Raw genomic sequence first — 55,542 nt, 5'->3', positions numbered from 1 at the left:
AGCGGCTGGTCGGCAGCACGGCATTCGGCCCCAGCGAGAAATTGGCGATGCTGACCGGCGTGTGGGTCCCCATCAGGATCTCGGAGGCCTCGGTGATGTGGCCGAGATGGATGAAAGGCTCCTCGGACAGGATTTCCAGGTGCTCGGGCGCATAGGCGTTGACGAATTGGTAGCTCTCCTCGATCGACGAGGTCAGCACCACGCCGCCGGTGCTGCCCGTCAGCACGGCCTTGGAGAAGGCGACGCGCTGCTCGGTCATGCGGGCCCAGTGCTCGGGCAAGGCCGCAAGCGCTTCTTCGGCGACCCGGCGGCTATGGGTGACGAGATAGGCCGAGGAATCCGGGCCGTGCTCGGCCTCGATCAGCAGATCGAGCGCGGCGAGGCCGCCATGCACGCTGTCGTCGGCCAGGATCATCACCTCGGAAGGGCCGGCCGGCAGGCCGGTGTCGATGACACCGGAGAGCAGGCGCTTGGCGGCGACCACCCAGGGGCTGCCGGGGCCGACGATCTTGAGGGCCGGCTTGACGGTCTCGGTGCCATAGGCGACGGCTGCGACCGCCTGCGCGCCGCCGACCTTGTAGACGGTCTCCACGCCCGCGAGCCTGGCGGCGACCAGCGTGGCCGCATCCACCGAGCCGTCGGGCGCCGGCGGGGTGACGATGGCAAGGTTGGGCACGCCGGCGACTACGGCCGGAACCGAGGTCATCATGGTCACGGACGGGAAGGAGCCCTTGCCGCGCGGCACATAGAGAGCGACCGACTGGATCGGCGTGAAGCGGTCGCCGGCATAGGCGCCGGGCCGGATCTCCTTCAGCCACATCGCCTCCGGCTTCTGCTCCTCGTGGAAGCGGCGGATATTGTCGATGCCGAAAGTGATCGCCGCGACGACGTCGCTATCGACCTGGCCGAAGGCGGCGTCGAACTCGGCCGGCGTGACCTTGAGATTGGCCTCGGTCACTTCGGCCCTGTCCAGCTCCCGGCCGAAACGGGCCAGCGCGGCATCGCCCTCGGTCCTCACCGCCTCCAGGATCGGCGCGACCTTCTCGATGAATTTGGAAATGTCCGTTTCCGAACGGCGCAGCAGGGCGGCCTTCTCCTCCACGCTGAGGCTGGCATAATCGTAGAAGCGGGCTGAGGTCATCGTTCTATCCTGAATGCGCGGCCGCGCAGGCCGGGAAGGTTCATTTGGATTTGAGGAAGATGTCGAGGCCGACGAGCCGGTCGAGGAGGGCGATGGCGAGGCCGGCGCAGGCGATGAAGACGACGGAAATGGCGGCGAGGTCCGGCGTGATGATGGAGCGGATGGAATTGTAGATCTGCACCGGCAGCGTGACGGAGCGCGCATCCACCAGGAGCAGGCTGACCAGGAACTCGTTGAGGGCGAGAATGAACATCAGGAGCGAGCCGGTGATCACCCCCGGCAGCACCGCGGGCAGGATGATGTAGAGGAAGCGCTGCAAGGGCGGTGCACCGCAATTGGCCGCGGCGAGCTCCAGGTCCGGGCTGAGATTGCTGGCGCTGGCCGTGACGGCCCAGATCATGAAGGGCAGGTTGATCACGCAGCAGGCGATGCCGACGGGCCAGAGCCGGCCGAGCACGCCGAGATTGCCGAAGACCAGCATCATGCCGATGCCCGAGCCGATCAGCGGGATGGTGAAGGGCAGTAGCAGGTAGACCTGGATCGAGCGCTCGAAGCGGACCTTGTATTTGGCGAGCGCGATGCCGGCCAGCGTGCCCACGGGCACGGCGATCAGCGTGCAGATCGTCGCCACGATCAAGGAGCGCAGGAAGGCCTGGCGCAGATCGCTCGCCTGGGCGATGGCGCCGTACCAGCGCAGGGAAAGGCCTTCGGGCGGGAAGGTGATGATGTTGCCCGCGGTGAAGGAGGCGCCGAGGACCACGATGGTCGGCGCCGACAGCATGACCAGGGCCGCGATCACGAAGCCCCAGATCACGATGGACTTGCTGGTGCTGCCGGTCATTTGCGCTCTCCGCTCAGTTCTTCTTGCCGTTCATGGCCAGGGTCCCGGCTCCGAACAGCATGAACACCACGCCGACGAGGATGGAGCCGACCGCCACCAGCATCAGCGAGAGCGTAGCGCCCAGGCCCTGGTCGGAGGTGCGGAAGAACTGGTCGTAGATGGCGTTGGCGATGAAATCCTGGGTGCCGCCGCCCAGGATGGCGGGCACCGCGAAATCGGTGAGCGAGAGGGTGACGACCACGAGGCCGGCGCCCACCAGGCCCGGCCGGGCGAGGGGCAGGACGATGTGCCGGAAGGTCCGTACCCAGCCCGCGCCGAGCGAGGCGGCGGCGGCTTCCAGTTCCGCCGGTATAGCCGTCAGGGCCGGCGCCAGCATCAGGACAGCGAAGGGCAGCATGTACTGGACGAGGCCGAAAAGCACGGCGGGATAGTTGTAGAGCAGGCGCATGGGCGCCACGCCGACCAGGCCGAGCGCTTCGTTGACCATGCCCTGATTGCCCAGGATGATCAGCCAGCCATAGGCGCGCACCACCTGGCCGATGAAGAAGGGCAGGAACAGCGCGACCAGCAGGAACTTGCGCAGGCCCGAGGAGCGCGTGCGCACCATCAGATAGGCATAGGGAAAGGCCAGGATCAGCGTGGCGAGCGTTACGATGACCGCGCCCATCAGGCTGCGCCCGGCCACGGCGGTGAAGAAGCTTTCGCTCACCACGCGCTGGTAATTGGCAAGCGTATAGGTCTCCGACATCAGGAAGGTGTTGGTGTCGAGGACGCGCAGGCTGGCATCGCCCATCTGAATGAGGCCAAGCACGAGCAGGCCGACCAGCACCAGCGCGGGCAGCAGCATCAGATAGGGCAGGCCCGCCCGGAAGCTGGAGGGCCACGCAAGGGCGGCCAGGTGCTCGAGCGCATCCATGATACGCCAGGTCAAGGGATAGGCGGCACGCGAAGAGCTCATCCTGTCGGTCCTTAGTGGAATTTGCCTTCTCCCCTTGCGGGAGAAGGTCCCGGCAGGGGGATGAGGGGTGTTGGCCGTTGCCTTGCAAGGCTGCGTTTCACCCCTCATCCGCCCCTTCGGGGCACCTTCTCCCGCAAGGGGAGAAGGCTAGGCATGCCTCAGCCCTGCATGATTTCCTTGAACTTGGCGAACCACTTGCTCTCGTTCTCCACCTGCGTGCGCGACGAGATGCGGATGAGATGCTTGAAGTCCTCCTCCTTGGTCGGATAGGCGGGATTGTTGACGAGATCGGCCGGCGGGGTGAGGCCGGGCACCACGCCGGGCAGGCCAAGGCCGTCGAGCCAGATCTGCTGGGCTTCCTTGGTCAAGGCATGGTCGATATATTGCTTGGCCCAGTAGAGCTCGTTCTCCGGCAGGCCCTTAGGGATCCACAGCCCGTCCGTGTCGAACTTGGCGCCTTCCTCCGGCACCACCCAGGCGAGATCGATGCCGTTCTTCCTGGCCTCACGCGCATTGGTGGAAATGGTGCAGGCCGCGTCGATCTCGCCCTTCTGGAACCAAGTGGTGAAATCGGGATCCTCGCCCAGGAGGGGCTGTTGCTCCTTGACCTTGGCGATGAAGTCCCAGGCCGGCTGCATGTTAGCCGGGATGTCCTCCAGCTTGCCGCCGCCGGCGACCTGGGCGGGGAAGTGGAAGCCGATGCCGTCATTGTAGAGCGCGATGCGGCGCTTCAGCTTGGGATCGAGCAGGTCCTTCCAGGATTTGGGCGCCCCGTTCGGGAAGGCCGACGGGCGATAGGCCAGCACATAGACATAGCCATAGGTGTTGACGATCGGATAGCCGTCGAGGCCGACCGGCTTGGCGAGCTCGGTGGTGTTCTTGAGGTTGGGCAGGTCGGACAGATCCTCGGTCACGCCGCGCAGCGCCGACTTGGTGGCGTTGGTGGTGGTGTCCCAGTTCACATGGATCGGCGGCGTGCGCTTCTGGGCCACGGCCGCCCAGAGCTTGGGCTGGATCTCGTTGTCCTCGGTGAGGTCATGGCGCACGGCGATGCCGGTCTTCTTGGTGAAGCTGTCGGAGACGCCCGCCTTCAGGGCGTCGACCCAGCTGCCGCCCCAGGCGCGCACGATGATCTCGGAGGGCTTTTCGGGTTCGGCGGCCATGGCGCGGCCGGTGCCCAAGGCAGCCGTGGCGCTCGCCGCCAGCAGGGAGGCGAGCAGGGTACGCCGGCGGATCTCGACTGACAGGAACTGATCGTGTGACATCACTGGTTCTCCTCTGGATGCGCCCCTTCGCGGGGTCACTTTTTGAACTTGGGTCACTTCTTGAAGACGTGCATATCCTTGGCATTCCACCCCAGGCTGACGGCCTCGCCAGGGGTGAATTGCTGATGCGCGACGGGATCGTGATCGAAGACCCGCAGCAGCGCGTCGTCGAGGGCCGGGACCCGTATTTCGTAGACGATGCGCTCTCCCTCGAAGATGGAATCGACCACCACGCCGTCGACGACGGTATCGAGGCCCTGCAGCCTGTCCGCGCTCGGGGCGATCCGGATCTGCTCGGCCCGGACGGCGCCCTGGCAGGCCTCACCGGGCGCAGGCGGTTCGGCGGGGTTGGCCGATACGCCGACCAGGGCGAGGCCCGCGCTGGTAAAGGCCAGGGCGGCGGCGGTCGCGGCACCGGCCACGCCCTCGATGAAATTGGTCACGCCGATGAAATTGGCGACGAAGGCGTTGGCCGGCGTCCTGTAGGCGTCGAGCGGGCGGGCCTTCTGCTGGATCTGCCCGCCGTCCATCACGATGATCTCGTCCGAGACCACGAGGGCCTCGCGCTGGTCGTGGGTGACGTTGATGGTTGTAACCCCGAGCTCCTTCTGGATGCGGCGGAACTCCAGCTGCATTTCCTCGCGCAGCTTGCGGTCGAGCGCGGCCAGCGGCTCGTCGAGCAGCAGGAGGTCGGGCTCGAACACCAGGGCGCGGGCGATCGCCACGCGCTGCTGCTGGCCGCCCGACAATTCGTTGATGCGGCGCGAGCCATAGCCGCCCAGGCGCACGAGTTCGAGATAGCGCTCCACCTTGGCGGCGATGCCGCGGGCGTCGTGCCGGCGCATCTTGAGGGGGAAGGCGACGTTCTCCGCCGCCGTCATGTGCGGGAACAGCGCCAGTTTCTGGAACACCATGCCGATGGCCCGCTTGTGCGGCGGCACGGCGCTGACGGGCTGGCCGTTGATGAAGATCTCGCCCCGGCTCGGCGCATCGAAGCCGGCCACCATGCGCAGCAGCGTGGTCTTGCCCGAGCCGGACGGGCCGAGAATGGTGAGAAACTTGCCCTTGGGCAGGTCGAAGGATGCGCTTTTGACCGCATGGACGTCGCCGAAGATCATGGCGACATCCCTGACGGACACGGCAAAGGGACTCGCTCCGCCGGACGGGCGGCTGCCGAGGGGCGCAGATTCCATTTCGTTCCCCAGTCTTCCCAGGCCGCCATGCCGGTCGTTCATGCGCTGTCTTTCCAGGCTGAAAGCACGGCGGCACGCACCTGTCTATACAGCTACATACAACTATGGTCAACGACGCATGCGCAATTCTTGCTCGTATCGGTACGGTGATTAATTGTTGTGCAGCGCACACTGTGGGGGGCTGGTTCAAACCAACGAACATTGAAGGGAAATTGTCATTGCGAGCGTAGCGAAGCAATCCAGCGGCCGAATGGTGCAGCGTCCGAGATTCTGGATTGCTTCGCTACGCTCGCAATGACGGTCGGTCCGTCGAGGCTCACCGCCGCCCCGATCAGATGGAGGCGAGATAGCCGCCGTCGACCGGAATGCAATGGCCGGTAACATAGGCCGAAGCATCCGAGCACAGGAACACCGCGACGCCCGCGATATCCGCCAGTTCGCCGAAACGCCGCTGCGGGATCTTGGCCAGCATCTGCCCCTGCCACGCCTCGTCCTTATAGAAAACCTCGGTCATGGCCGTGCGGAAATAGCCGGGTGCGATGGCATTCACGCGAATGCCGTGACCCGCCCATTCGGCCGCGAGGGCTCGGGTGACGCCGAGCAGACCGGATTTGGAGGCGCCATAGGGCACCGCGGTGGGGATGCCGACGAAGGAGGTGAGGGAGCACAGATTGACGATAGCTCCGCCTCGGGCCTCGTCTTGGGCCCCCGTCATGATCCGGCCGGCCGCCTGCGAGCAGAAAAAGGCGCCCTTGAGGTTGGTTGAGACGATCGCATCCCACAGGGCCTCGTCGACGTCGAGGGATGGCCTGACATTCTCGACGCCGGCATTGTTGACCAGGATGTCGAGGCCGCCGAGGGCCTCGGCGGCCTGGCTGATCACGGCATGGCAATCCTCGACGTCGGCGACATCCTGCGCCAGGACGATGCAGCGACGCCCGGCCTTTTCGACGAGCCGGCGGGTGTCTTCGAGATTCTCCAGGCTGCGCGCGGTCACCGCGACATCGGCACCCGCCTCGGCCAGGGCCAGGGTGATGGTCTGACCGATGCCGCGGCTGGCGCCGGTGACGATGGCGCGGCGGCCGGTGAGATCGAAAATCGGGCGCGACATGATGCTCCTCTCGCCAACGGCGACATGCGAACGCCGGCTGTTCTGCAAACGGCCGGGTGAAGATCGTTCTATTTTCATCAGACAAAACCATGCGGATCGCAAGGTCCTCGGCGATTCGGAACCCTGCCAATCGCTGGTCACGAGTTTGCCCTGCAGCGTCCAGGATCTATAGTCCGGGCCGACGCCGCATCATGACGATCGGGGAGGAACAGATGGATTCGACACAGCTGCGCGCCATGCAGGCGCCAATCAAGGAGCGCTATCGCGCCGACCCGAAGACGGCCCTGATCACCCTGAAAGCCAAGGGCTCGATCGATGGCGAGGGCATCGCCTGCAAGGTGGAAACCGGGCGGGCGCTGGCCATCGCCGGCCTGCATCCGGCGACCGGCGGTTCCGGGCTGGAGCTGTGCTCAGGCGACATGCTGCTGGAAGCCCTGGTCGCCTGTGCCGGCGTGACGCTGAAATCGGTGGCGACGGCGATCGACCTGCCCTTGAAGGCCGGCCAGGTCAGCGCCGAGGGGGACCTCGATTTTCGCGGCACGCTCGGTGTCGACAGGGAGGCGCCGGTCGGTTTTGCCGAAATCCGGCTTCGCTTCGACGTCGACAGCGAGGCGCCGCAGGAGCGGCTCGACCAGTTGCTGAAGCTGACCGAGCGCTATTGCGTGGTGTTCCAGACCATCAGGCACGGTCCGAAGACGAGCGTATCGCTGCACCGGATGGGGTGAGGCGCCACGCCTCGCCATGCCAACGGCAGAGGAGCTTGGAGTGCTCGGCCTGCACCCGAGAATCGCCTTCCTCGTGGTTAACCCGAGTTCGGCGCCCCGGAAAACGCCCCCGGCGCCGCCGCGAGGGCGAGCACGTGGTCGCGCGTCAGGGCGGCGAGCGGCAGCGGCCCCGGCGCCCTGGGGTCGATCCAGGCGATCTCTTCGATCTCGGCAGTGGCGGCGACCGGCTCGGCGATGTCGAGGCGGAAGATCTCGGCCTCGACCGTCCGGCCATCCTCATGCGCCGCCGGGGCCCGGAACCGGCCGAGATAGACGGGCCTGCCCGGCTCGACCGCAAGGCCGATTTCCTCGACAAGCTCGCGGCACAGGGCCTGCCGGGGCTGTTCGCCGGGCTCGATCTTGCCGCCGGGCTGCATGAAGGCCGATGTCCCTCGTTTTCTGACCAGGAGTGTCATACCGTCGGGACGGACGATGACGGCGGCTGCAATACGAATCGCATCGGGGGAGGACATGGCGCCATCCTAGCACTTCCGTTGTGATTTTCCTTCGTGGTGGTTTCGACCGTCATTGTGGGCTCTGCCAATCCGCAAGATTGGCATGGCGAAGCAATCCAGGAGCCGCAAATATCTGTCTCCCAGCTCCTGGATTGCTTCGCTACGCTCGCAATGACGGTTGAATGATCGGTTGATGATAGGGGAGCCTGGATGCGCGATGGTGTCATGACGGGACGCGGCGATGCGTAACCTGCCGCTCGGCGTGCTGCGCACCTTCGAGGCGGCGGCGCGCCATGAGAGCCTGACCAAGGCCGCCGGCGAGCTCGCCCTGACGGACAGCGCGGTCAGCCACCAGCTGCGGCGGCTCGAGGAGGTGCTGGGTTATCCGCTCTTCCACAAGGCCGGCCGCGGCGTGGTGCTCACCGATGCCGGAAGGGTGTTCGCCAAGACGGTCTCGGCCGCGCTGCAGGACATCACCAACACGGCGCTACGCCTGTCCGAGGCGGACCAGGATGGCGGGCGCATCGGCATCGCCTGCCCGCCGATGTTCGCCAGCGGCTGGCTCGCCAAGAACCTCGCCGATTTCTGCCAGGACCACCTCGCCGTCGAATGCCATATCAAGCTCACCGAGAATCACCGCATCCATGAGCTGGTGGATGCCGATATCGGCATCGTCTTCGGCGCCGGCGGCTGGGACGACAAATGGTCGGCGCAGCTCGCCCATGTCAGCATCATGCCCGTCTGCAGCCCGACCCTGTTCCAGCGTATCGGCCGGCGCATCACCAGCCCGGTGGAACTGCGCAGCGCCATCCTGCTGCATTGGGACGACGGCTCCGAATGGCGGCGCTGGCTCTCCGAGGCCGGCGAGCGCGACTTTAGCCCCTATAGCCGCCATCTCTATTGCAGCGATCTCGGCATGGCGATCGACCTTGCCATCAACGGCACCGGCGTCGCCCTGGCCAGCGATACGCTCTCGGGGGCCGATGTCAGGAACGGCACGCTGCTGCGGCCCTTTTCCACCGCCATCGACGCCTTCGGCGGCTGGTATGTCGTCTCCACCCATGCCGGCCTGCAGCGCTCGGGCGTGCGGCTCTTCCTGCGCTGGCTCCTCGCGCGCTTCGGCAAGGATGCCGCGGCCTGGGAGATCGGTTGACCTCATGGTGTACAGTTGAGATCCGTTCAGGAATTGGCCGGATAGGTCGCTCGGCCATGCCTCCTTCTCAGGCAATTTGCCCTGGTAATGCGCGATACATGAAATGACGTCATCTATTTGATGATCAAATATCAATTGCCCCGGGCCGGCCTTCTGATTTTATGAGCACCGTGGCGATTGGACGGACAGGTCCGGCGCAGGAGAGGGGTCCTGGTGGCGGACGAACGCGGCCGGATTGGAAAGAAGCATGCACAAGCTGGCCGTGGACGGTATCCGCAAATCCTATGGCAAGGTCGAGGTCCTCAAGGGCGTGTCGCTCCAGGCCGTGGCCGGTGATGTCATCAGCATCATCGGGGCCAGCGGCTCGGGCAAGAGCACCTTCCTGCGCTGCATCAATTTCCTCGAGCGCCCCACCGCCGGCAGCATCGTCATCGACGGCGAGGCGCTGAAGACGGTCAAGGACGGCGACGGCTTCCTCAGGGCCACCGACAAGAAGCAGCTCCAGCGCATGCGCAGCCGCCTCGCCATGGTGTTCCAGAATTTCTGCCTGTGGTCGCATATGAGCGTCATCGACAATGTCATCGAGGCGCCGATCAGCGTGCTCGGCGTCTCCAAGGCGGAGGCGACGGAGCGGGCCAGGACCAATCTCGCCAAGGTCGGCCTCGGCCAGGAGGTGCTGCAGCGCTATCCCGCCCATCTCTCAGGCGGCCAGCAGCAGCGCGTGGCGATCGCCCGGGCGCTCAGCATGAACCCCGACGTGATGCTGTTCGACGAGCCGACCTCGGCGCTCGATCCGGAACTGGTGAGCGAGGTGCTCAAGGTCATGCAGTCCCTCGCCGAGGAGGGGCGCACCATGATCGTGGTGACGCATGAGATGGGCTTTGCCCGCCATGCCTCCAGCCGCGTCGTCTTCCTGCACAACGGCGCCATCGAGGAAGAGGGCCCGCCCGAAGCCGTTTTCACCGAGGCCCGCAGCGACAGGCTGCGGCAATTCCTTGCCGGGCGTCTGCAGCATTAATTCGATGATGTGAGGAAAGAAGCCCATTTCTTCACCCTCCCCTGGAGGGGGAGGGTCGGCCTGAAAGGCCGGGGTGGGGTGGTTTTCAGCAAGAACAAAATGGTTTCCATCATGACGTCCTGCACATTTTCACCCCACCCCGAGGCTTCGCCTCGACCCCAGGCACTTCCAAAAGGAAGTGCCGATACCTCCAGGGGAGGGTAACCCGCTCCAACCAAGGCCGGTGGAAACCGGCTCCCGCAACGACAGATCCCATCCCGAGAGACCCATCATGAGCATTCGCATCAGAAACGCCGTCGCCGCCCTCCTGCTCGGCCTTGCCGCCTCCGGCGCCCAGGCCCTCTCAGCCCAGGCCGCCGACAAGATCAAGATCGCCACCGACGCCACCTTCCCGCCCTTCGAATCGATCGATGCCAACGGCAAGCTGGTCGGCTACGACGTCGAGCTGATGCAGGCGATCTGCGAGGCCGCCAAGCTCGACTGCGACATCTTCAACGCCGCCTGGGACGGCATGATCCCCGGCCTGATCGACGGCAGATATGATGCGCTGATCTCCCAGCTCACCGTCACCGAGAAGCGCCGCAAGGTGATTGCCTTCTCCGACATCTACAACCACCCGATCTTCCGCTTCGTGGCCAAGAAGGGCTCGACCTTCGAGTTCACGCCGGAGGGCATGGCCGGCAAGACCATCGCGGTGCAGACCGGCACGCCGATGGACGCCTATGTCACCAGCCATTTCCCCAAGGCCGTGATCAAGCGCTACGACACCGGCAGCGCTCCCTATCTGGAGCTGACCGCCGGCCGCGCCGAGCTCCACATCAGCTACCAGGCCCAGGTCACCGCCAGCTTCCTGAAGTCGGATGCCGGCAAGGATTACGAGCTGGTCGGCCCGCAGCTCACCGGCAAGGACGCCAAGGAGTTCGGCGAGGGCGTCGCCATCGCCATCGGCAAGAAGAACACCGCCTTGGTGGCCGAGATCAACAAGGGCCTCGCCATCCTCAGGGAGAACGGCAAGCTCAAGGCGCTGGACACCAAATATTTCGGCGAATGACCGGAGATGGTCCTCGATTTCGTCCGCACGATCCTGGCGGCAGGGGCGATCACCCTGCTGCTGGCCTTCGCCTCGCTGGTGGTGGCCGTCCTGCTCGGCCTCGGCGCGGCCCTGTGCAAGGTCTCGCGCCATAGGACGCTGGCGGCCAGCGCGGGGATCTATACCTTCGTGGTGCGCGGCATCCCCGATCTCGTGATGATGCTGCTGGTCTTCTACAGCCTGCCCTCCTTCATCGGGCAGGTCGCCGAATGGCTCGGCTTCGACATCCAGGTCGAGTTCTCCCCGCTGGGCGCCGGCATCGCCACGCTCGGGCTGATCTTCGGCGCCTATATGACCGAGACCTTCAAGAGCGCGCTGCTCAACATCCCGCGCGGCCAGATCGAGGCGGCGCAGGCCTATGGGCTCGGGCGCACCCGCATCTTCACCCGCATCGTGCTGCCGCAGATGATCCGCCTGGCGCTGCCCGGCTTCACCAACAACTGGCTGGTGCTGGTCAAGGCGACGGCTTTGGTCTCCCTCATCGGCCTGCAGGACGTGATGTTCCGCGCCAAGGGGGCCGCCGAGGCCACCGGCAAGCCCTTCACCTTCTACCTGGTCGCCGGCGGCTTCTATCTCGCCATCACCATCCTCTCCATGCTGGTGCTGGCCTGGCTGGCGCGGCGCTACGAGCTCGGCACAAGGAAGCTGGCGCCATGAACTGGGACGTCATTGCCGAAAATCTCGGCCTCTATGCCGAGGGGGCGCAGTTGACGCTGGTCCTCACCGTCGCGTCCCTGGCGATCTCCTTCTGCCTCGCCATCCCGCTTTCCTTCGCGCGCAACAGCGCCAACAGGCTGATCCGCAGCCTGATCTTCGCCTACACGCTGGTGTTCCGCGGCACGCCGCTGCTGGTGCAGCTCTTCCTGATCTATTTCGGCCTCGCCCAGTTCGAGCTGGTGCGCGCCAGCCTGCTCTGGCCCTGGCTCTCCAGCCCGCTCGTCTGCGTGCTGATCGCCTTCGTGCTCAACACCACCGCCTACACCACCGAGATCTTCGCCGGGGCGCTGCGCCACATCCCGCCCGGCGAGGTGGAGGCCGCCACCGCCTATGGCATGTCCGATTGGACGCGGGCGCGGCGCATCCTGGTGCCGGCGATGCTGACGCGGGCGCTGCCGCTCTATGGCAACGAGACCATCATGATGCTGCACGCCACCTCGCTCGCCAGCACCGTCACTCTGCTGGAGACCACCGGCGTCGCCCGCATGATCACGCTGAACTACTACATCCAGTTCGAGCCCTATGTCGCGGCCGCGATGGTCTACCTCGTCCTGACCTTCGTCCTGGTCGGCGCCTTCCGCCTCGTCGAGCGCCGCTGGGCCGGCTACCTCGATTTGCGCCCGTCCTGAGGCCCGCCGCCGCCGATTTCCCCTGTTTTTCCAACCCGATGCCGCCTCAGGGCGGCCCGCATGAAGGACCCTTGTCATGAACCAGAAAGCCGATCTCGGCGCGCTGTTCGGCGCGGCGGCCGATACGCTCACCTTCCTCGGCCTGGAGGAATGCCGCGACCTCACTGAACTCGCCGCCCCGATCGCCCTGATCGGCGCGCCCTGCGCCACGCCCTACCGCTCCGTCGGCGCCTATTGCCGCAACGCGCCCGACGCCCTGCGCCGCGCCACCGCCGCCTTCACCGCCAATGTCGACCGCCACGATTTCGACAATGGCGGCAAGGTCTTCCCGGAGCCGCGCCTGCGCGCCGTCGATTGCGGCAACCTGCCCTATGACGAGAAGGACGGCGCCGCCAACCGCGCCGCCATCGCCGCCGCCGTCAAGATGATCCGCGCCCGCGGCGCGGTGCCGATCGTGCTGGGGGGCGATGATTCCATCCCCATCCCCATGCTCGAAGCCCTGGGGGCGGAGGAGGGCGCCCGCTACACCATCCTGCAGATCGATGCCCATATCGACTGGCGCGAGGTGCATATGGACGAGCGCCTCGGCCTCTCCTCCACCATGCGCCGGGCGTCGGAAATGCCCCATATCGAGCGCATCATCCAGGTGGGCGCCCGCGGCATCGGCTCGGCCGCGACCAGCGACTATGAGGATGCGCTGGCCTGGGGCGTCAAATTCGTGCCGGCCCATGACCTGCATCGCCAGGGCGTCGAGGCCGCGCTCGACCTCATCCCCGAAGGCAGTCGCATCGTCATCTGCATCGACGCCGACGCCCTCGACCCGGCTTTGGTGCCCGGCGTCATCGGCCGCGCCCCGGGGGGCCTCACCTACTACCAGCTCGTCGACCTCATCAAGGGCGCCGCCCGCCGCGGCCGCATCGAGGCGATGGACTTCGTGGAATTCATGCCCGAGCGCGACGTCGACGGCATCGGCGCGCTGACCTTCGCCCGGGCGATCACCACCGCGCTGGGCGTGATCGCGCGGCAGCGGGCATAAGGGGCGAGAGGGCGGCGGCCGTTCTCGATTGCCGACCGACTCACTCTGCTGCGTAACATGGCTCGTTTCTACCCTCCCCTGAAGGGGGAGGGTCGACGCGTAGCGTCGGGGTGGGGTGGCTCTTCATAAGAATCGAAATTTCCCTCGTCGCGACCTGCGGTGTTTTCACCCCACCCCGGCCTTTCAGGCCGACCCTCCCCCTCCAGGGGAGGGTAAAGATGCCGCGCTTTCCTCGTGACGCAGTAGAACCAATACCAGGTCTCATTTGCTTGACCTGTCATCCCCTGGATCCCCTTCCCCTCGCTGTCGCTCACAAGCGGAGCTTGTGAGGATACGGCCGGGGATGACGGGTCGCGCCCTTGGCGCGCGGGTCTACGACCCGGCGTTCCTCATGAACGCACCCGCGGCGCAAAGCGCACGCCGGCCGTCTTCCAGGCCGGCGTTCCAGACGGGCCAGGCGTGAATCATATGCGGCCATATCTCCAGCCGCACCGGCACATCAGCGATCCCGGCGGCCTCGGCAAGCCGCGTGGCGTCGGACAGCAGCGCCTCGGCCGAACCGACCTGAATCAGCAGCGGCGGAAAACCGTGCAGATCGGCGAACAAAGGCGAGATGAGCGGGTCCCCGCGGTCTTGTCCCGCAGGGACATAGGCGCCGGCAAGCTCCTCCAGATAGGCCTTGTGGATGATCGGATCGATCGCGTCCTTGCTGGCGAGCGTCGCGCCCGACATGGTGAGATCGGTCCAGGGCGAAATCAGCCAGGCGCAGCGGGGCAGGGGCTCGCCGGCGGCGTGCAGGCGGCCGATCAGGGCCAGAGTGAGATTGCCGCCCGCACTGTCGCCGCCGACCGCGATGTCTTCGGCGGCGATGCCCTGCCGCCGCAGGAAGCGCCATGCCGCGAGCGCGTCCTCGTGCTGGGCCGGAAAAGGGTGTTCGGGCGCGCGGCGATAGTCGATCGCCAGGGTCCGCATGCGCGCCGCGCGGCCGGCTTCCGTCACCAGCCGGCGATGGCTCCTGATTGAGCCCGAGCAATAGCCGCCGCCATGGAAGTAGAGCAGCACCTTGTCCGCGTCGCTGCCCGGCGCCGTCGACCATTCGCCGGGGATGCCGTCGCACTGGATATCCGTGCATTGGATGTCCTCGGCCACGGGCCAGTGTGTGCCGACCTCGTCGAGCCGTGCGCGCCGCTCGCCCCATCCGACCGGCCGGGGCTTGGAGCTCAGCAAGTCGCGGATGGCGGTGATTTCCGTCAGGGTGCGCTCGCGGTCGGCCACGGCATGCTCCTTGATAAAGACTGGCGCATCGTGACACTATGCTTGGTAATCGATGGCCGCAATCAGTCGTAATTTATGCTACGGCAGTGAGGCTGAAGTGAAACGCGTCTTATTTTGCGGCGGCGGACGCTCTAATCTTTCGAGACGGCGTAATAGCAGCGGCCGCGACGTTTGACCCACGCGTCCTTGCGAGCTCTGCCAATCCGCAGGATTGGCATGGCGAAGCAATCCGGGAGCCACGCCACCACGTCTTCCGGCCCTGGATTGCTTCGCTACGCTCGCAAAGACGGTGCTTGATCGGTCAAGCATCAATGCCGTTGGTGTAATGCCGGAGCGTCGTTGTATTGCCGGGAAACCATCCCGGTTGAATAAATCGGATGGCTACCCGTCAGGCCGGGCGGATTGAACAGCGCCGGTGGGCTCCGGGCCGGAGAGCGGCACCCGGCGGCGCGGCGTTGCAATCGCTCCAGGCCCATGCGCGCTGGAAGGAGAGGGGATGCAGATGCTGCCGATAGCCCACCCCGACGAAGCGAAGGCCGCCCCCGGCCTGTCCCTTGCTGGCGCCTACGCGACCGCCGTCCTGGGCTGGCTGCTTTCGGCCGGCGTCTACATCGCGGCCAAATGGGCGGCGCCGGAAATGGGCCCCTGGGCCCTCTGCTTCTGGCGGCTGCTGCTGGCCTGCGCGATCCTGCTGCCGATCGTGCACCGCCACTACGGCGTGATCATCGCTCTGATCCGGTCGCGGGCGCTGGAGGTCCTGCTCGTCGGCGCTGTTGGACTGACCCTGTGCCAGGGCATGATCTATACGGGCCTCCATTCCACCAATGCGACCACGGCCGGCATCATCATGGCGCTGTCACCGGTGATGACCATGGTGATTGCCCGCATCGTGCTGGGCGAAGCGCTGGGCGTGTGGAAGGCGATCGGCGCGCTGCTTGCCCTGGCCGGCATGCTGGTCATCGTCGCCCATGGCGATCTCGGCGCGCTCAGGGGGCTGCAGTTCAGTGCCGGCGAATTGTGGATCGTCGGCAGCGCCTTCTGCTGGGGTCTCTACACCGTGCTGCTGCGCCGTTCGAAATTCGGCATCCCCCTGCTGCCCACGGTGGTGGTTCTGCTCGGGGCCGGCGCCCTTGCCGCTTTGCCTTTCTATCTGTGGGAGCTGACCGGCGGCAGCGGCTCGGCCCTGAACGCGAATGGCCTGCTGGCGCTCGCCTATCTGGCCGGGCCGGGCGGCGCGCTGATGTACTATCTCTACAATCGCAGCGTCGAGGCGCTCGGCGCCGGCCGGGCCAGCATGCTGCTTTACCTGCAGACCGTCTTCGTGGCCCTGCTCGCCTATCTCCTGCTCGGGGAGAGTTTGCACGACTACGACATCTGGGGCGCGGCTTTTATCATTGCTGGCCTGGTGTTGCCGGCAGTGATCAAGCAAAGGCCCACGGCATCGGCTCGGCCGTGATGAGCGGCTAGGAGGATGCGCTGGCCTGGGACGTGACATTCGTGCCGGCCTGCGACCTGCACCGCCAGGGCGTCGAGGCTGTACTCGACCTCTTCCCTGAAGGCAGCCGTCTCGCCATCTGCATCGACGCCCTCGATCCGGCTCTGGTGCCCCGCGTCATCGGCCGCGCTCCGGGGGGCCTCACTTACGACCAACTCGTCGACCTCATCAAAAGCGCTGCCCGCCGCCGCCGCATCGGGGAGATGGACCTCGTGGAACTCATGCCCGAGCGGGTGTGGATGGGATCGGAGCGCCGACCTTCGCCACGGCGATCACCACGGCACTTGGGGTGATTTCGAGGCAGAGGGGGGAAGGAGGAGACATTTCTCAGGACGGGCCGCTGGAGACGATGGTTTTCTTGCAGGCCGCCCCAATATAACTCGAGTTTCTGTCTTCGCCATCAACTTGTAAGAATGTAGATATTCTGCGAGTGATCATCTCGATCGCAACAACGTCTAGCATTATCCTCATAATAAACATGAAATTGCTGGGTAAAACTGGGCGTATTGCGCATCAGAGGCGGTTGCCGCGATAGTGAAGCTCCGTCAATTGACAACAAGCGAACTACATGGCATTCAAGCTATGGGATGATGGTGTAATGGAAACACGCCCTTGCGGGAGTCTATCCGGGTTCGATTCCCGGTCATCAAAGAACATATGCTGATGTTCTTTGATGACCGGGATAGCGTTGAATGCCTGCCAGTTCTGATGCCCTCTATAGAGCTCATGTAAAAAATCTGCGTGCTGTGAATACTGCTCTGGAGCGGATATTTAGAGAGCTTAATGGCAGTTTGGCACGCGAAGATGGCATCACAGCCGATGCATTTCTGAAAACAGCTATGTTGCTCATCGGCGGTTGGGCGGAAAATCGGTTGCGAAAACTGGCTTACGAGCCAAATGGGTTTTCATTAACGGAACGAGCTAAAATAAGCGCCTCCAATTCTCAACTTGAGGCCTGGAAGGCTGCATTGGAGCTAGGATTTAGGAAACGTTATGTACTGCCCCATGCCGATCTGCAGACAGCGTTGTCGATTACGGCCAGATTATACTACAATACGTTGTTAGAAATTATTGAAAACGAGCTTAAACCTATAATTGAAATTAGGAATAAGTTGGCACATGGTCAGTGGTCTCGAACGTTGAATTCGGAAAACGACGATTTTTCGCCGACCCTTATGGCTTCAATAAATAACGAAAATGCTTTTACCGTTAAATGTAAAATGCGTATTATGGAATCTTTGGCTCGTTTGATTCACGATCTCGTAGCTGGAAATCACGCTTTTGAGCGAGATTTTGATCGACACTTTCGAAATCTCGAAAGCGCCAAAAGAGACATATCGACAAGATCCTATAATAACTGGATAAACAATATGCGAGCAAAGCTTCAAAGAGGTAAGCAGGTCCGGAACAGCTCATAACTTGATAATACATGGCAATCCACTGACTGCGTGAGCTTCAAAAGCGAACTTGCAGAACTTTGGCGTTCCATCACTGCCTCTGCTACCTCGATAATTTAACCATTGCAGAACGTCGCCAGTCTGGTAAGCAGCGTTGTCAATTCGAGATCGAGCTCCTCCTTGCGGAGCGTATCGATGACCATATTGGTGGTCAGCGTAGTTTGATAATCAGCCTGGAGTTTAGCGGATAAGTCCGAAAGAAATTGTTTACCAGGAATAATATTAAATCGCTGATCTAAGCTTTTCCATGCGGCCTCAATCAAAATGCTAGCTTCACGAACTGAGTCTGAGAAATCCTTTCCGCTCTTGATTCTTTGTTCATACTTAAATGACTCCGATGCAATATTGCCGATTACATCGTGTTTATATTGCTCGGATACCTCAAGCATTATAGATATGGCTTTTTCCGCAGAAACAATGTATCCGCGCTGCTCGCATCGTTCGATAATGCATCGTCCTAGGGATTCAGAATTGAGTGCATAGTTTTCCAATTCCTTGCGGCGCCAAATCGCACACTGAACCCCGTGAGCTTCGATATCAACAACTGTCTTGTCAATCTCACGTTGATCTCGATAATCCCTATCGAACAGAGCAAATATTTTTACATCAAACTTAAGAACATTCTTGAACGTCCAAGCGGTATCTATTACTTTTGTCCATTGCCCAAAGCCGCCAACACTTATTATGGCCGTATCTCCAGAAGAAAAAGGTTGATTTATGCCCGCGCGACGACAGAATTTTGTCAATATTTTTTTATCTTTTCCTTCGAAGAATACAACTTTCTTTGCTCTAGCTAGTTTTGCTAAATCAATATTCTCAATAGACCCTATATAGGCATACAGATGATTATATTCCTCATCACTTTTTATTCTTCTACCAGATTGTCGCTCGGAGTCTACAGCAATAATATCTCCAGGCTCTGCTTCGTTTATTATCTCCGTTGAGTGCGTAGCAAGTAAATATTGATTGAAGCGCGATGAAACGAGGGATAAAAGTTTTCTTTGCATATCTGGGTGTAGGTAAACGTCCGGTTCATCCAGTATAAAAATAGAGCCCCTGGTCCCTCGCATGAGATGCGTTAAAATTTGCATCCAAACCTGAAGGCCAAAGCCAGACCACGCGACTTCTCGAGGATGCTGTCGCCCCTCGTAAAAAAACATTTCCATATATGAGTTAATTAACTGCGGGCGAGTTGGAGCCTCGATCGCAATTCCGTTCCACGTTCCTTCTACTAGGGATTTGAATTCAGAGAATTCCACCTTTTGTCTATACCAGATGTTTCGAAAGTGCCTTGAGGATAGGCGCGTCGATCGCTCTCGTTCAACAACCTCGTCAGAAATGTATGGTTCCATACTCTCAAAGGGGGATAGAGTGGGAACAATAACAAGATCAATCGGAAATTTCTGAAAATACGTCTTTCCTGTGTAATGTGATGTACCGGAGTCGGAAATATACAGACGCGGTTGCCTGTTCTGATAAAATATCATCTTTAGCTTAGTACCATTCTCGTGGGTAAATTCGACCTCCGCACTATCATCATATAGGTCTCGAATTACGTTCAGGATATTTACAGGAATTGATGACTCAGGAATTTCATATCCATACTGATCTCCCTCGTCAGTTTGAATGATCTGCGGCCTCAAGCGCACTGCATATCGCCGGGCGCCATATAAAATGCGAAAAGCATCCAGTATTGTTGATTTTCCGGCATTATTTGGCCCGACAAGGATATTCGCTCCGGATAGGGATACATGATATTTTTCGAAACGCTTGAAGTTCTTGAACCTAACGCTTTTTATTCTCATGCTCGACATGATCTGTTCGCCCGCCCCACGAGTCGCTGCGTGTAAGCATGCCGTATATGGGGCCGTGCGGCAATGTTCGATCACGACAGCAGTGCATTTAAATTTAGCTAGGTTTGCCGCATCGGTTAAATGTACTGTCTCTATTTTCTTAATGACAATTACTCAGCTCAACGCGACAAGTATATTTTAGGAGATTCCGCGGTGAGATGCGACGCTATGCTTATAATTGAATGCTAGGTCTTAAGCTTTAATCGGAGGTATACTGGTGGCGCTGGCGAAGTTTTCTGGCTAAGCAGGGTAGTGCTTCAACTGGCTGGAATCACGGGCGCGGCCGGATCATGTGGGCCGGGGACATGAGCAGCGGGAACTACGATAGATGCTCCGAGCACGTGCTTCTCCTGATCATCAAAGAATATGTGTGCTCCAAGCGCTTTCAGGAGGGGAGCCTTATTGCGATTACCTACAAAGTGGGCCTCATCGGCTGGTGTGCCCCAGGCCCTCAGCGTTCGGATGACCCGTTCGTGCGCAGGCGCATTCCGAGCTGTAACTAAAGCGATACGAACCTTGCTGACATTATTCTCATTGAGAAATACATGTCGCAACTCTGACAGCTTATACAGAAAGTTGCCGAATGGACCGCGCGCCATTGGGTTGCTTGCATTTGCAGCTTCATGCTCAAGGAAAGCGTCGAGGCCGCGCTCTTTGTAAATTTGATCGGATTCCGGTCCGAAAACGACTGCATCGCCATCAAATGCTACTCGAACCTCACCGACTGGCGTCTCTGCCGGATCTTTTGGTGGCACACCGAGGCGCGCGGCAGCTGCACCACCGCTAACAGCTCCCTTTACGTCTGCGTCCGCATTCGAAAGGAATAGGTCGATACCCCATGCTGGGACAAACGGAGCGAGCGACCGCCCGCTCGTAAAACTGCCAGTTTTTACGCTGAGACCGTAATGTGCGACAGACTTGAAGGCACGAAGTGAGAGGTCGGGTGAATTCTGGGAAAGGAGAGTGACCTCTACATAAGGAGCAGAAGTAGGATCATTTAATGCGAGAAGCCGCTCTACGACTTCAAATCCTGCGCCTTTGCCGAGAATTTCGTCCTCCCGCTCGCGTTGCAGTGCTGCATACGCCTTGACCCCGTGCTCTTCAAAGAAGCGATGCTCTTGTTCGAGGTTGAAGAGCGCGCGGGTTGAGATTCCGATACGAAGCGGGTTCGCTCTGAGCGCAGCCCCATCATTGCCGTCCTCTTTAGGCACCTGGGGCTGAAGCGAATGATCTGGCGCTGTCATTTGTTTAACTCCAGCCGCGGTCTCTGAATCACCGAAAATAAGATCTCTGAACTATATTTCAGGTTTCATCATAAGTCTGTTCTAGGCACCAGTGAAGCCCAGTTGGATCGCAAGCCACCCCCTAGTTCTCTGCTGTCGATAGAGGGACTACTGGCCGTGCCAGCCTCCATGCTCTCACTCGCAGTGAATGCTCGGTTTTTACTTGTCTCTCACCCCCTCAGCGTGAGGTGCACCCCCGCCAGCGTGCACCGCACGGATCCCCCCGCCCGTTCGATGGTGGGGATGTCGAGGGCGACGCAGGTGGCGCTCTGCTCGATGATGTCGCGCTGCTCGGGCGCGAGGGCTGCGAGAGCGGTGGTCGAGAGGGCGAGGAGGCGACCGTTCTTGCCCTGTAATTCGATTGTGTTGCCGGCAAAGTTCTCGATCTGGCGATTGCTCAGGGCCAGCACCTGGCGGCCGGAGCGTTCGAGGCGGGCGATGATCTCGCGTTTGCGGGCGGGGTCGACGATCATGTCGAGGCCGATCAGCACGAAATCGGTGGCGATGCACATCAGCACATTGGTGTGGTAGATGGCGGCGCCCTTGCCGTCGCGGGCGTCGAAGGCCATCGGCTCGAAGTTGAAATGGGTGCAGAAGCGCTCGAGGGCGATCGGGTCGGTGCGGTCGGAGCGCACGGCATAGGCCACCCTGTCGATATGGTCGAGCACCATGGCGCCGGTGCCTTCCAGGAACAGGCCGTCGGGCTCCAGGCCCGAATAGTCGATGACCTCCTGCACGCGGTAATCGGTCTTCAGCATCTCGATGACGTCGGCCCGGCGCTCGCGCCGCCGGCTCGGCGCCTTCATCGGATAGATCGCGACATGGCCGCCGGCATGGGTGGAAAACCAGTTGTTGGGAAACACCGAATCCGGGGTTGTCCGGCCCTCGTCCTCGAACAGATGCACGGTGACGCCGTGGGCCGACAGGGTTTCGGCGGCCCTGGTGATCTCGGCATGAGCGAGCGGGGCGAGGTCTTCCCCGCCGCTGCCCGCGACCTGGAAATGGTTGTCGGCGGCCGTCTCGGTGTTGACGGTGAAGTGGTGCGGGCGAACCATCACCACGGCGGAGGGGGCCTGGACCGAGAAGGCAGGGCGCTTGGACATGGGGGGCTCCGGGGCGTCGAGTCTACACCCTCCCCTGGAGGGGGAGGGTCGGCCCGAAGGGCCGGGATGGGGTGAAAAATGCTCAGGCGGCGGCGACAGCGTTCCTCCTTTGTGAAGAAGGTCACCCCACCCCGACGCTGCGCGTCGACCCTCCCCCTCCAGGGGAGGGTAAGGTCGCGCCCCCTCAGCGGGCGCGCTGCAGCATGCCGAAAAGGTCGCGCGGGTCGTCGGGATCGGCGATCATGTCGAGCTCCTGGTAGAAATCGGTGCCGACGATCTGGTTGCGCAGATAGCGCAGCGCCGAGAAGTCCTCGATGGCGAAGCCCACGCTGTCGAAGAGGGTGATCTGGCGCTCGTCGCGCCGGCCCGGCACCTGGCCGGTGACGACCTGCCAGAGCTCGGTGATCGGGTAGGAGCGGTCCATCTGCTGGATCTCGCCCTCGATCCAGGTCTGCGGCGGATATTCCACGAAGCAGTCGGCGCGCAGGAGGATGTCCTTGTGCAGCTCGGTCTTGCCGGGGCAGTCGCCGCCGATGGCGTTGATGTGGATGCCGGGGCCGACCATGTTGTCGGTGAGGATGGTGGCGAACTGCTTGTCGGCGGTGCAGGTGGTGACGATGGCGGCGCCCTCGATCGCCTGCTGCGAGGAGGTGCAGGGGATGACGGTGAGGCCGCTGCCCTCAAGGTTGCGGGCGGTCTTCTGCGTGGCGCGCGGGTCGATGTCGTAGAGCCTGACGGTGTCGATGCCGCACACCGCCTTCATGGCGAGGGCCTGAAACTCGGCCTGGGCGCCGTTGCCGATCATCGCCATCACCTTCCCGCCCTTGGGCGCAAGGTGGCGGGCGGCCATGGCCGAGGTTGCCGCGGTGCGCAGCGCCGTCAGCAGCGTCATCTCGGTCAAGAGCACGGGATAGCCGGTGGCGACGTCGGCGAGCAGGCCGAAGGCGGTGACCGTCTGCAGGCCCTCGGCGGTGTTCTTCGGGTGGCCGTTGACATATTTGAAGCCGTAGATGGTGCCATCCGAGGTCGGCATCAGCTCGATCACGCCGTCGCGCGAATGGCTGGCGACGCGCGGGGTCTTGTCGAAGCTCTCCCAGCGGCCGAAATCCTCCTCAATCAGGTCGGTCAGTTCGGCCAGCACCCGCTCGATGCCGAGATGGTGGACGAGGCGCATCATGTTCTCGACGCTGACGAAAGGCACCATCGCCTTCTGCGAGGGCAGGGGAGCGGTCATCGAAAAATCCCTGAACGGTCAATGTTGGCCCTAGCCTAGGCCGCCTGGATGTTCACCGAAATCGCAATCCTGTGCTAGAACCGTCAGTGTATTGAACAGATTGCCAGGTCGGATTGCAAAAAATGTCAGTGACGGGGCGGGACGCCGAGACGGTCAAATATATTCCCGATGCGCTCGACCGCGGCATCATCGCGCATCTGCGCACCGATGGGCGGGCCTCGCTCTCCAAGCTTGCCGACGCCCTGGGTGTGGCGCGCGGCACGGTGCAGAACCGCCTCGACCGCCTGATCGAAACCGGCACGCTGCTCGGCTTCACCGCCCGCGTGCGCGAGGATTACGACATGAACGCCGTGCATGCGGTGATGATGATCGAGGTGGTCGGCAAGTCGACCACGCAGGTCATCCGCAAGCTGCGCGGCCTGCCTGAGGTGCACACGCTGCACACCACCAACGGCAATTGGGACCTCGTCGCCAACATCCGCGCCGCGAGCCTGGCCGAATTCGACCGCGTGCTGCGCGAGGTCCGGCTGATCGACGGGGTCTCGAACAGCGAGACCAGCCTGCTGCTGAGCAGTGTGTGAGGGGTGGCTACGGGCTTCGCGCATTCCGCTCAGCAGGAAGAGGCTCGACTATCCCTCCCCGACTTCGGGGAGATCGCGCGCACAGTTTGTGTGCGCTGGGCCCGAAGGGCCGGGTGGGGGAGCGTGGCGCAAATGCCCCTGGAGTTGACAGGTCGGCGCCACTCTCCCCCTTCCGTCGCTGCCATGCAGCGATGGAAGGAACATCTTCGTTTACGAAGATGTTCCGGACTTCCCCGAAGCCGGGGAAGGATTTCCGCGCTTTATCTGTGACGCGAGAGATCCGTGCATCGGGCAACTTGCAGGCGTTCCAAACCCCACACCGGCTTGTGATCGATTGAACCCTTGCCCCGGCAGGCCTAGGCTGATTGTCTGGAACGACTCCAAGGAGGGGATATGCCCTTCCGACTCGCGGGAGACTGCCATGGCCTATACCATCAAGATCAACGGGACCGCCCACACCATCGATGCCGATGGCGACACGCCGCTTTTATGGGTGCTGCGTGACATTCTGGGCATGACCGGCACCAAGTTCGGCTGCGGTGCAGCGCTGTGCGGCGCCTGCACCGTGCATGTCGACGGCACGGCGACGCGTTCCTGCATCACGCCGCTGGAAAGCGTCGGCGAGAGCGCCGTCACCACCATCGAGGCGATCGGGCAGACCCCGCAGGGCAAGGCCCTGCAGCAGGCCTGGCTCGATCTCGAAGTGGTGCAGTGCGGCTATTGCCAGTCCGGCCAGCTGATGTCGGCCGCGGCCCTGCTCACCGCCACGCCCAAGCCGAGCGACGAGGACATCGATGCCGCCATGTCCGGCAATGTCTGCCGCTGCGGCACCTATCAGCGTATCCGCGCCGCCATCCATCACGCCGCTGCTTGAGGGAGGAAGGGATCATGCCCGACGGTACCGATACATATTCACGCCAACAGCGTTTCCCAGAAAAGTTGACAGACTTTTCGATTAAGAAAACGCGTCAAAACAAAGAGCTGGATCGCCGCGCCTTCCTGAAGGCGGGAGCCGCCATTGGCGGCGGCTTCGTTCTCACCCTCGCTCTACCGCCGCTGGCCGGATCGCCGGTCGCCGCGGCCGAGGCCAAGGACTTCGCCCCCAACGCCTTCATCCGCATCGACCGCCAGGGCCTGGTGACGCTGGTGATGCCGATGGTCGAGATGGGGCAGGGCGTCTACACCGCCCAGGCCATGCTGCTGGCCGAGGAGCTGGAAGTCGGCCTGCACCAGGTCAAGCTCGAACATGCCCCGCCCGACGACAAGCTCTATGGCAATGCCCTGCTCGGCAGCCAGGCGACGGGCGGTTCCACCACCATACGCGCCTTCTGGCAGCCCTTGCGGCAGGCAGGAGCCGCCGCCCGCACCATGCTGGTCGCCGCCGCGGCCAAGCGCTGGAACGTCGATGCGGCCAAGCTGACGGCCCGCGACGGCGCCGTGGTCAATCCGGCCAGCAATGCGACGCTCGGCTATGGCGAGCTCGCCGACGAGGCCGCCGCCATGCCGGTTCCCGCGCCCGAGAGCCTCAAGCTCAAGGACCCCAAGGACTTCAAGCTCCTGGGCACCCCCGCCAAGCGGCTGGATACGCCGGACAAGGTGGTCGGCAAGGCCGAGTTCGGCATCGACGTCAAGCTGCCCGGCATGAAGGTCGCCGCCATCGCCATCTCGCCGGTGTTCGGCGGCAAGCCCAAATCCGTGGACGACAAGGCGGTGCTCGCCGTCAAGGGCGTCAGGCAGGTGGTCAAGACCGACGATGCCGTCGCCGTGGTCGCCGACCATATGGGCGCGGCCAAGAAGGGCCTCGCCGCCGCCAACATCACCTGGGACGACGGGCCGAACGCCAAGGTCGACAGCGCTGAGATCGTCAGCCAGCTCACCGAGGCCTCCAAGCAGCCGGGCGCGGTCGCCCGCAACGAGGGCGATACCGCCAAGGCGCTGGCCGGCGCCGCCAAGAAGCTCGAAGCCATCTACCAGGTGCCGTTCCTCGCCCATGCCACCATGGAGCCGATGAACTGCACCGTGCATGTGCGCAAGGATGGCTGCGAGGTCTGGGTCGGCACGCAGGTGCCCACCATGGCGCAGGCGGTCGCGGCCGAGATCACCGGCCTGCCCAAGGACAAGGTCAAGGTCTACAACCACCTGATCGGCGGCGGCTTCGGGCGCCGGCTGGAGGCGGACGGCGTGGCGCGCGCCGTCAAGGTGGCCCAGCAGGTCGACGGGCCGGTGAAGGTGGTCTGGAGCCGCGAGGAAGACATCCAGCACGACATGTACCGGCCCTATTATTTCGACCGGATGTCGGCGGGGCTCGACGCCGCGGGCAAGCCGGTGGCCTGGACCCATCGCATTTCCGGCTCCTCGATCCTGGCCCGCTATTACCCGCCGGCCTTCAAGGACGGCATCGATCCCGATGCGGTGGAAGCGGCGGCCGAGCCGCCCTATGCCCTGCCCAACATCCATGTCGACTATGTCCGGGTCGAGCCGCCGGGCATCCCGACCTCCTGGTGGCGCGGCGTCGGGCCCACCCACAACGTCTTCGTGGTCGAGAGCTTCATGGACGAACTGGCCGCCGCCGCCAAGGCGGACCCGGTCGCCTATCGCAAGGAGCTGCTCGCCCATAATCCGCGGGCGCTCGGCGTGCTGACGCTGGCGGTCGAGAAGGCGGGCTGGGGCCAGCCTCTGCCCAAGGGGCGCGGGCGCGGCGTCTCCGTGCAGTTCGCCTTCGGCAGCTTCATGTCGATGGTGGCCGAAGTGGAGACGGCGGCCGACGGCACGCTCAAGGTGCATCGCCTCGTCTGCGCCGTCGATTGCGGCCTGCAGGTCAACCCGGACACCATCGCCGCGCAGGTCGAGGGCGGCGCGATCTTCGGCCTCACAGCGGCGCTGCACGGCGCCATCACCCTGAAGGACGGCCGGGTGGAGCAGGGTAATTTCGACACCTACCTGCCCATGCGCATCGACGAGGTGCCGGTGATCGAGACCCATCTGGTCAAGAGCGCCGAGGCCCCCGGCGGCATCGGGGAGACGGCGACGGTCGCCGTCGGTCCCGCCGTCGCCAATGCGGTCTTCGCCGCCACCGGCAAGCGCGTGCGCACTCTGCCGATCGACACGGACGCGCTGAAGACGGGGTGAGACTGCGACCTGCTTACCCTCCCCTGGAGGGGGAGGGTCGAGGCGAAGCCTCGGGGTGGGGTGATTTCTTCGGAAAAGGACCTGTTTCTATGGTTACGATCCATGTTTCTCCACCCACCCCGGCCTTTCAGGCCTACCCTCCCCCTCCAGGGGAGGGTAAGGGATTGGCGCTTATACCGCCGATCCCCAACGTCGCCGTCAGCTCCCGGGCGGCCGCGGCGCCGGCGCGGTTGGCGCCGATGGTGGAGGCCGAGGGGCCGTAGCCGACCAGGTGGATACGCGGGTCCCGGGCGACCTCAGTCGCCAGCCGGCCGGTCATCACGATGCCGCCATCGTCCTCGCGGATCTGCAGCGGCGCCAGGTGGTCGAGCGAGGAGCGAAAGCCGGTGCACCAGAGGATGACGTCGACCTTCTCCTCCTGGCCATCGGCCCAGCGCACGCCCTCCGGCGTGATCGCGCTGAACATGGGCCGGCGCGCCAGCACGCCCCGCTCGCGCGCGGCCCGCAGGGCCGGGGTGAGGGGCAGGCCGGTGACCGAGACGATGGAGCCGGGGATGAGGCCCCGCCGCACCCGGTCCTCGACGAGGGCGACGGCCGCCCGTCCGTCCTCCGGCGTGAAGGGGCGGTCGCGGAACCTCGGCTCGCTGCGCGTCACCCAGATCGTGTCGGTCACGCGCGAGATCTCGTCGAGGATCTGCACGGCCGAGATGCCGCCCCCGACCACGAGGACGCGCTGGCCGGCGAAGGCTTCGGCGGTCCGGTAGTCGCGGGTGTGGAGCTGCCGCCCCCTGAAGCTCTCCCGGCCGGGATAATCGGGAATATAGGGCGTCTCCCAGGTGCCGGTCGCGTTGATGAGGCCGCGGGCCGAGAAGGTCTCCTTGTCCGTCTCGACCCGGAAGCGCTCGCCGCGCGCGCACACCACCTTGACCGTCACCGGCCGATAGACGGGCAGCTCGAACTTGCGTTCATAGGCCTCGTAATAGCGCGGCACCGCCTGCGAGGCCGGCACCTCGGTGAGGCCGGGATCGATGACGTCGGCAAAGGCCATGCCGGGCAGATCATGCACGCGGTTGACGGTGCTCAGCGTCAAAGACGGCCAGCGATATTGCCAGGCGCCGCCCGGTGCGGGCGCCTTGTCGAGCACCAGATAGCCGCGGCCGGGCGCCAATCCGAGTTCGTGCAGGTGATAGGCGCTCGAGAGCCCGGCCTGGCCGGCGCCGATCACCACGATGTCCACCTTGTAGGCGAGGTGGACCTCCGGCGCGGCTGCCGGATCGGCGGGGGTCGAAGCGGCAGTCGCTCCATCTTCATCATGTTGAGCCATGCTGCGAGAGTGGCGGCCGGGTTGTCGGAATTCAAGAGGGCGACCACGGCGTCATCGCGCGATTGCATACCGCTGTCCGGGGCCCTATAAAGCAAGTATATGCTTTGAATATAGTCTGCAGAGGATCATGTCGGCGCTCGAGCTCGAAAATGCCAGCCCACAGGGACGGTCCGGACCCGACCGGCTGCTATTGCTCCTGAAGACCAGGGGACAGCAGACGGCGGCCGAGCTCGGCAAGGCGATCGGCACGACCGGCGAGAACGCTCGGCAGCAATTGACGAAACTCGCCGCCGAAGGGCTGGTCGAGACCGAATCCGTGGCCCGTGGGGTCGGCCGGCCCGCTCAATTCTGGCGGCTGACGGCGCAGGGGCATGGCCGCTTTCCCGACAGCCACGCCGAGCTGACGGTCGGCCTCCTGCGCCACATTCGCGACCTGCTCGGCCCCGAGGCGCTCGAGCGCCTGATTGCGGCGCGCGAGGAGGAGATGCGCGCCGCCTACCGCGCCGAACTTGGCCGGCTGGAGGGCACGCCCGCCCGCGTGGCGGCGCTGGCGACGATCCGCACGCGCGAGGGCTATATGGCCGAACAGCGCGCGGCCGAGGATGGCGAGGGCTGGCTCCTCATCGAGAACCACTGCCCGATCTGCGCGGCCGCCACGGCCTGCCAGGGCTTCTGCCGCTCCGAACTCGCCATTTTCCGCGACATGCTCGGGCCGGGCTGCACGGTGGAGAGAACCGAGCATATCGTTCACGGCGCCCGCCGCTGCGCCTACCGCATCCGGGAAGAGGCCCGGTAAGGCGCGGCTGGCGCCGGCAGAGGGGCACCTCCGGCGCATTTTGTGATTTGACGGAATCGGCGGGAAACGCTGAGTCGCGTCAGAACAAGGCTGGCCGTGAGCATGCGCCAGTAAAGGGAAGGATCGCCTGATGGGCGCCGCTGCAGAGCAAGACGGGCGGACAATCGAGAGCTCTACCGTACGGGCGATATCCTGGCGCCTGCTGCCGTTCCTGATGCTGGCCTATCTCCTGGCCTATCTCGACCGCGTCAATCTCGGCTTTGCTGCCCTGACCATGAATGACGAGCTGAAATTCTCGCCCCTGGTGTACAGCTGGGGCGCCGGCATCTTCTTCATCGGCTATTTCCTCTTCGAGGTACCCAGCAACGTCATCCTGCACAGGGTCGGTGCCAGCCGCTGGATCGCCCGCATCATGGTGACCTGGGGCATCGTCTCGGCGCTGATGGCGCTGGTCGCCGGTCCCGTCAGCTTCTATGTGCTGCGTTTCCTGCTCGGCGTGGCCGAGGCCGGCTTCTTTCCCGGCATCATCCTCTATCTGACCTACTGGTATCCGGCGAAATACCGCGCGCGCATCCTCGCCGCCTTTGCGGTGGCGGTGCCGGCGTCGACGATGATCGGCGCCCCGATTTCCGGCTATCTGCTCGGCATGGACGGCATCGGTGGCCTCAAGGGCTGGCAATGGCTGTTCATTCTGGAAGGCCTGCCGGCAGCCCTGCTCGGCATCGTGACCTGGTTCTACCTGACCGACCGCCCGGCCTCGGCAGGCTGGCTCAGCCCCGAACAGAAGCGCTGGCTCTCGGACCGCCTGGAGCGGGAGGAGACCGCCCGGAAGACCGCGCACCATATGAGCCTGCGCCAGGCATTGGCCTCGCCCAAGGTCCTGGTGCTCAGCCTGGTCTATTTCGGTTTCGTCGGGGCGCTCTATGGCATGCAGTTCTGGCTGCCGCAGATCGTGAAGGCGTTCGGCCTCAGCAACATCCAGACCGGCTTCGTCACCGCGATCCCCTATGTGTTCGGCTCGGTCGCCATGGTGCTGTGGGCGCAGCATTCGGACCGCACCCGCGAAAGGGTCTGGCATGTCGCGCTGCCGCTGTTCCTGATCGCGTTGTCCCTGGCGACTGCCAGCGCGCTGAGCGATCCCGTACTGACCATGATCGCCCTGACGGTGGCGGCCATCGGCGTGTTCTGCACCTTTTCGCTGTTCTGGACCCTGCCGACGGCCTTCCTGAGCGGAGCGTCGGCGGCGGCGGGCATCGCGCTGATCAATTCGATCGGCAATCTCGCCGGCTTCGGCGGGCCCTATCTGATCGGCTGGTTCAAGGATCAGACGGGCGGCACGGCCATGGGCCTGCTGGCCCTGTCGCTGCTGCCGCTCGTCTCGGCCCTGCTGGTCCTGGGCCTGGGGCACGATTCAAAAACGGAATTCGCGGCCGCCGAATGATGAGCCGGCCGGGCGGGCAGGGCCTGCGCCCCACCCCCGCCTGTCGACGGCTTCAATGGAGGCATGCAGGGGGCCGCTTACCTCATGGCGTCTTCTTGCCGCTGGCATCGAATTGCTTGAGATAGGCGATGACATTGGCGATGTCGTCGGGCTTCGACAGACCGACAAAGGCCATCTTGTTGCCGGGTACCTTCTGTTTTGGATTCTTAAGATATTCTGAAAGAGAGTCCTCCGCCCAGGTCAGGCCGGCGCTCTTCATTGCTGGCGAATAGGTATAAGTCTCCACCGATCCGGATTTACGGCCGATTATTCCGTTCAACTCGGGGCCAACGGCATTCTTGGCTGTCTCTCCAACCTGGTGACAAACTTTACACTTGATGAATACTTTTTCTCCGAGCGCAGCATCTTGTGCGAGTGCGGCGCTCGATATCAGGATAGAGGCAAGAATTCCGACGGCGACCTGTCGCATTTTCTCTCCCTTTCGGCCATTCGTCCAAAGTCATCGAAGATTAAGCTTAATTTCTGCTTATTTTGTTCTTCACATGTCGTGTTGTGTTGTGAATCAGTCTAGGCGCAACGTAAAGTGACTGGACAGCATGAAGAATGATGATCACACTCCTTGTCAAGAATAGATATTATCTGCACAGGGAGGATGGGCGCTTGGTAGCCGGCGATTTCGGTTCGCTCCCGGTTCGGCAGTGGCGGCCTTTTCAGAAACAATTTGATGGGGTTGGGCGTGCCGCGGCGCGTTTCGACGGTGGATTGCCGCAATGATGGAACGGCGACAATTTCTCGCGCTTGCAGGCGCCGGGCTGGGGGGGCTTTTCGGCTCGGCCGGACCGGCCTGGGCCCAGATGCCGCCGCTGCGCCTGGGTGTGCTGTCCTTCGGCACCGTCGAGTGGGAGCTTGCCGCCATCCGTGCGCTCGGCCTGGACGAGGCTGCGGGCTTGAAGATCGAGCCCCTCAAGCTCGCCTCCAACGACGCGGCGCGCATTGCCTTCCTGGGCGATGCCGTCGACAGCATCGTCTCGGATCTGCTCTGGGCGGCGCGCATGCGCGGCGAGGGGCGCGACATCGTGTTCCTGCCCTTCTCGGCCTCGGAGGGGGCGGTGATGCGGGCGCCGGATTCGACGATCGCCACCGTCGCCGATCTCGCCGGCAAGCGTATCGGCGTGGCCGGCGGAGCGCTCGACAAGAGCTGGATCCTGCTGCAGGCCTATGCCCGGCACCAGGCGGGCATCGATCTGGCCAAGGCGGCCGAGCCGGTATTCGGGGCGCCTCCCTTGCTGAGCATGAAACTCGAGCAGGGGGAGCTCGACGCCGCGCTGCTCTACTGGAATTTCTGTGCGCGTCTCGAAGCCAAGGGCTTCAAGCGACTGGTCGGCGCCGACGAGGTCGCGCGGTCCTTCGGCGTCGAGGGGCCGATTTCCTTCGTCGGCTATGTCTTCAAGCGGAACGACGGCCGGAATGACAGACAGATCGCCGCCTTTGCCGCCGCTTCCCGCCAGGCCAAGCAGGCCCTGGCAAGCCAGGACGCGATCTGGTCGCAGCTCCGGCCCCTGATGCAGGCCGACGACGAGGCAACCTACAATGTGCTGAAGCGTACCTTTCTCGCCGGCATTCCCAGCCGGACGATCGCCGATGAACAGGCCGATGCCACCAAGCTCTACGCCAAGCTGGCGGAACTCGGCGGCGAGAAGCTGGTCGGCAAGACGGCGACCCTTCCGGAGGGGCTCTATTGGGCCGGACACTGACAGAATGGAGCGGCGGCCGTCTGGCCGGCCTCGCCGCCCGCATGGTCTCGCTGCTTGCCTTGCTGGCGATCTGGGAGGTCGCGGCCAGGCTGGCCAGCGGTCCGCTGTTGCCCTCGCCCGCGGCAGTGCTTGCCTTCATCGTCGCGGAAACCCAGCGCGGCGACCTGATCGCCAATATCGCCATTACCTTGTGGCGGGTTGCCGGCGCTTTTGCAGTGGCGATGCTGATCGGCAGCGCCATCGGCATCGTCCTCGGCCGCTGGCGCCGCGCCAATGCGGCTTTCGATGTCTGGCTCCTGGTCCTGCTCAACATGCCGGCGCTGGTTATCGCCGTGCTGTGCTACATCTGGCTGGGCCTGACCGAAGCGGCGGCGGTGACGGCGGTCGCCCTCAACAAGATCCCCAATGTCATCGTGGTGCTGCGCGAGGGCACGCGGGCCCTCGATCGCGATCTCGAGGAGATGGCCCATGTCTATCGCTTTCCGGCCGGAACCTGGCTGCGCCATGTCCTGATGCCGCAATTGGCGCCCTATGTCGCGGCGGCGGCACGTTCGGGTCTGGCGCTGGTCTGGAAGATCGTGCTGGTGGTCGAGCTGCTCGGCCGCTCGTCCGGGGTCGGCTACGCGATTTCGCTCTATTTCCAGCTTTCGGATGTCACGGCGGTGCTGGGCTATGCTCTCGCTTTCACCTCGGTCATGCTCGCCATCGAGTTCCTCGTGCTCCAGCCCCTTGAGAAGCATGCCCGACGCTGGCGCCCCGCCCTTGCTTGACCTCAGCATTGCCAGCAAGGTCTATCGCGATGATCGCGGCGGGGCGGTGGAGGCCGTCAGGGGGCTCGACCTCTCGCTGGCCGCCGGCGAATTTGCCTGCCTGATCGGCCCCTCCGGCTGCGGCAAGACCACCGCCCTGAAAATCCTGCTAGGGTTCGATCGTGACTTCGAAGGCCGCGTCGAGCCCGACATCGCCGCGCTGACCGTCGGGGTCACCTTCCAGGAGCCTCGTTTGCTGCCCTGGCGGACGGTCGAGCAGAATGTCCGCATCGCGCTGCCCCCGTCGCAGCGCCGGCGAGACCTCGACGGGCTGTTCGGGCGGCTCGGCCTTTCAGAGTGGCGCGGACATTATCCGCATGCGCTCTCGCTGGGCCTGCAGCGCCGCGTTGCCCTGGCCCGCGCCCTGGCGCTGGAGCCGCAATTGCTGGTGCTGGACGAACCCTTCGTATCGCTTGATGACAAGGCCGCGCTGGAGCTGCGCGCCTGCCTGCTGGCCGAAGTCGCCGATCATCGCATCACGGTTTTGATGGTCACCCACAATGTGCGCGAGGCGATCGGCCTGGCCGATCGGCTGCTGTTCCTCGGCCCCCGTCCCACCCGCATCCTTCATGAAGTCGCGATCGTGGAAGCCCGCCAGGACCGGCATTCGACCTGGATCGAAACGCGGCACCGGGAATTTGCCGAGCGCTTCGGCTTGTAAGGCCGGACGTTCAGGAAGGAGCTTGCAGGATGCAACGGCTCGTGATGCTGGCTCGGCTTTGGATAACGGCCTGCCTTATCCTGCTTCCCGGCTTCGCTTCGGCTGAGACGCTGCCGATGCCCTTGCCGATGACGGAGGTCGCCGAGGGGGTCTTCGTTTTTGCCGCCCCGTACGAACTCGCCGCGCCGGGCAATGCCGATGCCATCGGCAATGCCGGCTTCGTCATCGGCAGCGAGGCGGTCGCGGTCGTCGATACGGGCGGTTCCCGGCAGGCGGGTCTGGCCCTGCTGGCGGCCATTCGCGCCCGCACCGACAAGCCGATCCGCTATGTCGTCGACACGCATGTCCATCCCGACCATCTGCTCGGCAACGCCGCCTTCCGCCTGCCCGGCGTGACGATCGTCGGCCATGCCAACCTGCCCGAGGCCCTGTCGGCGCGTGCCGGGACCTATCTTTCGGCGACGCGCCGGCTGATCGGGGAGGCCGCTTTTGCCGGCACGGAAGCGATCGCGCCCACCCTGCTGGTCAAGGACCGGCTCACCCTCGATCTCGGCGGCCGCACGCTGCTGCTGGAGGCCTGGCCGACGGCCCATACCAACACCGATCTCACCGTGCTGGACGAGAAAACCGGCACCTGGTTCCTGGGAGACCTGCTCTTCGCCGGCCATGTCCCGGCCCTCGACGGCAGCCTCAAGGGCTGGATTGCGGTGATCGACGCCTTGCGCTCGCGACCGGCCGCCCGCGTCGTGCCAGGCCATGGTCCGGCGGCGATGCCCTGGCCGGCCGCAGCCGATCCGATACGACGCTACCTCGTGCGTCTGCGCGACGACGTGCGCGCCATGATTGCCGAGGGGCGGACATTGCGCGAGGCAGCGGAACGTGCGGGCCAATCCGAGCGCGACAACTGGCAGTTGTTCGACGAGTTCAATCCGCGCAATGCCACGAGTGCCTTTCATGAACTCGAATGGGAATAGCGCAAGCCGAGACGAGGAACCGTATAATACCGCCAAGATTTTGCGGTGCACCAACAAATGATGCGATGCACCATAATAAGGTAAAAATAAATCGAACGCCGCATCAGTGAAATCTTGCATGTGATCTGAACACGTTGCATAAGGTAATCTATCTTCGACTTCCAACGGCACCGTGATGGGGATCGCAGTGTCGATTCGAAAGCCAGCGGCTTATGCCTATGGCTACGAGGCGGACCCGCCGGCTGTGACACGCTGTCGAAGAGACGAGGTATCCCCAAGGCTAGAAGAACGACATCAAGTTCGGCATGTGGTCCGGCGGGACGGCATGCGTGTGGCCACTCGGAGGAAGCCCAATGAAAATACTGATTGCGTGGCTGGGCGTGGTCTGCTCGCTGTTTTTCGGCGCGCAGGCCTACGCCAACGACGAAGTCCAGAAGCTGACGCAGGATCCCAATCAGTGGGTGCTGCAGACCGGCGACTATGCGAATACTCGATATTCGAAACTTGACCAGATTACTGCGGAAAACGTCAAGAAGCTCCAGGTCTCCTGGACATTCTCGACGGGCGTCCTGCGCGGCCATGAAGGCGCCCCGCTGGTCGTCGGCGACATCATGTATGTCCACACGCCGTTTCCCAACACGGTCTATGCCCTCGATCTCAACAATGAAGGCAAGATCCTCTGGCGTTACGATCCCAAGCAGGATCCGAACGTCATTCCCGTGATGTGCTGCGACACGGTCAATCGCGGCTTGGCCTATGCCGACGGCAAGGTGTTCCTGCATCAGGCCGACACCACCGTCGTGGCGCTCGACGCCAAGAGCGGCAAGGTGGTCTGGTCCGTCGTCAACGGCGACCCCAAGAAGGGCGAGACCAACACCGCGACCGTGATGCCCGTCAAGGATAAGGTCCTTGTCGGCATTTCCGGCGGTGAATTCGGCGTGCGCTGCCACGTCACCGCCTATGACCTGAAGACCGGCAAGCAAGCCTGGCGCGCCTATTCCATGGGCCCGGACGAGGAAATGCTGGTCGATCCGGAAAAGACCACCGAGCTCGGCAAGCCGATCGGCAAGGATTCCAGCATCAAGACCTGGCAAGGCGACCAATGGAAAACCGGCGGCGGCTGCACCTGGGGCTGGTATTCCTATGATCCCAAGCTGAACCTGGTCTATTACGGCACGGGCAACCCCTCCACCTGGAATCCCAAGCAGCGCCCGGGCGACAACAAGTGGTCGATGACCATCTTCGCCCGCGACGCCGACACCGGCGTTGCCAAGTGGGTCTATCAGATGACGCCCCATGACGAATGGGACTATGACGGCGTCAACGAAGTCCCGCTGGTCGATCTCAAGATCGACGGCAAGGAACGCAAGGCCCTGGTCCATATGGACCGCAACGGCTTCGGCTACACCCTCGACCGCGAGACGGGCGAGCTGCTCGTCGCCGAGAAGTATGACCCGGTCGTGAACTGGGCCACCAAGGTCGACATGGACAAGAACAGCAAGACCTATGGTCGTCCGCTGGTCGTGGCCAAATATTCGACCGAACAGAACGGCGAAGACGTCAATACCAAGGGCGTATGCCCCGCGGCTCTCGGCTCCAAGGACCAGCAGCCGATGGCCTACTCGCCCAAGACCGGGCTCTTCTACGTGCCGACCAACCATGTCTGCATGGACTACGAGCCGTTCAAGGTGAGCTACACCCCGGGCCAGCCCTATGTCGGCGCCACCCTGTCGATGTATCCGGCTCCCAACAGCCATGGCGGCATGGGCAACTTCATCGCCTGGGATGCTGCCAAGGGCAAGATCGTCTGGTCGCTGCCCGAGCAGTTCTCGGTGTGGTCCGGACCGCTCGCGACTGCCGGTGGCGTCGTGTTCTACGGCACGCTGGAAGGCTATCTGAAGGCGATCGACGCCAAGACGGGCAAGGAACTCTACAAGTTCAAGACCCCCTCCGGCATCATCGGCAACGTGATGACTTACACCCATAAGGGCAAGCAATATATCGCGGTGCTCTCGGGTGTCGGTGGCTGGGCCGGCATCGGCCTGGCGGCAGGCCTGACCGACCCGAATGCGGGTCTGGGCGCCGTTGGCGGCTATGCAGCCCTCAACAACTATACGGCGCTCGGCGGACAGCTGACGGTGTTCGCGCTGCCGTGAGCACGTGACCCTGCCAGGGCAAGGCGCATTCGGTTGTGAATGCGTGTTTGCCCTGGCTTGCTGTCTGAAGGTGTCTTTGCGCCGCTTGCCGATATCGGCAGATTGCAAAACCCTTTGGCCGATCATCCCGTCGGGGCTGGGGGAGATGTCTTCTTTCCCTGCCCCCTCGCCAGACAAAAACAGAGACTTCCAGCTTTCGGTGCCCTTCGGCCCGCGAAATGGTGGTCTGTGCCCTGAGTGGGAGACAAACGATTGCTTGTTCAGGCCAATCCAATGAAATCACAAGCCGGGAACCGCCCCGCCCCCTTTCGCCGCAATGCGCTCTTCGGCCTCACGGCACTGGCGCTGGGCTTCTTCGCAGCGACGTCGGCTTTCGCCGATCCGGCCAAGCCGGCCAGCAGTGAAGACGGCAAATATGTCGATGCGGAGGGTGCACCGACCTATAACATTACTCCAGATGGCAATGTGGATTGGTACACCTTCTCCGGCTATCGTCGCTATCATTCCGAATGCACGGTCTGCCACGGCCCCGACGGCGCCGGTTCGACCTATGCGCCGGCTCTCACCGATTCCCTGAAGAAGATGAACTATGAGCAGTTCACCACCGTCGTGGTCCAGGGTCGCAAGGATGTGAGCACGTCGAGCCAGAAGGTGATGCCGACTTTCGGCACGAACCGGAACGTAATGTGCTATCTTGATGACATCTATGTTTATCTGCGGGCGCGCAGCGATGGCGCACTTGCGCGCGTCCGTCCCGAAAAACACGATCCCAAGCCGCAGAGTGCCAAGGATGCCGAAACGGCCTGCATGGCGAACTGAGTTCGGACAGTGTCTCGTGCCAGGCCTTGCCCTGGCCGGGATGGTGCTCGGCTTGAATTCCGCCAATGCCCAGCAGGTACCCGAACTCGTCGACAAGGCGAATCTGCGCGTGTGCTCGGATCCTGCCAACATGCCGTTCTCGAACCGCCGCCAGGAAGGGTTCGAGAACCGCATCGCCGAGATCGTCGCCAAGGAGCTGCAGCGGCCGGTGCGCTATTACTGGCTGCAGCAGGGCATGGGCTTCGTGCGCAACACGCTGGGCACGGGCCTGTGCGACGTCATCATCGGGGCCGCCTCCGGTTCCGATCTCACCCAGCATACCAACCCCTATTACGCCTCCACCTATGTCCTCGTGGTCAGGGCGGACGGGCCACTGGCCGGGGTCACCAAGCTGGAGGATCCCGCCCTCAAGGGCCGCCGGTTCGGTATCATCGCCGGCACGCCGCCGGTCGACCATCTGCAGCGTCTCGGCCTGGTCGCCAATGCCAGGAGCTATGGGCTGACGCTGGATCAGCAGGACAATGCGGCGGGCAAGGAGGCCATCGACGATCTCGTGGCCGGAAACACCGACGGTGCGCTGCTTTGGGGCCCGATTGCCGGCTATTACGCCAGCAAGGCGGCCAAGCCGCTCAAGGTCATTCCGCTCGTACAGGAAAGCGAGCGCCCTCTGCTGGCCTATCGCATCACCTTCGGTATCCGGGCGAACGAGATACAGTGGAAACACACGCTGAACGCTGCCATCCGCAAGCGCCAAAAGGAGATCGAACAGGTGCTCGCCGATTACGGCGTGCCACGGGTCTCCATCGACAGTCTGCCGGCCGAGCGGCCCAATCTTGCCGCCGGACAGATGCAGGAGTGAGGCGATGGCCCGGCTTGCCGCACTCAAGGCCGCTTTGCTGATCCTGCCCCTCGGTGCGCTGCCGGCCCATGCCGGTCCTCCGCCCGAACCGAGCGGCTACCGCCTCGACGATTACAGGGCACCGACGCCGGCGACGCTTGCCGGCGCCACCGTCCTGGACACGGCGCGGGCCGAAGCCCTCTGGAAGCAGCGAGGCGCCATCTTCGTCGACGTCCTGCCGCATCCGCCCAAGCCTGCCGAGCTTCCCGCCGGCACGCTATGGCGCGATCCGCCGCACGAAACCATCGCAGGGGCGGTATGGCTGCCGGAAGTCGGCCGGGGGGCGCTGGCGGCGGCGACGGAGGATTATTTCAAACGCAGCCTGGCCGAGCTGACGCATGGCCGCCGCGAGCAGGCGCTGGTGTTCTTCTGCAAGAAGGACTGCTGGATGTCGTGGAATGCCGCCAAGCGGGCGCTCGGCTATGGCTATAGCCAGGTCTATTGGTATGGCGACGGCGTCGATGGCTGGAAGGGCGCGGGCCTGGCCTTGGAGACCATCAAGCCGCGGCCGTGACCGGGGTTAACGCCGCCGGCATCAGAAAGGGAGCTGGACAATGACCTTTCTTGAAAAACAAGCTGGATTGTGCCCATCGCGCTGCCGCTTTCTGGGCGGGGCGGGGCTGGCCGCGCTCATGCTCTTCGCCGTCCCCGGTTGGGCCGAGGCCGGCGACACGCCGAGCGAGGCGACCTGGGATGCGATCCGCCCGGACCTTTTCGGCGAAAAGACCATCGATGCCGAGCCGGTCCTGCGTCTGAACGCGCCGGCCAGGGCCGAGGATGCGGCGCTGGTGCCGATCGAGGTGCATGTCGACCTGCCGGCGAATGACAGCCGCTCGATCAAGGCGATCACCCTGGTGGTGGACGAGAATCCCTCGCCGCTGGTCGCCGCCTTCAAGCTCGGGGAGGGGCGCAGGCAATTCAGCCTGTCGACCCGCATCCGCGTCAACTCCTATTCCTATGTCCGGGCGGTCGGTGAGACCAGCGACGGCAGGCTGCACATGGCCAAGGCCTTCGTGAAAGCTGCCGGCGGCTGCTCGGCGCCGGCCGGCAAGGATCCGGTTGAGGCCAAGGCCAATCTGGGCAAGATGCGCTTTCGCGATTTCTCCGGGACGGGCAGCAAGGAAGCCCAGCTCCAGATCCGCCATCCCAATTATTCCGGCATGCAGATGGATCAGGTGACGCGGCTCTACACTCCGGCCTGGTTCGTGCAGACCCTGTCGGTCAGCCAGGGGCAGAAGCCGATCTTCTCGATGGAGGGCGGCATCTCGCTCAGCGAGGACCCGACCTTCCGCTTCAGCTACGACAAGGACGGCCAGCCGATCACCGTCGATGCCAGGGACACGGACGGCAACGAATTCAAGCGGGCTTTTCCCGCCGACGGGGGCAGTTGAGCCGCGGCCGAAGAATGCTTTGACGTGACCCCTCGGATCGGTGACATAGCGTGTGGTGCGGGAAACCACCACTGCAACGCCGCGATGTAATCAAACCATGACCGATGGCTCTCAAATGCCGGATATAGTCGAAATCGGCCTCGACGCCAGCGAGGCTGTCGTACTGTTCGAACTCCTCTCGCGCTGGTGCGATCCGAAGACGCAGGCAACGCCGTCCAGCGCCTGTTTCCAGAGCACGGCCGAATGCGCCGTCCTTCTCGGGCTGCTCGGCAGTCTCGAAAAGCAATTGGCCGCGCCCTTCAAGCCCGATTATGGGGAGATCGTCGCGCAGGCCCGGCGGGATCTGGAACCCCTGTGGGACCATGCGACCCTGAACGGCCGAACGCCCGGATACCCTATTTGAAGCAGCGGATCTCGGCTTCGGCTTGGGTGCGACGGAGATTGGCGACGGCGTCGTCGAACTGCTTGGTGCTGCGGAAGATGGCGGACTGCTGGCCGACGCCCTGGCGCATGGCCAGAATGGTTTCGGCCCTCTCATAGCCGTCATAGGGCAGGATGGAGGCGATCACGTCGATCGAGCAGGCACAGCGTTCCATGGCCTCGCGCGTTTCGCCATTGGCAGCCATGCAGCCGATGACATAGTCGACCCGCGCCTGCGTCGGATAGTCGTTCTCGACCTCCGCGCCGAAAGCCGGGGAGGCTGCGGCTGCCAGCATCAGCAATGACAGAAGCGTGTCAGTCGGGCGTGGCCTCATAGGAAATCCCTTCGTCGAGCAGCGGGCTGTTCTTTCCCGGCGCCGAGACTTCGATGCGGGCGATCTCGCCCGGCAGGTCCCTGGCCACCAGGAATTCGTAGCGTAGCGTGTCCAACCCGTTGAGCCGGGCCTTGTTCGGATCGTCGCTGAAAGGCTGGATCGAGACGCGCCAGCCGGGAAGGGTGCGGCCCTCAAAGGGAATATCGGCCGGCTTCACCTCGGCCTTGTCGCGCAGGGCCGTGCGGATCGCCGTCTTGAAATAGCGCGGATTGGCCTGATAGGTCTCGGCGAGCACGCCGATATGATGTTCGAGAAAGAGGCTCAGCACCGGATTGCCGCTCATATTCTCGAACGGCCCGGCGGCGCGCCGATGGGCGCCGCTGAAGAGCTGGACCTGCACGGTGCGGGTCTGTGCCGTCTCGCCCTTGTCGAGGGTGAGGCGAATCGTGTCTTCGAAGGAAGCGCCGTAGAGTTTGTCGTCGGCGCTCTTGCGGTGATAGGCGTAGGTCAGCACCTGGTTGACGGCGGTCTTGTCGAGCTGCGGTTCCTCGAACAGCAAGGTGGCGGCATCCGGTGTCGCGGCGGCGGCATGGGCCGCACCGGCGAGGGCCAGAAGCGCCGGGACGGCTAGCCATGCTGCCCTCGGCTTGCGACCCGCATCGTCTTTCATGCCGGCTGTCCTTCCATCGGTCGGGGAGCGGCCGTCATGACGCGGTAGTCATAGGCCGGTGGCGAGGAAACGGCCGACTCGGCAGCCGCGAGGGCCTGCATGCGGTCGTGCCAGGGCGATTTGTGGCAGGCCGGATCGGTCACGCCGGCATCGCCGGTCAGGGCCAGGGCCTGGCAGCGGCAGCCGCCCCAGTCCCGCTCGCGCCGGTCGCAACTGCGGCAGGGATCGGGCATCCAATCGGTGCCGCGATAGGCGTTGAAGGCCGGTGACGAGCGCCAGGTCTCCGCCAGCGTGTGCTCGCGCACCGACCAGAATTCGAGATGAGGAATGGTTTCGGCGGCGTGGCAGGGCAGGACCTTGCCCGAGGGCGTGACGTTGAAGGTCCGCCGCGCCCAGCCCCCGTTGCAGGGCTTGGGATAGGCCGAATAATAGTCCGGCACGACCAGGTCGATCACGATGCGGCCCTTCAGCCGTTCGCGCGCCTCCTCCACCAGGGCGATCGAGGCATCCGCCTCGGCCCGCGTCGGCATCAGGGCGGCACGGTTGCGCTGCGCCCAGCCGTAATATTGGGTATGGGCGATTTCGACGCGCTTGGCCTGCATCTCGACGGCAAGGTCGATGATGTCGCCGACCTCGCCGATATTGGCGCGGTGGATCACCGCATTCACCGTCAGCGGCAGGCCGAGCGCCACCACATGCCGGGCGAAGTCGCGTTTCCTGGCATGGGCTCCGGCAAGGCCGCCGATATGTTCCGCCGTTTGCGCCGTCGCGGCCTGGATCGACAGCTGCACATGGTCCAGGCCGGCATCGGCCAGGGCCTCGAGCCGGGCATCGGCCGCGCCGACACCGGCCGTGATCAGATTGGTGTAGAGGCCGAGTTCGGCGCAATGGGCCGTCAGCTCGACGATATCGGGCCGGGCCGTCGGCTCGCCTCCGGACAGATGCACGTGCAGGACGCCGAGGGCGGCTGCCTCGGAGAACACGCGCTTCCAGGTCGCGGTGTCCAGTTCCTGCGCGCGGTTGTCGAGTTCGAGCGGGTTGGAGCAATAGGGGCAGCGCAGCGGGCAGCGATGGGTGAGCTCTGCCAGCAGGCCGATCGGATTGGGAATACGGGCGCTGCTCGTCATCGTTCGATCACCCGCTTGGTGAGAAGGTCGTCGAGCATGGCGATGACGTCGCCCTCGATGACTTCGCGCTTTTCGCCATAGCGTTCGGCGAGCAGATCGCAGATCGCACCGACACTGCGCTGCCCGTCGACCAGCTCCACCACGCTGGCGGCCACGGCATCGAGGCCGAAGGCGCGCTCGGGCGCCAGCAGCATGTGCTTGTTGCGGACAGTGTCGAAGCGGAGCCGGACCCCGCGCGGCAGGCTGGGAACGTCCGCGGCGGAGAGCGTGCTCATGATGCCAGCTCCATGCCCGGGATCCAGGCGCCGGGCGGCGGGAGGCCAGGTGTCACATAGGCATGATGCAGGCCGTCGAGCTGGGCCCACAGCACGTCGCATTTGAAGGCGAGGGCGGCGAGGACGGATTGCTGGAGGGCGACGCTGGTGGCGTGCTGCTTGACGTAATCCAGCGCGAAATCGGCATCGCGCGGCGCCTGCGACAGGCGCTTGTCGAAATAGCCGAGAGCTTGAGGCGAAATGAAGTCGTAATTCGCCAGCATGCCGGCGAGACGTTCGGAAATGATGGTGGGGGCGAACATCTCGGTCAGGGACGAGGCGATCGCCTCCAGGAGCGAGCGCTCGCGCACGAACTCGACATAGGCCTGCACGGCGTAGCGGGTCACCGGCAGAAGGCCGCGGGTGGAGACGACATAGTCGCGCGGGAAATCCAGGCTGTCGGTCAGTTTGAGCCAGCGCTCCAGGCCACCATCGCCGTCGCCGGTGCCGTCATGATCGACGATGCGCTGGCGCCAGATCCGCCGCAGCGCCGGGTCCTGCATGCGCGCGAGGATGGTGGCGTCCTTCACGGGGATCATGGCCTGGTAGAAATAGCGGTTGAGAGCCCAGGCCCTGACCTGGTCGCGGCTCAGGCGCCCGCCATGCAAGGCGGCATGGAAGGGGTGGAGATTGTGATAGCGCCGATGGCCGATATCGCGCAGCGCAGCTTCCAGGGCGGCGGGGGAGAGGAGCGTCGTCATAAGGAGAACACCATGCCGTCATGGGCGACCTGCCAACCCGCCGTTGCGACCGCCTGCCTCTGAGGCGAATCCTCCACCAGCACCGGATTGGTATTGTTGAGGTGGATGAAGACCCGTTGTTCCACGGGCAGGCCCGCAAGGGCCGCTATCGACCCGTCGGGGCCGGCAATCGGCATATGGCCCATGCGCCGCCCCGTCTTGGTGCCCAAGCCATGCCGGATCATCTCGTCGTCCTCCCACAGCGTGCCGTCGAACAACAACAGATCGGCACCTGCAATGGTTTCGCGCAGCCAGGGCGGTACTGCGGCGCAGCCCGGAATATAGGCGATCCGCTTGTCGCCGCCGGTCAGGATCACGCCCACCGTCGCCTCGCTTTCCTCACCCAGCCGCATCGGTTCGTTCTCGCGCCAGAGCGGAAGTTTCCCCGGGACCTGTACCAGCGTCACGGTCAGTCCGGGCAGGGCCTGGAAGCTCTGGCCCGGCGTCACCGCCTCTCTCTGCACGAGATCACGGGCCAGCACATCGAAGATCCGGTTGCCGGCAAGGCTGTCCAGTGTCTCGGCCGTGCCATAGAGCGTGAAGGCCTGGCGCTCGCGCAGCCCAAGCAGGCCGGCGACGTGATCGACGTCGCCATTGGTCAGGAGGACGGCAGCAATCGGTGAATGGCGCGCGGATTCCTTGTGACGCAAGGAACTCCCTGGCTGGAGCGCGGGCACAGCCTGGAGTTGCTGGCGGATGTCGGGCGAGGCATTGAGCAAGAGCCAATCCTCCCCGTTCGCCGAAACTGCGATACTCGATTGGGTGCGCGGCCGGACCCTAGGATCGCCGGCCCACGCCAAACGGCAGACCGGGCAAGCGCAGTTCCATTGCGGAACTCCACCCCCGGCCGCCGCCCCGAGAACGATGGCATGCAAGCTTGCCTGCACGACCCCGATTCCGTTGCTGTCGCCGGTTCAACTTAGAATTCCGGCGGCAGATCCTCATCGGACATATAGCCCGTCACTTCCATTCCGACACAGAATTCGATGATTTCCGGTTTGCTCCAACGCATTGCAATTCCTCCGTTGCTTGGCCTGTGACCTTTTTCATAAGGAATTTATAAGTATTAATCTTGGCTTTTGCCAAGATCATTACCAACAACACTATCCACGTCTTCGATCAATACCGCAAGTGAAAACGATCGGGTTTTGTGTCGCACCGCTTGCGGCGCGAAAAGAATCCCGACAGGCAGGGGGAACGCCGGGTTCGGCAGGGCGGCAGCCGCCGTTCACCGCCCCGATCGGTTGCCCGCCATGTCGAGCATGAAGCCCCGGCCGCGAACCGTGCCGATCAGCGGCCCGCCGACGCGGGTGATGTCGGCGAATTTGGTTCTGAGATAGCCGACATAGACATCGACGACATTGAGCGAGACGCCTCCCTGCGTGGCCCAGAGGCGGTCGAAGATCTCGCCGCGCGAGACGGGATGGTTGGCGCTCTGCATCAGCAGGGCGAGCAATTCGGCCTCCCGCTGCGTCAGCCGCACATGTACGGTGCCGTAATGGGCCTGCCGCGTCTCATGGTCGAGCACGAGGCGTCCCACGATCAGGCGTTCATGCTCATCCGAACTGCCGGAGCGGTGCAGCAGATGGGTGCGCAGCCGTGCCACCAGTTCATCGAACTGGAAGGGCTTGACGATGTAGTCGTCCGCGCCGGCCGTGAGGCCGTCGACCCGGTCCTGCACTTCGTCCTTGGCGCTGACGAACAGGATCGGCCCGGTATAGCCGGTCTCGCGCAAGGCCCGGCAGACGTCGAGCCCCGAACCGTCGGGCAGGATCATGTCCAGCACCACTGCGCAGGGATTGATGTCCCGGGCCGTGTCGAGGGCCTGGTCCGCCCGTTCGACCGTGGTGACGTCGAATCCCTCCACCTTCAGGCCTCGGCTCAGCATCGAGCCGATGTCGGCATCATCCTCGACGAGCAATACATTCATGATGCAAATCCTGTGTGCGTATTCCCTTCGGCGGCGCGGGGCAGCGTGATCGCCACCCGCGTGCCGCGCTCGGTGCTTGGATCCGATGCTATAACGATGCTGCCGTGATGTCGCGTGATAACCCACTGCGCGAGGGCCAGGCCGATGCCGAAGCCCGAAGAGGCGGCGCCGTCGCGGCTGACGAAACGCTCGAACACCTGCTCGCGCGCCTGGGCGGGGATGCCGCAGCCATCGTCGCTGACGAAGATGGCGGCGGCGTCCGGGCTGTCCTCCAGCCGCACCTCGATGCGCGTGGCCCCCTTGGCATGGCGGACGGCGTTGTCGATCAACCCTTCCACGACCTGACGGATCCAATCCCCGTCGGCGACGATGTCGCCGGGCGATTCGGGGAGGGCGAGCGCGATTTCGAGCTGGTGGCGCCGGGCCACGGGTGCATAGCTTTCCACGGCATCCCCCAGCAGGCGCGCCAGGTCGATGCGGCGGAAATCGAGGGTGATCTCGCCGCTTTCCGAGCGCGCCACGCGCAGCATGTCCTCGACCCGCCGATGCAGGCGGAAGGCACGCTGGCGGATGGTGGCGAAAGTGGTGCGGGTCTCCTCGGGGGTGATCGAAGGCGCTCGCAGGGCGATGTCGCATTCGCCGAGCACCACGGTCAGCGGCGTGCGCAGCTCGTGGCTGACATCGGCAAAGAAGCGCCGGCGCGAGCGGTCGATGCCGGCCAGTCTTTCGTTGGCGGTGGTGAGGTCGGCCGTGCGTTCGGCCACGATTCTCTCGAGCGCCGCCCTGTCCTGTGACAATTTCTGTTCGCGCCTGGCCAGCGAGGCCGCCATGCGGTTGAAGCGGGCCACCAGCAGACCAAGCTCGTCGCGCGCCCCGACGGCCAGCCTGGTGTCGAGCTTGCCCCGGCCGATGGCGATGGCGGCATCGTCGATGGCGCTGATGCGGCGCAGCAGCGGCCTGGTGATGCGCTGGTGCAGCAGGATGGCGACGAGAATGGCCAGGACCGCCGCGGCGATGGCCGCGACGGTCAGGCGCTGCGAGGTGCGGGCGATGTCCTCGCGGGCCAGCTTGACGGCCTGGCGCTCGGCTTCCACCAGCGCAGACAGGCGTGGACCGGCGCTGAGGCCGAAGCCGTTCAGGGCTCCACGGATGGTATCGCCGCGTGCTGCCGTGTCCGCCTGCTCGAGCCCCGCCGCGATGGACGCATCCAGACTGGCGATGTCCGCGCGCAACAGGGCCAGCATGCGTTCCGGCGTCTCGACGCGGCCGGGGATGGTTTCGCCCTGCCAGGGATCGGCCCCGGCCGCCGTCAGCACGGTATCGATCTGATTCTTCAGAGCGGTCAGCCGCAGGCGGCTTGAGGTGGCGGTCTGGGCACTGTCGATGGCAGCAAAGGCATAGTCGGTCAGGCGTCCGGAGGCCTCGGCCAGCAGATCGAGCCGGCGCTGCGACACGGTAAGACGCTCAACCGCGAAATCGGAGGTGCGCACGGCAAACAGCAGGCCGCCTGCCGCCAGCAGGGTCAGCATGGCGGCGCCGGCGATCAGAAGGGAGAGAGAGCCTCGAATCGATCCCATACCACCATGAACCAGCATTGTTCCGGGCATTGCAGCCGGCTGCCGCTGCACATTTGCCCAGCCGGGACGCAGACGCAAGGCTGGGACACCAGGCGCAAGGTGCATTCGGACGCAAACGCTCATTTGTTCAGGCTTCCCGCGAATGCGTGCTCGCAATTCCCGCCGGATGCGGCACGTAAAACGCCGCGAAGACCGCTGGCCCCGCCTTGTCTTCTGACTTATCGAATTGAACGCTACCTGCGGCGGGCGGGCCCCCAGACCCGCCTTTAAGTGCTGCGTTTCCAGGCAGCTCTGGGGACCCGCCCACCAAAATGCCGCTTGTGGCATCGGCGCTCTTACCCTTCCCATCGGGGGGGCAGGTGTGGGGCTGGTGCCTCAGCAAAATTCAGATGTCGGTAGGCAGGTCTCGCTTGGTGACGCAGCGCCAGTTGCGTATTTTCCACTGCCGGTGTGTGGATTGCCACTGTGCAATGGTCTCCTGTGCATGCAGCAGGCAGGCCATGCTGTCTCGCGTATCCATGGACCAGCTTATGCGCTCCTCGCGGCAGTTGTCGGGCGCGCTGATCAGGCAGACGGTCAGGAGAATCCACATGGGGTGCCTCTCGGTGTGCCTTTTGGGATACCTCTCGCGTGGGCGGACAAGGCCAGCCTGTTCCGGTTTACAGTTCCAATCAAGCTGCACCTGTGATCCAGCCGCCGGGCGGTAGCCGGATTGCGCCGGAGGATTGCCCGCCCGTTCATGAGGCGGGCATCAGGAGCTCGCCCTTGCCGAGCGTGGCGAGGTCGCCGGCCCGGCGCTCGGCCTGCTCGGTGACGAGCTCTGCCGACTGGGGCCGGATTCGCGCCACGGCGCGGCGCAGCAGTTGGGCGACCACCAGACGATGCCGGCCTGTGGGTACCAGGCTCGGCAGCAGCACGCCATGCTCGGCGGCGATGATGGTGCCCCGCCGCATGCCATAGCCGGGATTGTCGCCGACCGCCGGAGCTATGATGGTGCCGGCTATCAGGCTCGAACCGACATAGTCGCCCGCTCGCCCGCCGACGAGGATCAGCCCTCGCCGCATGCGCTCGCCCAGCCTGTCGCCCGCGTCGCCCTCGATCACGAGGGTGGCGCCGTCGAGACCATGCATCGCGCCATGGATGGCGCCGCCGGCACGCTCGTCCGCATGGCCGGCGATACGCACGAGCCCGCCCGTCGCCGCGCTGGCCGCAAACGGCCCTGCATTGCCGGTGATCTCGATCGAGCCGCCCCGCATCGCCTGGCCGAGCCGCTGGCCGACATCGCCCTCCACCGTCAGCTGGCCCGATTCGAGCCCGGCACCCAGCAGATCGAAGCGGGATGACCCGCCCTGGAAGCGGATTTCGCCGCGTTCGCCCTCACTGACTGTGAAGATATCGGCCACCGCCACACCGATCCGCGAGGTACCGATCGGCAGCCTTTCAATGTCCGAAAGCGACAAGGCGCCGATGCGATGCGGCACCAGGCCCGAGAGATCGAGGCGTTCGGGCGGGGCTTCGCGCAGGCGGAAGGTGAGGGCGCTCATGTCAGCAACTCGCGCAGAGGAAAGTGGTATTTGCCGAGCTTGCCGCCGTAATTGCCGGCCGTGACACGCACCAGGCCGTGCTGCGGTCCCGCCTCGACGGCCGCGTGGAGACCCGCTCTCATCGAGGCGCGCACGGCCTCTGCTGAAAATCCGTCGATGACGATTTCGAGCACCGCTCCGACCTCGGGCGCCAGGGCAGAGCGGGCGCGGCCCTTCAGTGTCGGACAATAGGCGTCGTTGGTCGAGGCGATCATGCCCTTGGTGCGCCCGCCGACCTTGGAGCCGGAGCGCACGATACCGCCGGGAAAGGGCAGGATCGCATCGGGAATGGCTGCCGCGGCCCGGGCCGCGGCTTCGGCCACCGCCAAGGTGCCGGCCTGGTCGCGGCCGAGAAACAGCAGATTGCCGCCGCCGACGGCGCCTTCGACGAGGCCCGTGTCATGCTCGCAGACGAATTCGCCGTCCATCACCGGCACGCGCCAATAGCGATGGCCGCCGATGCCCTTGGCCGTCTCGTAGCCATCGCCGAAATAGCGGATATTGGCGCCCAGCTTGAGACGCCGCGTGCCGTCGGAACCGGCATAGCAGGCCGAGCCGGGGCTGGTCAGCACGCATTGGCCGACACGGCGTGCGAGCTGCTTGCCGAGGCCGGCCGCGTCGAAGCCGAACAGGAGGATGCGCAGGCCCGGCCTGCCATCCGGGGTTTCTTCGGGCGAGAGGGGGCGGTCGATCCCGGCTTCGACGCCGCAGCCGATCACCGAGGTCGCAAAGCCCGTGAGGCTCGCCGCCGCGATTTCGGCCCAGCGGGGCGTGTCGGCCGTCAGCACGATCGCCGTCGCAGCCATGCCGAAGGCTTCGGCGAAGGTATCGTCGATGGCGATGCCGTTGAGCGTCAGGTCAGAGCTGCTTAAGTCGGAACTGGTTAAGTCAGACATGGCTCGACCTCGAAAACATCTCTTTCGCCGAAGGCCTCCAAGGGCACGGCAAAGCTCTCCAGGCCGGCGCCGAAGCGGTCCTCGAGATAGCGGTCGGCATGGCGCGTCATGGCGGGATCGAAGCCCGGCGCCAGCGTCAGGGTGCGTCCGGCGCGCCATCCCAGCGGCTCGCCCTTGCGCAGCACCACCACACCGTCCTTCAGCACCAGATCGGCCGAGGCGAACATGGCGGTGCGGTCGGCATCCTCGCGGTAGATAGCCACGTCGGCGCGGGCGCCCGGCTTGAGATGGCCGCGATCGGCCAGCCCGAGCAGGCGGGCCGGCGCGGCGCGGGTCATGATCGCCACCTCGGTCAGGGTGTATTCGCGCTCGATCGCGGCGAGGCCGCTGCGCTCGCGCACGATGTCGGGCAGGCTCGCCAGGGTGCGGTCCCGTTCCGCCTTGTCCATGAGCAGATGGATGAGACGGGGATAGGCGGTGAAGGGACCGCCATTGGGGTGGTCGGTGGTGAGCAGCACCCGCCAGGGATCCGGCGAGCGCAGGAAGAGTTCGAGGCCGATGGCAAATTGCAGGGCGTTGACGCCGGAATTGCGGCGATAGCGGTAGGGCACGATGCCACCGCCCTCGGCATCCCCATCGACCAGGATCCATTTGCGCGGCCGGCCGGCCTTGCGGCTGGAGAACTGCCTGAGGATGTCGAGCGAGATCGTGCAGGTCTGGCCGAACACCACCTGGCCGACATCGATGGTCGCGTTGGGGTTCGCCGCCAGGGCCGCGCAGACCTCGGCGGCGGCCGAGACGATCCCGCCGCTCTCGTGCCGGCCATAGCTGTAGAACTGGGCATGGGCGAAATGGACCGGACGCCCCTCCGCCGCCTTCATGGTGGCGATCAGGCTATCGACCGCGCCGGGCAGGCCGAGATTGTTGCAATGGACATGCAGGGGATGCGGCACGCCGATGGCCGTGGTCGCTTCGAGCAGGGCCGTGAGGATCTGGCGCGAGGTCAGGCCATAGCTCGGCACCTCATCGTCGAGCCCGAAGGCGCGCACATTCTCCTTGAACGCCGCTGCTCCGCCGGCATTGATCACCTTGACGCCGAGCCCGCGCGAGGTGGCGAGCGTCAGGGCCGTGAGATCGCGCACTGCCTCGGCTCCCTCCTTGCGCCGGAGCAGCGAGAGCAGCTGGTCGTCATTGCCGAGCACGCTGAGCGCGCCGCGGTCGATCAGCGGGATGTCGTCGAGCTCGAGATGGGTCGCCAAGGCGGCGCTGGGCGCCAATGCCGGCTCGATCACCGTCGTGTAGCCCATGCGCGCATAGAGGCGGCCGGTCTCGAAGGCCGACCAGCGGGCGGTGGAAAAGGGCAGGGCAGGGTCGCCGGCGGTTTCGCTGACATGGAGCTCGGGCAGCAGCAGGCGCGCCAGGGTCACGTTGCCGCCGGCGATATGCGAATGGACGTCGATGCCGCCGGCCATCACCACGCAGCCGCGCGCATCGATCACATTGTCGGCGACGGCCTGCACCGGTTTTTCGACGATGCGCTCGTCCTGAATCCATAGATCCGCCTTGCCGTCCCGGCCGGAAACCGGATCGACGATGCGTCCGCCCGCGATGCGCGTCAGCATGATCCCGGTCCTTTCTCGCCGATCGCGGTTTGAATCGCCTCGAGGATCTCGGCGGCCCCGGTGTTTCGAGGGGACGGGCCGCTCCCGATGGCTGTGAGGGTGCCGCGACGTTCGTCGAAGCAGACGGTCGTGCCGGCCTCGCCCGGAACGGCAACCTCGATCACGATGCCGGCCTGCCCCTCGTCGGGGCGTCCAGAGAGCACGACGCTGGGAATGCCGGCCGGCGGCACCTCGCCATGGGCCTGGGCGCAGAGCCACAATGCCGCGTCGGCCTCCTTGCTCGCCACCAGGCGGCGGGCATCGAAGCGCCACGGATCGTGCTCGGGATAGCCCCGTCCCAGCCCGACGCGCGGCGCATCGCCTGTCGTCCAGCTGCCGACCGCCAGAGCCAGCCGCGCCGCGGCCGGGACGCCGAGCGGCAGGCTGGAAAAGCGGGTCTCCTCATTGAGATCCTTGACCAGGCCCTGCAGCATGCCGACAGCCGGTTCGCCCAGTTCCTGCGGATCATACACCGCGACCCCGAAGCGGGCGGCCTTGACCTTGCCGGCCAGCTCGTTCAGCTCTGCCGTTTCCGGCCTGGGCGGCAGCCGGCCGGACGCGAGGGCGCGCAGCACGGCCAGATGCCCGGCGAGCGTGTCCCGGTCGGCCGCCAAGGTGAGGACCTCGCGCTCGGCGATACCGGCCAGCGGGACGGGGGCTGCTACGAGCTCGTCAAGCAGGGGGTTGGCGCCGGCCTTGCGCCCGACCACGAGCAGCAGATCGGCGCGGGCACGCGCCTCGGCCCAGGTGGTGGTCATCGCGCCGCGGGCGGCGAGGGCGCCGAGATCGGCATAGAGCGCATCCGAGCCCTCGCAGTCGATCGCGGCGCCGATGCGGAAGGCAAGCCGGTAGGCTGCGCGCACCGCTGCAACGTCGCCGGACAGGCCGCCGATGATGGGCGTCCGCGCCCCGCCCAGCATCCGCGCCGCGGCGGCGATGGCCTCATGCTGATCAACCGGCTGGCCTTCGATCCAGGCGCGCATCCGTGTGTCGTCTCCTGCCTTGCATTTTTGCTATAGCTAACAACCACCTCAGCGTTCGGCCAAGTACCTCGGCGCTCTCTGGCAAATTTATAAGAATAATATGGAACATTTCTAAGAAATCGCTGCGTTGCCAACGATGTTTATTTGTTATGATATTTTCCTATTGGGGAGGCCGCGCCGATGTATCAGCAGAAGGGAACGACCTTACCCGGATTTGAATCCGCTTCCCCGACAAACCCCGCTTCGATCCGGGTGAGGGCGAGTGCGCGCCTGCATCTCGGTTTTCTCGATCTTCATGGCGGCCTCGGCCGCCGTTTCGGCAGCCTGGGCCTGGCCGTGAGCAGCCCTGCCGTGGACCTCGTCGTGTCGGATGCCGAGCGGCTGATCGCCGAGGGCGAGGAAGCCGAACGCGTGCTGCGCTACGCCGAAGCGGCGGCGCATCATCTTGGGGTGGAGCCGCGCGGCCATTTTCGGCTGCGGCGCAGCATCATTCCCCATGCCGGCCTCGGTTCGGGCACGCAGATCGCCCTGGCGGTCGCGGCCGGTCTCGCCAGACTGCGCGGGCGGCCCTTTCGGGCGCGCGATGCTGCGGAAGCGCTCGACAGGGGCAATCGCTCTTCCGCCGGCCTAGCCGCATTCGAAAAGGGCGGTCTCGTTCTCGATGGCGGGCGCGGTGAGGACGATCGCGCCCCCCCGATTCTCGCGCGCCTGCCCTTTCCCGAGGACTGGCGGGTGCTGCTGGTCTTCGATACCTCCTCCCATGGCCTGCATGGCGAGGCGGAAGTCAGCGCCTTCCGCCAGTTACCGCCCTTTCCCGAGGCCTCCGCGGCTCATCTGTGCCGGCTCGCCCTGATGCGCATCCTCCCGGCCGCGGCCGGCAGGGATGTCGAGGCTTTCGGTGCCGGCGTGGCCGAGCTGCAGCGCGTGGTGGGGGATCATTTTGCATCGGCGCAGGGCGGCCGCTTCACCAGTCCTATCGTCACCAAGGTGCTGACCGCCTGTGAGCAGCGGGGCTTTGGCGGCATCGGACAAAGTTCGTGGGGCCCCACCGGTTTCGTCATCATCGGTTCCGACAGCGAGGCACGCCGGCTGGTCGGTGAACTGGAGGCGGACGGCCTGCCGTCCGGCATCCGCCTGGAGATCGTGCGCGGGCGGAACCAGGGTGCCCAGGTGAGGATCGCCCGTGACCAGAGGAGGCTCGCGTTCTGATGGCCCGCTCGATCCTGCATATGCTGTCGCCGCTCAAGCATATGAGTCCCTTCGACGTCAACATGGCGGTCGATGCCGGTTTCGATGTCGTCATTCCCTATACGGGCGTGACATTGGAGGAGATCCGGCCTCTCGTGCAGGACGCCATCTTCTCGCGGGCGCCGGGCGATGGCAGCCGCACCTCGATCTTCATCGGCGGCAAGAATGGCGGCCTCGCGCTCGACATGCTCGATGCCGCCAAGAAGGCCTTCGTGCCGCCCTTCGCCCTCAACCTTTTCACTGACCCGGCCGGCTCCTTCACCACCGGGGCGGCCATGGTGGCCAAGGTCAAGGCCGTGCTCAGGGACAAGCATGGCGGGGAACTGGCGGGACGCAAGATCGTGATCTTCGGCGGGACCGGCGTCGTCGCCTATTGTGCCGGCGTGCTGGTGGCGCTCGAAGGCGGCCGGCCTGTACTGGCGGGCCATGACGGCACCAAGCGCGTGAGCGACATTGCCGCCGGGATCAAGCAGCGCTTCGGCGTCGATGTCGACTATGCCGATGGCAGCACGCCCGAGGCACGCCGTGCGGCGGTCGCCGGCGCCGAAATCGTGCTGTCCAGCGGGCCCGCCGGGGTGAACATCCTTTCCGCCGCCGATCTCGATTCCGTGCCGGGACTGCTGGTCGCAGCCGACGTCAACGCGGTCCCGCCGGCAGGACTGGAAGGCGTCGGCGTGATGGCCAATGGCGAGCCCTTCGGCAATGGCAAGGCGCAGGCGGTCGGTGCGCTCGCGATCGGAAACGTCAAATACAAGACCGAACTCGGCCTGTTCCGTCGCCTCCTGGCGACCGAAAAACCGATCAGCCTGGATTTTCGCGATGCGTACAAGCTTGCCCTCGAGATCGCAGGGTGAGGGCGCCTGCGTCCTGATCGCTGCCCAGTCCGGCCGCGCTCTCGCCGCTGCTGCCCGGCGCGCGGGCTACAGGCCGCTGGTCGTGGACCTTTTCGGCGACAGCGATACCAGAGCCCTGGCCGCGGACTACCGGCAGGTCAAGGGTCGGTTCGGTACGGGTGTCGCCGGGATCGCCATCCTGGACGCGCTGGACCAATTGGCTCTTGCCAGCGCCGATCTGCCTTTCGGCGTCGTCCTCGGCAGCGGTTTCGAAGCCAGCCCCGCTTTGATCCAGGCCATCGACGAGCGTTTCGGCCTGATCGGTGCGAATGCCGATACGGTGGCCTGCCTGAAGGATCCCGCGGGCTTTGCCCGCATGCTGGCGGAGCTCGGCATCGCCCACCCGCAGATCCGGCTGGGGCCGGTCGCCTCGTCCTCGGGCTGGCTTGCCAAGCGCCGCGGCGGTTCGGGCGGGGGTCATATCCGCAAGGCCCGTCCCGACAGGCTGATGCCTGGAAGCTATCTGCAGCGGGTGGTCGAGGGCGAGCCGGTTTCCGTGGCTTTCCTCGCCGACGGCCGCAGGGCGCAGATGGTCGCCCGCACGCATCAATGGGTCTCGCCCGGCCGGAGCGCCGCCTGGCGCTATGGCGGCGCCATCGAGCCGGGCGGGCCGCTGGCGATCGACCCCGAGATCGAGGTGGCGATCGGCCGGATCGTGGCGGCAACCCGGCTGCGGGGCCTCGCCAGCGCCGACCTGATGGTGGCGCCGGACCGCTGGTGGCTGCTGGAGGTCAATCCACGCCCAGGCGCCACGCTCGATTGCCTCGATCGGCGCGAGACGCCGCTGTTCGAGCGCCACTGCCGTGCGAGCCGGGGCGAACTGGGCGAGGTCGAGGCTGCGCCCCGGGAGGCAGCCGGCACCATGATCGTCTACGCTCCGTGCCGTATCGCCAAGGTGCCGGAGATTGCATGGCCCGCTTACGTGGCGGACCGGCCGGAGCGCGGCGGCGCGATCGAGGCCGGCGCGCCGGTCTGCACCGTCGCCGCCACCGGCACGGACATCAGAGAGGTTCGACGCCTGCTCCACCGGCGCGGTGCCGACATCACCCGTCTCGTTCAACAGGAGAGAGTTCCCGCGTGACGATTTTCCTGCAGCCCCCAAGCGTCAATGCCCTGGCCAGACCGTTGGTCGACAGCCTCGTCGCCGATGCCGCGGGCCTGCGGCTGACCGTTAGCGCGGGACCGGGCGGGTGCCGCTTCATCGATGCCGGCGCCGGTGTTCCCGGTTCCATCGAGGCGGGGCGCCGGGTTGCCGAGATCTGCCTGGCGGGACTGGGGCGCGTGTCGATCGCGCCCACGGGGCCGGTGGAGCGCTGGCCCTTTTCCGTCAATGTGCAGACCACCAATCCCGTCCTGGCTTG

55 protein-coding genes and 1 pseudogene (2 of these 56 running past the window's edge) are annotated in these 55,542 nt (G+C 64.7%); 29 read left to right on the top strand and 27 right to left on the bottom strand.

What is annotated here, in order from left to right; translation table 11 throughout:
* The 6 genes from hisD to C5L14_RS19640 form a co-directional block, all read right to left on the bottom strand.
* Positions 1–1,141, bottom strand: partial view of a histidinol dehydrogenase gene (gene hisD / locus C5L14_RS19665; RefSeq protein ID WP_105863770.1) — the 5' portion only. The gene continues 188 nt to the left of window position 1, outside the view; the window shows 1,141 of its 1,329 coding nt (coding positions 1–1,141); it begins with the start codon at positions 1,139–1,141; its stop codon lies off the left edge, out of view.
* Between the two features lie 40 nt (positions 1,142–1,181).
* Positions 1,182–1,982: an ABC transporter permease gene (locus C5L14_RS19660; RefSeq protein WP_105863769.1), complete on the bottom strand. Its 801-nt coding sequence runs from the start codon at positions 1,980–1,982 to the stop codon at positions 1,182–1,184.
* A 13-nt stretch (positions 1,983–1,995) separates the two neighbouring features.
* Positions 1,996–2,940, bottom strand: coding sequence for an ABC transporter permease (locus tag C5L14_RS19655; RefSeq protein WP_105863768.1), 945 nt, complete (start codon positions 2,938–2,940; stop codon positions 1,996–1,998).
* Between the two features lie 158 nt (positions 2,941–3,098).
* Entirely contained in the window at positions 3,099–4,205 is a 1,107-nt protein-coding gene (locus tag C5L14_RS19650) for an ABC transporter substrate-binding protein (protein ID WP_105863767.1), read from the bottom strand.
* A gap of 53 nt (positions 4,206–4,258) precedes the next feature.
* Entirely contained in the window at positions 4,259–5,398 is a 1,140-nt protein-coding gene (locus tag C5L14_RS19645) for an ABC transporter ATP-binding protein (protein WP_105863941.1), read from the bottom strand.
* Positions 5,399–5,729: 331 nt separating this feature from the next.
* Positions 5,730–6,509: an SDR family NAD(P)-dependent oxidoreductase gene (locus C5L14_RS19640; RefSeq protein ID WP_105863940.1), complete on the bottom strand. Its 780-nt coding sequence runs from the start codon at positions 6,507–6,509 to the stop codon at positions 5,730–5,732.
* A 212-nt stretch (positions 6,510–6,721) separates the two neighbouring features.
* Between C5L14_RS19640 and C5L14_RS19635 the strand changes: the two genes are divergently transcribed.
* Positions 6,722–7,234, top strand: coding sequence for an OsmC family protein (locus C5L14_RS19635; protein WP_105863939.1), 513 nt, complete (start codon positions 6,722–6,724; stop codon positions 7,232–7,234).
* Between the two features lie 77 nt (positions 7,235–7,311).
* Here the strand turns inward: C5L14_RS19635 and C5L14_RS19630 are convergent, their stop codons facing one another.
* A complete protein-coding gene (locus C5L14_RS19630) occupies positions 7,312–7,746 on the bottom strand; it encodes an NUDIX hydrolase (RefSeq protein WP_105863766.1) in 435 nt (144 codons plus the stop codon).
* A gap of 223 nt (positions 7,747–7,969) precedes the next feature.
* Between C5L14_RS19630 and C5L14_RS19625 the strand changes: the two genes are divergently transcribed.
* From C5L14_RS19625 to C5L14_RS19600, 6 genes are all read left to right on the top strand, one after another.
* The gene (locus C5L14_RS19625) at positions 7,970–8,881 is read left to right on the top strand and encodes a LysR substrate-binding domain-containing protein (protein WP_105863765.1); all 912 of its coding nucleotides are present in this window, start codon (positions 7,970–7,972) and stop codon (positions 8,879–8,881) included.
* Between the two features lie 247 nt (positions 8,882–9,128).
* Positions 9,129–9,899: an ABC transporter ATP-binding protein gene (locus C5L14_RS19620; RefSeq protein WP_105863764.1), complete on the top strand. Its 771-nt coding sequence runs from the start codon at positions 9,129–9,131 to the stop codon at positions 9,897–9,899.
* A gap of 271 nt (positions 9,900–10,170) precedes the next feature.
* Positions 10,171–10,950 carry a transporter substrate-binding domain-containing protein gene (locus C5L14_RS19615; RefSeq protein ID WP_105863763.1) on the top strand — a complete coding sequence of 260 codons (780 nt, stop codon included), beginning with the start codon at positions 10,171–10,173 and terminating at the stop codon, positions 10,948–10,950.
* A 6-nt stretch (positions 10,951–10,956) separates the two neighbouring features.
* Positions 10,957–11,646 carry an ABC transporter permease gene (locus C5L14_RS19610; RefSeq protein ID WP_105863762.1) on the top strand — a complete coding sequence of 230 codons (690 nt, stop codon included), beginning with the start codon at positions 10,957–10,959 and terminating at the stop codon, positions 11,644–11,646.
* Entirely contained in the window at positions 11,643–12,335 is a 693-nt protein-coding gene (locus tag C5L14_RS19605; protein WP_105863761.1) for an ABC transporter permease, read from the top strand. Before C5L14_RS19610 ends, C5L14_RS19605 begins: the two co-directional genes overlap by 4 nt.
* A 76-nt stretch (positions 12,336–12,411) precedes the next feature.
* Entirely contained in the window at positions 12,412–13,371 is a 960-nt protein-coding gene (locus tag C5L14_RS19600) for an arginase family protein (RefSeq protein ID WP_105863760.1), read from the top strand.
* Positions 13,372–13,743: 372 nt separating this feature from the next.
* Here C5L14_RS19600 and C5L14_RS19595 read toward each other — a convergent pair whose 3' ends face one another.
* Positions 13,744–14,646: an alpha/beta hydrolase gene (locus tag C5L14_RS19595; RefSeq protein ID WP_245443441.1), complete on the bottom strand. Its 903-nt coding sequence runs from the start codon at positions 14,644–14,646 to the stop codon at positions 13,744–13,746.
* A gap of 496 nt (positions 14,647–15,142) precedes the next feature.
* On the opposite strand from C5L14_RS19595, the gene C5L14_RS19590 reads away from it, so the two are divergent.
* The 3 genes from C5L14_RS19590 to C5L14_RS30015 all read left to right on the top strand — a co-directional run bounded on the left by C5L14_RS19590 (position 15,143) and on the right by C5L14_RS30015 (position 17,559).
* On the top strand, positions 15,143–16,102 hold the full coding sequence (locus C5L14_RS19590; RefSeq protein WP_105863759.1) for a DMT family transporter: 960 nt from the start codon (positions 15,143–15,145) through the stop codon (positions 16,100–16,102).
* Between the two features lie 32 nt (positions 16,103–16,134).
* Positions 16,135–16,434: an arginase family protein gene (locus C5L14_RS19585; RefSeq protein ID WP_181161254.1), complete on the top strand. Its 300-nt coding sequence runs from the start codon at positions 16,135–16,137 to the stop codon at positions 16,432–16,434.
* A 399-nt stretch (positions 16,435–16,833) separates the two neighbouring features.
* Positions 16,834–17,559: a hypothetical protein gene (locus tag C5L14_RS30015; protein WP_146126965.1), complete on the top strand. Its 726-nt coding sequence runs from the start codon at positions 16,834–16,836 to the stop codon at positions 17,557–17,559.
* Positions 17,560–17,654: 95 nt separating this feature from the next.
* Here the strand turns inward: C5L14_RS30015 and C5L14_RS19580 are convergent, their stop codons facing one another.
* The 4 genes from C5L14_RS19580 to C5L14_RS19565 form a co-directional block, all read right to left on the bottom strand.
* Complete coding sequence (locus C5L14_RS19580) at positions 17,655–19,412, bottom strand: ATP-dependent nuclease (RefSeq protein ID WP_105863757.1); 1,758 nt, start codon at positions 19,410–19,412, stop codon at positions 17,655–17,657.
* A gap of 296 nt (positions 19,413–19,708) precedes the next feature.
* Positions 19,709–20,695, bottom strand: coding sequence for a 5'-nucleotidase (locus C5L14_RS19575; protein WP_105863756.1), 987 nt, complete (start codon positions 20,693–20,695; stop codon positions 19,709–19,711).
* Between the two features lie 209 nt (positions 20,696–20,904).
* Positions 20,905–21,837 (bottom strand): citrulline utilization hydrolase CtlX, encoded by a 933-nt coding sequence (gene ctlX, locus C5L14_RS19570; RefSeq protein WP_105863755.1) that lies wholly within the window; start codon positions 21,835–21,837, stop codon positions 20,905–20,907.
* Between the two features lie 184 nt (positions 21,838–22,021).
* A complete protein-coding gene (locus C5L14_RS19565) occupies positions 22,022–23,071 on the bottom strand; it encodes an ornithine cyclodeaminase (protein WP_105863754.1) in 1,050 nt (349 codons plus the stop codon).
* 122 nt (positions 23,072–23,193) lie between these two features.
* Between C5L14_RS19565 and C5L14_RS19560 the strand changes: the two genes are divergently transcribed.
* The 3 genes from C5L14_RS19560 (at position 23,194) to C5L14_RS19550 (ending at position 26,781) form a co-directional block, all read left to right on the top strand.
* Positions 23,194–23,652 carry an Lrp/AsnC family transcriptional regulator gene (locus C5L14_RS19560; protein WP_068289037.1) on the top strand — a complete coding sequence of 153 codons (459 nt, stop codon included), beginning with the start codon at positions 23,194–23,196 and terminating at the stop codon, positions 23,650–23,652.
* 421 nt (positions 23,653–24,073) lie between these two features.
* A complete protein-coding gene (locus tag C5L14_RS19555; protein ID WP_068289035.1) occupies positions 24,074–24,526 on the top strand; it encodes a (2Fe-2S)-binding protein in 453 nt (150 codons plus the stop codon).
* 14 nt (positions 24,527–24,540) lie between these two features.
* The gene (locus C5L14_RS19550) at positions 24,541–26,781 is read left to right on the top strand and encodes a xanthine dehydrogenase family protein molybdopterin-binding subunit (protein ID WP_105863753.1); all 2,241 of its coding nucleotides are present in this window, start codon (positions 24,541–24,543) and stop codon (positions 26,779–26,781) included.
* A 133-nt stretch (positions 26,782–26,914) separates the two neighbouring features.
* Here the strand turns inward: C5L14_RS19550 and C5L14_RS19545 are convergent, their stop codons facing one another.
* Entirely contained in the window at positions 26,915–28,105 is a 1,191-nt protein-coding gene (locus C5L14_RS19545) for an NAD(P)-binding domain-containing protein (protein WP_105863752.1), read from the bottom strand.
* Between the two features lie 127 nt (positions 28,106–28,232).
* On the opposite strand from C5L14_RS19545, the gene C5L14_RS19540 reads away from it, so the two are divergent.
* Positions 28,233–28,901, top strand: coding sequence for a helix-turn-helix transcriptional regulator (locus C5L14_RS19540; RefSeq protein WP_105863751.1), 669 nt, complete (start codon positions 28,233–28,235; stop codon positions 28,899–28,901).
* Between the two features lie 130 nt (positions 28,902–29,031).
* Entirely contained in the window at positions 29,032–30,342 is a 1,311-nt protein-coding gene (locus C5L14_RS19535; protein WP_105863750.1) for an MFS transporter, read from the top strand.
* Between the two features lie 82 nt (positions 30,343–30,424).
* Here C5L14_RS19535 and C5L14_RS19530 read toward each other — a convergent pair whose 3' ends face one another.
* Positions 30,425–30,811: a c-type cytochrome gene (locus tag C5L14_RS19530; protein ID WP_105863749.1), complete on the bottom strand. Its 387-nt coding sequence runs from the start codon at positions 30,809–30,811 to the stop codon at positions 30,425–30,427.
* Between the two features lie 301 nt (positions 30,812–31,112).
* Here C5L14_RS19530 and C5L14_RS19525 point away from each other — a divergent pair, with 301 nt between their 5' ends.
* From C5L14_RS19525 to C5L14_RS19480, 10 genes are all read left to right on the top strand, one after another.
* Positions 31,113–32,096: an ABC transporter substrate-binding protein gene (locus C5L14_RS19525; RefSeq protein WP_105863748.1), complete on the top strand. Its 984-nt coding sequence runs from the start codon at positions 31,113–31,115 to the stop codon at positions 32,094–32,096.
* Positions 32,097–32,137: 41 nt separating this feature from the next.
* Complete coding sequence (locus C5L14_RS19520; RefSeq protein ID WP_105863937.1) at positions 32,138–32,866, top strand: ABC transporter permease; 729 nt, start codon at positions 32,138–32,140, stop codon at positions 32,864–32,866.
* Positions 32,835–33,566 (top strand): ABC transporter ATP-binding protein, encoded by a 732-nt coding sequence (locus tag C5L14_RS19515; protein ID WP_105863747.1) that lies wholly within the window; start codon positions 32,835–32,837, stop codon positions 33,564–33,566. Before C5L14_RS19520 ends, C5L14_RS19515 begins: the two co-directional genes overlap by 32 nt.
* Before the next feature lie 29 nt (positions 33,567–33,595).
* On the top strand, positions 33,596–34,540 hold the full coding sequence (locus C5L14_RS19510; RefSeq protein WP_105863746.1) for a quinoprotein relay system zinc metallohydrolase 2: 945 nt from the start codon (positions 33,596–33,598) through the stop codon (positions 34,538–34,540).
* A gap of 353 nt (positions 34,541–34,893) precedes the next feature.
* Positions 34,894–36,696, top strand: a complete 1,803-nt coding sequence (gene xoxF5, locus C5L14_RS19505; RefSeq protein ID WP_105863745.1) for a lanthanide-dependent methanol dehydrogenase XoxF5 — start codon at positions 34,894–34,896, stop codon at positions 36,694–36,696.
* A 273-nt stretch (positions 36,697–36,969) separates the two neighbouring features.
* Complete coding sequence (locus tag C5L14_RS19500) at positions 36,970–37,515, top strand: c-type cytochrome, methanol metabolism-related (protein ID WP_105863744.1); 546 nt, start codon at positions 36,970–36,972, stop codon at positions 37,513–37,515.
* Between the two features lie 16 nt (positions 37,516–37,531).
* Complete coding sequence (locus C5L14_RS19495) at positions 37,532–38,374, top strand: substrate-binding domain-containing protein (protein ID WP_245443440.1); 843 nt, start codon at positions 37,532–37,534, stop codon at positions 38,372–38,374.
* A gap of 4 nt (positions 38,375–38,378) precedes the next feature.
* Complete coding sequence (locus C5L14_RS19490; RefSeq protein ID WP_105863742.1) at positions 38,379–38,927, top strand: PQQ-dependent catabolism-associated CXXCW motif protein; 549 nt, start codon at positions 38,379–38,381, stop codon at positions 38,925–38,927.
* Between the two features lie 40 nt (positions 38,928–38,967).
* The gene (locus C5L14_RS19485) at positions 38,968–39,804 is read left to right on the top strand and encodes a quinoprotein dehydrogenase-associated SoxYZ-like carrier (protein ID WP_245443439.1); all 837 of its coding nucleotides are present in this window, start codon (positions 38,968–38,970) and stop codon (positions 39,802–39,804) included.
* Between the two features lie 115 nt (positions 39,805–39,919).
* Positions 39,920–40,207 (top strand): hypothetical protein, encoded by a 288-nt coding sequence (locus C5L14_RS19480; protein WP_245443438.1) that lies wholly within the window; start codon positions 39,920–39,922, stop codon positions 40,205–40,207.
* Here C5L14_RS19480 and C5L14_RS19475 read toward each other — a convergent pair.
* The 13 genes and pseudogenes from C5L14_RS19475 to C5L14_RS19410 form a co-directional block, all read right to left on the bottom strand.
* Complete coding sequence (locus C5L14_RS19475; RefSeq protein WP_105863740.1) at positions 40,200–40,559, bottom strand: hypothetical protein; 360 nt, start codon at positions 40,557–40,559, stop codon at positions 40,200–40,202. The two genes, C5L14_RS19480 and C5L14_RS19475, sit on opposite strands and share 8 nt — an antisense overlap.
* A complete protein-coding gene (locus C5L14_RS19470; protein WP_105863739.1) occupies positions 40,540–41,229 on the bottom strand; it encodes a hypothetical protein in 690 nt (229 codons plus the stop codon). The genes C5L14_RS19475 and C5L14_RS19470 overlap by 20 nt, the downstream gene beginning before the upstream one ends.
* Positions 41,226–42,356 (bottom strand): pyrroloquinoline quinone biosynthesis protein PqqE, encoded by a 1,131-nt coding sequence (pqqE, locus tag C5L14_RS19465; protein ID WP_105863738.1) that lies wholly within the window; start codon positions 42,354–42,356, stop codon positions 41,226–41,228. Before pqqE ends, C5L14_RS19470 begins: the two co-directional genes overlap by 4 nt.
* Positions 42,353–43,371, bottom strand: a pseudogene (gene pqqC, locus C5L14_RS19455) (pyrroloquinoline-quinone synthase PqqC). Before pqqC ends, pqqE begins: the two are co-directional and overlap by 4 nt.
* Entirely contained in the window at positions 43,368–44,285 is a 918-nt protein-coding gene (gene pqqB / locus C5L14_RS19450) for a pyrroloquinoline quinone biosynthesis protein PqqB (protein ID WP_105863935.1), read from the bottom strand. Before pqqB ends, pqqC begins: the two are co-directional and overlap by 4 nt.
* Before the next feature lie 44 nt (positions 44,286–44,329).
* Complete coding sequence (gene pqqA / locus C5L14_RS30975) at positions 44,330–44,422, bottom strand: pyrroloquinoline quinone precursor peptide PqqA (protein ID WP_105863735.1); 93 nt, start codon at positions 44,420–44,422, stop codon at positions 44,330–44,332.
* A 216-nt stretch (positions 44,423–44,638) separates the two neighbouring features.
* Positions 44,639–45,340 (bottom strand): response regulator transcription factor, encoded by a 702-nt coding sequence (locus C5L14_RS19440; protein WP_181161253.1) that lies wholly within the window; start codon positions 45,338–45,340, stop codon positions 44,639–44,641.
* Positions 45,337–46,917: a sensor histidine kinase gene (locus C5L14_RS19435; RefSeq protein ID WP_105863734.1), complete on the bottom strand. Its 1,581-nt coding sequence runs from the start codon at positions 46,915–46,917 to the stop codon at positions 45,337–45,339. Before C5L14_RS19435 ends, C5L14_RS19440 begins: the two co-directional genes overlap by 4 nt.
* Positions 46,918–47,302: 385 nt before the next feature.
* Complete coding sequence (locus C5L14_RS19430; RefSeq protein ID WP_105863733.1) at positions 47,303–47,509, bottom strand: hypothetical protein; 207 nt, start codon at positions 47,507–47,509, stop codon at positions 47,303–47,305.
* 145 nt (positions 47,510–47,654) lie between these two features.
* Positions 47,655–48,461 (bottom strand): formylmethanofuran dehydrogenase subunit C, encoded by an 807-nt coding sequence (locus C5L14_RS19425; RefSeq protein WP_105863732.1) that lies wholly within the window; start codon positions 48,459–48,461, stop codon positions 47,655–47,657.
* Positions 48,458–49,396: a formylmethanofuran--tetrahydromethanopterin N-formyltransferase gene (fhcD, locus tag C5L14_RS19420; RefSeq protein WP_105863933.1), complete on the bottom strand. Its 939-nt coding sequence runs from the start codon at positions 49,394–49,396 to the stop codon at positions 48,458–48,460. Before fhcD ends, C5L14_RS19425 begins: the two co-directional genes overlap by 4 nt.
* The gene (locus tag C5L14_RS19415) at positions 49,384–51,018 is read right to left on the bottom strand and encodes a formylmethanofuran dehydrogenase subunit A (RefSeq protein ID WP_105863731.1); all 1,635 of its coding nucleotides are present in this window, start codon (positions 51,016–51,018) and stop codon (positions 49,384–49,386) included. Before C5L14_RS19415 ends, fhcD begins: the two co-directional genes overlap by 13 nt.
* Positions 51,012–52,040 carry a formyltransferase gene (locus tag C5L14_RS19410; protein ID WP_105863730.1) on the bottom strand — a complete coding sequence of 343 codons (1,029 nt, stop codon included), beginning with the start codon at positions 52,038–52,040 and terminating at the stop codon, positions 51,012–51,014. The genes C5L14_RS19415 and C5L14_RS19410 overlap by 7 nt, the downstream gene beginning before the upstream one ends.
* 180 nt (positions 52,041–52,220) lie before the next feature.
* Between C5L14_RS19410 and C5L14_RS19405 the strand changes: the two genes are divergently transcribed.
* The 4 genes in view from C5L14_RS19405 to mch are tightly spaced (each overlapping or abutting the next) and all read left to right on the top strand, a layout consistent with a single transcriptional unit that may run on beyond the window.
* A complete protein-coding gene (locus C5L14_RS19405; RefSeq protein WP_105863729.1) occupies positions 52,221–53,249 on the top strand; it encodes a beta-ribofuranosylaminobenzene 5'-phosphate synthase family protein in 1,029 nt (342 codons plus the stop codon).
* Positions 53,249–54,142: an NAD(P)-dependent methylenetetrahydromethanopterin dehydrogenase gene (locus C5L14_RS19400; RefSeq protein WP_105863728.1), complete on the top strand. Its 894-nt coding sequence runs from the start codon at positions 53,249–53,251 to the stop codon at positions 54,140–54,142. Before C5L14_RS19405 ends, C5L14_RS19400 begins: the two co-directional genes overlap by 1 nt.
* Positions 54,108–55,262 carry an ATP-grasp domain-containing protein gene (locus C5L14_RS30665; RefSeq protein ID WP_105863727.1) on the top strand — a complete coding sequence of 385 codons (1,155 nt, stop codon included), beginning with the start codon at positions 54,108–54,110 and terminating at the stop codon, positions 55,260–55,262. The genes C5L14_RS19400 and C5L14_RS30665 overlap by 35 nt, the downstream gene beginning before the upstream one ends.
* Positions 55,259–55,542, top strand: the 5' end (the start) of a protein-coding gene (gene mch / locus C5L14_RS19390; protein WP_245443437.1) for a methenyltetrahydromethanopterin cyclohydrolase. The gene runs 691 nt beyond the window's last position; only the first 284 of its 975 coding nucleotides appear in the window; its start codon is at positions 55,259–55,261; its stop codon lies off the right edge, out of view. The genes C5L14_RS30665 and mch overlap by 4 nt, the downstream gene beginning before the upstream one ends.

It is taken from the genome of Labrys okinawensis, from assembly GCF_002982075.1.
GTDB classification, from domain to species: domain Bacteria; phylum Pseudomonadota; class Alphaproteobacteria; order Rhizobiales; family Labraceae; genus Labrys; species Labrys okinawensis_A.
The sequence above is the reverse complement of the archived record's forward strand: the minus strand, read 5'-3'. Positions and strand labels throughout refer to the sequence as shown.

Coding starts and splice junctions, on each gene's coding strand:
- C5L14_RS19580 (WP_105863757.1), bottom strand. CDS start 19,412: ATGTCGAGCATGAGAATAAAAAGCGTTAGGTTCAAGAACTTCAAGCGT.
- C5L14_RS19500 (WP_105863744.1), top strand. CDS start 36,970: ATGAAATCACAAGCCGGGAACCGCCCCGCCCCCTTTCGCCGCAATGCG.
- C5L14_RS19575 (WP_105863756.1), bottom strand. CDS start 20,695: ATGACAGCGCCAGATCATTCGCTTCAGCCCCAGGTGCCTAAAGAGGAC.
- C5L14_RS19630 (WP_105863766.1), bottom strand. CDS start 7,746: ATGTCCTCCCCCGATGCGATTCGTATTGCAGCCGCCGTCATCGTCCGT.
- C5L14_RS19485 (WP_245443439.1), top strand. CDS start 38,968: ATGACCTTTCTTGAAAAACAAGCTGGATTGTGCCCATCGCGCTGCCGC.
- C5L14_RS19565 (WP_105863754.1), bottom strand. CDS start 23,071: ATGACCGCTCCCCTGCCCTCGCAGAAGGCGATGGTGCCTTTCGTCAGC.
- C5L14_RS19650 (WP_105863767.1), bottom strand. CDS start 4,205: ATGTCACACGATCAGTTCCTGTCAGTCGAGATCCGCCGGCGTACCCTG.
- C5L14_RS19560 (WP_068289037.1), top strand. CDS start 23,194: ATGTCAGTGACGGGGCGGGACGCCGAGACGGTCAAATATATTCCCGAT.
- C5L14_RS19480 (WP_245443438.1), top strand. CDS start 39,920: ATGCCGGATATAGTCGAAATCGGCCTCGACGCCAGCGAGGCTGTCGTA.
- C5L14_RS30665 (WP_105863727.1), top strand. CDS start 54,108: ATGCGTACAAGCTTGCCCTCGAGATCGCAGGGTGAGGGCGCCTGCGTC.
- C5L14_RS19640 (WP_105863940.1), bottom strand. CDS start 6,509: ATGTCGCGCCCGATTTTCGATCTCACCGGCCGCCGCGCCATCGTCACC.
- C5L14_RS19410 (WP_105863730.1), bottom strand. CDS start 52,040: ATGCGCGCCTGGATCGAAGGCCAGCCGGTTGATCAGCATGAGGCCATC.
- ctlX (WP_105863755.1), bottom strand. CDS start 21,837: ATGTCCAAGCGCCCTGCCTTCTCGGTCCAGGCCCCCTCCGCCGTGGTG.
- C5L14_RS19550 (WP_105863753.1), top strand. CDS start 24,541: ATGCCCGACGGTACCGATACATATTCACGCCAACAGCGTTTCCCAGAA.
- C5L14_RS19425 (WP_105863732.1), bottom strand. CDS start 48,461: ATGAGCGCCCTCACCTTCCGCCTGCGCGAAGCCCCGCCCGAACGCCTC.
- C5L14_RS19490 (WP_105863742.1), top strand. CDS start 38,379: ATGGCCCGGCTTGCCGCACTCAAGGCCGCTTTGCTGATCCTGCCCCTC.
- C5L14_RS19475 (WP_105863740.1), bottom strand. CDS start 40,559: ATGAGGCCACGCCCGACTGACACGCTTCTGTCATTGCTGATGCTGGCA.
- C5L14_RS19470 (WP_105863739.1), bottom strand. CDS start 41,229: ATGAAAGACGATGCGGGTCGCAAGCCGAGGGCAGCATGGCTAGCCGTC.
- C5L14_RS19435 (WP_105863734.1), bottom strand. CDS start 46,917: ATGGGATCGATTCGAGGCTCTCTCTCCCTTCTGATCGCCGGCGCCGCC.
- fhcD (WP_105863933.1), bottom strand. CDS start 49,396: ATGTCTGACTTAACCAGTTCCGACTTAAGCAGCTCTGACCTGACGCTC.
- C5L14_RS19540 (WP_105863751.1), top strand. CDS start 28,233: ATGTCGGCGCTCGAGCTCGAAAATGCCAGCCCACAGGGACGGTCCGGA.
- xoxF5 (WP_105863745.1), top strand. CDS start 34,894: ATGAAAATACTGATTGCGTGGCTGGGCGTGGTCTGCTCGCTGTTTTTC.
- C5L14_RS19430 (WP_105863733.1), bottom strand. CDS start 47,509: ATGTGGATTCTCCTGACCGTCTGCCTGATCAGCGCGCCCGACAACTGC.
- C5L14_RS19525 (WP_105863748.1), top strand. CDS start 31,113: ATGATGGAACGGCGACAATTTCTCGCGCTTGCAGGCGCCGGGCTGGGG.
- C5L14_RS19625 (WP_105863765.1), top strand. CDS start 7,970: ATGCGTAACCTGCCGCTCGGCGTGCTGCGCACCTTCGAGGCGGCGGCG.
- C5L14_RS19530 (WP_105863749.1), bottom strand. CDS start 30,811: ATGCGACAGGTCGCCGTCGGAATTCTTGCCTCTATCCTGATATCGAGC.
- C5L14_RS19545 (WP_105863752.1), bottom strand. CDS start 28,105: ATGGCTCAACATGATGAAGATGGAGCGACTGCCGCTTCGACCCCCGCC.
- C5L14_RS19645 (WP_105863941.1), bottom strand. CDS start 5,398: ATGGAATCTGCGCCCCTCGGCAGCCGCCCGTCCGGCGGAGCGAGTCCC.
- pqqA (WP_105863735.1), bottom strand. CDS start 44,422: ATGCGTTGGAGCAAACCGGAAATCATCGAATTCTGTGTCGGAATGGAA.
- C5L14_RS19535 (WP_105863750.1), top strand. CDS start 29,032: ATGGGCGCCGCTGCAGAGCAAGACGGGCGGACAATCGAGAGCTCTACC.
- C5L14_RS19620 (WP_105863764.1), top strand. CDS start 9,129: ATGCACAAGCTGGCCGTGGACGGTATCCGCAAATCCTATGGCAAGGTC.
- C5L14_RS19590 (WP_105863759.1), top strand. CDS start 15,143: ATGCAGATGCTGCCGATAGCCCACCCCGACGAAGCGAAGGCCGCCCCC.
- C5L14_RS19635 (WP_105863939.1), top strand. CDS start 6,722: ATGGATTCGACACAGCTGCGCGCCATGCAGGCGCCAATCAAGGAGCGC.
- C5L14_RS19405 (WP_105863729.1), top strand. CDS start 52,221: ATGTATCAGCAGAAGGGAACGACCTTACCCGGATTTGAATCCGCTTCC.
- pqqE (WP_105863738.1), bottom strand. CDS start 42,356: ATGACGAGCAGCGCCCGTATTCCCAATCCGATCGGCCTGCTGGCAGAG.
- C5L14_RS19520 (WP_105863937.1), top strand. CDS start 32,138: ATGGTCTCGCTGCTTGCCTTGCTGGCGATCTGGGAGGTCGCGGCCAGG.
- C5L14_RS19605 (WP_105863761.1), top strand. CDS start 11,643: ATGAACTGGGACGTCATTGCCGAAAATCTCGGCCTCTATGCCGAGGGG.
- C5L14_RS19660 (WP_105863769.1), bottom strand. CDS start 1,982: ATGACCGGCAGCACCAGCAAGTCCATCGTGATCTGGGGCTTCGTGATC.
- C5L14_RS19555 (WP_068289035.1), top strand. CDS start 24,074: ATGGCCTATACCATCAAGATCAACGGGACCGCCCACACCATCGATGCC.
- C5L14_RS19655 (WP_105863768.1), bottom strand. CDS start 2,940: ATGAGCTCTTCGCGTGCCGCCTATCCCTTGACCTGGCGTATCATGGAT.
- C5L14_RS19515 (WP_105863747.1), top strand. CDS start 32,835: ATGCCCGACGCTGGCGCCCCGCCCTTGCTTGACCTCAGCATTGCCAGC.
- C5L14_RS19415 (WP_105863731.1), bottom strand. CDS start 51,018: ATGCTGACGCGCATCGCGGGCGGACGCATCGTCGATCCGGTTTCCGGC.
- C5L14_RS19600 (WP_105863760.1), top strand. CDS start 12,412: ATGAACCAGAAAGCCGATCTCGGCGCGCTGTTCGGCGCGGCGGCCGAT.
- C5L14_RS30015 (WP_146126965.1), top strand. CDS start 16,834: ATGCCTGCCAGTTCTGATGCCCTCTATAGAGCTCATGTAAAAAATCTG.
- C5L14_RS19615 (WP_105863763.1), top strand. CDS start 10,171: ATGAGCATTCGCATCAGAAACGCCGTCGCCGCCCTCCTGCTCGGCCTT.
- C5L14_RS19400 (WP_105863728.1), top strand. CDS start 53,249: ATGGCCCGCTCGATCCTGCATATGCTGTCGCCGCTCAAGCATATGAGT.
- C5L14_RS19610 (WP_105863762.1), top strand. CDS start 10,957: ATGGTCCTCGATTTCGTCCGCACGATCCTGGCGGCAGGGGCGATCACC.
- C5L14_RS19510 (WP_105863746.1), top strand. CDS start 33,596: ATGCAACGGCTCGTGATGCTGGCTCGGCTTTGGATAACGGCCTGCCTT.
- C5L14_RS19440 (WP_181161253.1), bottom strand. CDS start 45,340: ATGAATGTATTGCTCGTCGAGGATGATGCCGACATCGGCTCGATGCTG.